The organism is Kosakonia sp., from assembly GCF_032104925.1.
Lineage (GTDB): Bacteria > Pseudomonadota > Gammaproteobacteria > Enterobacterales > Enterobacteriaceae > Kosakonia.
The window spans coordinates 116,805-172,413 of record NZ_DAMCGF010000003.1 but is presented as its reverse complement, the minus strand read 5'-3'; the positions used below and the strand labels follow the sequence as shown (position 1 = coordinate 172,413).

General features: G+C 51.2%; 66 protein-coding genes and 2 pseudogenes (1 of these 68 running past the window's edge). 46 read left to right on the top strand and 22 right to left on the bottom strand.

Annotated features, from left to right (window positions below; translation table 11 throughout):
- Positions 1-655, bottom strand: the 5' portion of a protein-coding gene (fliF, locus tag RT644_RS07030) for a flagellar basal-body MS-ring/collar protein FliF (protein ID WP_020454193.1). 1,046 nt of this gene lie to the left of the window's left edge; 655 of the gene's 1,701 nt are visible here — the first part of the coding sequence; the start codon lies at positions 653-655; its stop codon lies off the left edge, out of view.
- 225 nt (positions 656-880) lie between these two features.
- On the opposite strand from fliF, the gene fliE reads away from it, so the two are divergent.
- Positions 881-1,192 (top strand): flagellar hook-basal body complex protein FliE, encoded by a 312-nt coding sequence (gene fliE, locus RT644_RS07025; RefSeq protein WP_017458367.1) that lies wholly within the window; start codon positions 881-883, stop codon positions 1,190-1,192.
- 29 nt (positions 1,193-1,221) lie between these two features.
- Here fliE and RT644_RS07020 read toward each other — a convergent pair whose 3' ends face one another.
- The 10 genes from RT644_RS07020 to RT644_RS06975 form a co-directional block, all read right to left on the bottom strand.
- Entirely contained in the window at positions 1,222-2,520 is a 1,299-nt protein-coding gene (locus RT644_RS07020) for a site-specific integrase (RefSeq protein ID WP_313626256.1), read from the bottom strand.
- Entirely contained in the window at positions 2,517-2,810 is a 294-nt protein-coding gene (locus RT644_RS07015; protein WP_249881445.1) for an excisionase family protein, read from the bottom strand. The genes RT644_RS07020 and RT644_RS07015 overlap by 4 nt, the downstream gene beginning before the upstream one ends.
- A gap of 29 nt (positions 2,811-2,839) precedes the next feature.
- Positions 2,840-3,115: a hypothetical protein gene (locus RT644_RS07010; protein ID WP_313626255.1), complete on the bottom strand. Its 276-nt coding sequence runs from the start codon at positions 3,113-3,115 to the stop codon at positions 2,840-2,842.
- Positions 3,115-3,351 carry a hypothetical protein gene (locus RT644_RS07005; protein WP_313626254.1) on the bottom strand — a complete coding sequence of 79 codons (237 nt, stop codon included), beginning with the start codon at positions 3,349-3,351 and terminating at the stop codon, positions 3,115-3,117. Before RT644_RS07005 ends, RT644_RS07010 begins: the two co-directional genes overlap by 1 nt.
- A gap of 1 nt (position 3,352) precedes the next feature.
- Entirely contained in the window at positions 3,353-4,138 is a 786-nt protein-coding gene (locus RT644_RS07000; RefSeq protein WP_313626253.1) for an ead/Ea22-like family protein, read from the bottom strand.
- Positions 4,138-4,629: a hypothetical protein gene (locus RT644_RS06995; RefSeq protein WP_313626252.1), complete on the bottom strand. Its 492-nt coding sequence runs from the start codon at positions 4,627-4,629 to the stop codon at positions 4,138-4,140. The genes RT644_RS07000 and RT644_RS06995 overlap by 1 nt, the downstream gene beginning before the upstream one ends.
- Complete coding sequence (locus RT644_RS06990) at positions 4,626-5,138, bottom strand: hypothetical protein (RefSeq protein ID WP_313626251.1); 513 nt, start codon at positions 5,136-5,138, stop codon at positions 4,626-4,628. Before RT644_RS06990 ends, RT644_RS06995 begins: the two co-directional genes overlap by 4 nt.
- Entirely contained in the window at positions 5,135-5,584 is a 450-nt protein-coding gene (locus tag RT644_RS06985) for a hypothetical protein (protein ID WP_313626250.1), read from the bottom strand. The genes RT644_RS06990 and RT644_RS06985 overlap by 4 nt, the downstream gene beginning before the upstream one ends.
- A gap of 89 nt (positions 5,585-5,673) precedes the next feature.
- Positions 5,674-6,603, bottom strand: a complete 930-nt coding sequence (rdgC, locus tag RT644_RS06980) for a recombination-associated protein RdgC (protein WP_313626249.1) — start codon at positions 6,601-6,603, stop codon at positions 5,674-5,676.
- Between the two features lie 665 nt (positions 6,604-7,268).
- Positions 7,269-7,943, bottom strand: coding sequence for a LexA family protein (locus RT644_RS06975; protein ID WP_313626429.1), 675 nt, complete (start codon positions 7,941-7,943; stop codon positions 7,269-7,271).
- An 88-nt stretch (positions 7,944-8,031) separates the two neighbouring features.
- On the opposite strand from RT644_RS06975, the gene RT644_RS06970 reads away from it, so the two are divergent.
- The 10 genes from RT644_RS06970 (at position 8,032) to RT644_RS06925 (ending at position 15,030) form a co-directional block, all read left to right on the top strand.
- Entirely contained in the window at positions 8,032-8,232 is a 201-nt protein-coding gene (locus RT644_RS06970; RefSeq protein WP_249881018.1) for a transcriptional regulator, read from the top strand.
- A gap of 41 nt (positions 8,233-8,273) precedes the next feature.
- Positions 8,274-8,735: a YmfL family putative regulatory protein gene (locus tag RT644_RS06965; RefSeq protein WP_313626248.1), complete on the top strand. Its 462-nt coding sequence runs from the start codon at positions 8,274-8,276 to the stop codon at positions 8,733-8,735.
- 239 nt (positions 8,736-8,974) lie between these two features.
- Positions 8,975-9,166 (top strand): DUF4222 domain-containing protein, encoded by a 192-nt coding sequence (locus RT644_RS06960; RefSeq protein WP_313626247.1) that lies wholly within the window; start codon positions 8,975-8,977, stop codon positions 9,164-9,166.
- Positions 9,150-10,088, top strand: a complete 939-nt coding sequence (locus RT644_RS06955; protein WP_313626246.1) for a conserved phage C-terminal domain-containing protein — start codon at positions 9,150-9,152, stop codon at positions 10,086-10,088. Before RT644_RS06960 ends, RT644_RS06955 begins: the two co-directional genes overlap by 17 nt.
- Complete coding sequence (locus RT644_RS06950; protein ID WP_313626245.1) at positions 10,085-12,214, top strand: Dam family site-specific DNA-(adenine-N6)-methyltransferase; 2,130 nt, start codon at positions 10,085-10,087, stop codon at positions 12,212-12,214. The genes RT644_RS06955 and RT644_RS06950 overlap by 4 nt, the downstream gene beginning before the upstream one ends.
- A 9-nt stretch (positions 12,215-12,223) precedes the next feature.
- Positions 12,224-12,562: a LexA family transcriptional regulator gene (locus RT644_RS06945; RefSeq protein ID WP_313626244.1), complete on the top strand. Its 339-nt coding sequence runs from the start codon at positions 12,224-12,226 to the stop codon at positions 12,560-12,562.
- Positions 12,559-12,948, top strand: coding sequence for a RusA family crossover junction endodeoxyribonuclease (locus RT644_RS06940; RefSeq protein ID WP_313626243.1), 390 nt, complete (start codon positions 12,559-12,561; stop codon positions 12,946-12,948). The genes RT644_RS06945 and RT644_RS06940 overlap by 4 nt, the downstream gene beginning before the upstream one ends.
- Positions 12,949-13,019: 71 nt before the next feature.
- Entirely contained in the window at positions 13,020-13,682 is a 663-nt protein-coding gene (locus RT644_RS06935; RefSeq protein WP_313626428.1) for a phage antirepressor KilAC domain-containing protein, read from the top strand.
- Positions 13,679-14,671, top strand: a complete 993-nt coding sequence (locus RT644_RS06930; RefSeq protein WP_313626242.1) for a DUF968 domain-containing protein — start codon at positions 13,679-13,681, stop codon at positions 14,669-14,671. Before RT644_RS06935 ends, RT644_RS06930 begins: the two co-directional genes overlap by 4 nt.
- A gap of 14 nt (positions 14,672-14,685) precedes the next feature.
- On the top strand, positions 14,686-15,030 hold the full coding sequence (locus tag RT644_RS06925; RefSeq protein WP_313626241.1) for an antiterminator Q family protein: 345 nt from the start codon (positions 14,686-14,688) through the stop codon (positions 15,028-15,030).
- A gap of 1 nt (position 15,031) precedes the next feature.
- Here the strand turns inward: RT644_RS06925 and RT644_RS06920 are convergent, their stop codons facing one another.
- Both RT644_RS06920 and RT644_RS06915 read right to left on the bottom strand, forming a co-directional pair.
- Positions 15,032-16,300 (bottom strand): hypothetical protein, encoded by a 1,269-nt coding sequence (locus RT644_RS06920; protein ID WP_313626240.1) that lies wholly within the window; start codon positions 16,298-16,300, stop codon positions 15,032-15,034.
- Positions 16,301-16,304: 4 nt separating this feature from the next.
- Positions 16,305-17,480 carry a nucleoid-associated protein gene (locus RT644_RS06915; RefSeq protein ID WP_313626239.1) on the bottom strand — a complete coding sequence of 392 codons (1,176 nt, stop codon included), beginning with the start codon at positions 17,478-17,480 and terminating at the stop codon, positions 16,305-16,307.
- Between the two features lie 307 nt (positions 17,481-17,787).
- Here RT644_RS06915 and RT644_RS06910 point away from each other — a divergent pair, with 307 nt between their 5' ends.
- On the top strand, positions 17,788-18,840 hold the full coding sequence (locus tag RT644_RS06910) for a site-specific DNA-methyltransferase (RefSeq protein ID WP_313626238.1): 1,053 nt from the start codon (positions 17,788-17,790) through the stop codon (positions 18,838-18,840).
- Positions 18,841-18,883: 43 nt separating this feature from the next.
- Here RT644_RS06910 and RT644_RS06905 read toward each other — a convergent pair whose 3' ends face one another.
- Complete coding sequence (locus RT644_RS06905; RefSeq protein ID WP_313626237.1) at positions 18,884-19,750, bottom strand: FRG domain-containing protein; 867 nt, start codon at positions 19,748-19,750, stop codon at positions 18,884-18,886.
- Between the two features lie 483 nt (positions 19,751-20,233).
- Here RT644_RS06905 and RT644_RS06900 point away from each other — a divergent pair, with 483 nt between their 5' ends.
- The 20 genes and pseudogenes from RT644_RS06900 (at position 20,234) to RT644_RS06805 (ending at position 34,178) form a co-directional block, all read left to right on the top strand.
- The gene (locus RT644_RS06900) at positions 20,234-20,614 is read left to right on the top strand and encodes a phage holin family protein (protein WP_313626236.1); all 381 of its coding nucleotides are present in this window, start codon (positions 20,234-20,236) and stop codon (positions 20,612-20,614) included.
- Positions 20,601-20,885, top strand: coding sequence for a phage holin family protein (locus tag RT644_RS06895; RefSeq protein ID WP_032668529.1), 285 nt, complete (start codon positions 20,601-20,603; stop codon positions 20,883-20,885). The genes RT644_RS06900 and RT644_RS06895 overlap by 14 nt, the downstream gene beginning before the upstream one ends.
- Positions 20,882-21,331, top strand: a complete 450-nt coding sequence (locus tag RT644_RS06890; protein WP_313626427.1) for a lysozyme — start codon at positions 20,882-20,884, stop codon at positions 21,329-21,331. Before RT644_RS06895 ends, RT644_RS06890 begins: the two co-directional genes overlap by 4 nt.
- Positions 21,331-21,858 (top strand): hypothetical protein, encoded by a 528-nt coding sequence (locus tag RT644_RS06885; RefSeq protein WP_313626235.1) that lies wholly within the window; start codon positions 21,331-21,333, stop codon positions 21,856-21,858. The genes RT644_RS06890 and RT644_RS06885 overlap by 1 nt, the downstream gene beginning before the upstream one ends.
- A 423-nt stretch (positions 21,859-22,281) precedes the next feature.
- Positions 22,282-23,136, top strand: coding sequence for a DUF6236 family protein (locus RT644_RS06880; RefSeq protein ID WP_313626234.1), 855 nt, complete (start codon positions 22,282-22,284; stop codon positions 23,134-23,136).
- Between the two features lie 148 nt (positions 23,137-23,284).
- Positions 23,285-24,745: a glycosyltransferase family 2 protein gene (locus RT644_RS06875; RefSeq protein WP_313626233.1), complete on the top strand. Its 1,461-nt coding sequence runs from the start codon at positions 23,285-23,287 to the stop codon at positions 24,743-24,745.
- Positions 24,727-25,317, top strand: a complete 591-nt coding sequence (locus RT644_RS06870; protein ID WP_313626232.1) for a hypothetical protein — start codon at positions 24,727-24,729, stop codon at positions 25,315-25,317. Before RT644_RS06875 ends, RT644_RS06870 begins: the two co-directional genes overlap by 19 nt.
- The gene (locus RT644_RS06865; RefSeq protein WP_313626426.1) at positions 25,317-25,667 is read left to right on the top strand and encodes an HNH endonuclease; all 351 of its coding nucleotides are present in this window, start codon (positions 25,317-25,319) and stop codon (positions 25,665-25,667) included. The genes RT644_RS06870 and RT644_RS06865 overlap by 1 nt, the downstream gene beginning before the upstream one ends.
- Positions 25,668-25,865: 198 nt before the next feature.
- Positions 25,866-26,363, top strand: a complete 498-nt coding sequence (locus tag RT644_RS06860; protein ID WP_313626231.1) for a phage terminase small subunit P27 family — start codon at positions 25,866-25,868, stop codon at positions 26,361-26,363.
- A complete protein-coding gene (locus RT644_RS06855; protein ID WP_248260289.1) occupies positions 26,363-28,099 on the top strand; it encodes a terminase large subunit in 1,737 nt (578 codons plus the stop codon). Before RT644_RS06860 ends, RT644_RS06855 begins: the two co-directional genes overlap by 1 nt.
- Positions 28,099-29,403: a phage portal protein gene (locus RT644_RS06850; protein WP_131413647.1), complete on the top strand. Its 1,305-nt coding sequence runs from the start codon at positions 28,099-28,101 to the stop codon at positions 29,401-29,403. The genes RT644_RS06855 and RT644_RS06850 overlap by 1 nt, the downstream gene beginning before the upstream one ends.
- Positions 29,404-29,411: 8 nt before the next feature.
- On the top strand, positions 29,412-30,260 hold the full coding sequence (locus tag RT644_RS06845) for a head maturation protease, ClpP-related (RefSeq protein ID WP_313626230.1): 849 nt from the start codon (positions 29,412-29,414) through the stop codon (positions 30,258-30,260).
- Positions 30,261-30,269: 9 nt separating this feature from the next.
- Positions 30,270-31,481, top strand: coding sequence for a phage major capsid protein (locus RT644_RS06840; RefSeq protein ID WP_313626229.1), 1,212 nt, complete (start codon positions 30,270-30,272; stop codon positions 31,479-31,481).
- Positions 31,482-31,527: 46 nt separating this feature from the next.
- A complete protein-coding gene (locus RT644_RS06835) occupies positions 31,528-31,860 on the top strand; it encodes a head-tail connector protein (RefSeq protein WP_313626228.1) in 333 nt (110 codons plus the stop codon).
- Positions 31,861-31,868: 8 nt separating this feature from the next.
- Positions 31,869-32,207 carry a phage head closure protein gene (locus tag RT644_RS06830; protein ID WP_313626227.1) on the top strand — a complete coding sequence of 113 codons (339 nt, stop codon included), beginning with the start codon at positions 31,869-31,871 and terminating at the stop codon, positions 32,205-32,207.
- Entirely contained in the window at positions 32,204-32,650 is a 447-nt protein-coding gene (locus RT644_RS06825) for an HK97-gp10 family putative phage morphogenesis protein (protein WP_313626226.1), read from the top strand. The genes RT644_RS06830 and RT644_RS06825 overlap by 4 nt, the downstream gene beginning before the upstream one ends.
- Positions 32,647-32,994, top strand: a complete 348-nt coding sequence (locus RT644_RS06820; RefSeq protein WP_313626225.1) for a hypothetical protein — start codon at positions 32,647-32,649, stop codon at positions 32,992-32,994. The genes RT644_RS06825 and RT644_RS06820 overlap by 4 nt, the downstream gene beginning before the upstream one ends.
- A 61-nt stretch (positions 32,995-33,055) precedes the next feature.
- Positions 33,056-33,475 (top strand): annotated as a pseudogene (locus tag RT644_RS06815) (hypothetical protein); the annotation flags it as partial.
- Positions 33,476-33,507: 32 nt separating this feature from the next.
- Complete coding sequence (locus RT644_RS06810) at positions 33,508-33,891, top strand: phage tail assembly chaperone (protein ID WP_409521835.1); 384 nt, start codon at positions 33,508-33,510, stop codon at positions 33,889-33,891.
- Positions 33,892-33,899: 8 nt separating this feature from the next.
- Complete coding sequence (locus tag RT644_RS06805) at positions 33,900-34,178, top strand: DUF4035 domain-containing protein (RefSeq protein ID WP_313626224.1); 279 nt, start codon at positions 33,900-33,902, stop codon at positions 34,176-34,178.
- Between the two features lie 20 nt (positions 34,179-34,198).
- Here RT644_RS06805 and RT644_RS06800 read toward each other — a convergent pair whose 3' ends face one another.
- Entirely contained in the window at positions 34,199-34,702 is a 504-nt protein-coding gene (locus RT644_RS06800; RefSeq protein WP_313626223.1) for a hypothetical protein, read from the bottom strand.
- Between the two features lie 3 nt (positions 34,703-34,705).
- On the opposite strand from RT644_RS06800, the gene RT644_RS06795 reads away from it, so the two are divergent.
- The 11 genes from RT644_RS06795 to RT644_RS06745 all read left to right on the top strand — a co-directional run bounded on the left by RT644_RS06795 (position 34,706) and on the right by RT644_RS06745 (position 47,013).
- On the top strand, positions 34,706-38,044 hold the full coding sequence (locus RT644_RS06795) for a phage tail tape measure protein (protein ID WP_313626222.1): 3,339 nt from the start codon (positions 34,706-34,708) through the stop codon (positions 38,042-38,044).
- Between the two features lie 12 nt (positions 38,045-38,056).
- Positions 38,057-38,647, top strand: a complete 591-nt coding sequence (locus RT644_RS06790) for a hypothetical protein (protein WP_313626221.1) — start codon at positions 38,057-38,059, stop codon at positions 38,645-38,647.
- Positions 38,647-39,231, top strand: coding sequence for a hypothetical protein (locus RT644_RS06785; protein ID WP_313626220.1), 585 nt, complete (start codon positions 38,647-38,649; stop codon positions 39,229-39,231). The genes RT644_RS06790 and RT644_RS06785 overlap by 1 nt, the downstream gene beginning before the upstream one ends.
- A 6-nt stretch (positions 39,232-39,237) precedes the next feature.
- A complete protein-coding gene (locus tag RT644_RS06780; RefSeq protein WP_313626219.1) occupies positions 39,238-39,636 on the top strand; it encodes a DUF6950 family protein in 399 nt (132 codons plus the stop codon).
- The gene (locus tag RT644_RS06775) at positions 39,636-42,347 is read left to right on the top strand and encodes a DUF1983 domain-containing protein (RefSeq protein WP_313626218.1); all 2,712 of its coding nucleotides are present in this window, start codon (positions 39,636-39,638) and stop codon (positions 42,345-42,347) included. Before RT644_RS06780 ends, RT644_RS06775 begins: the two co-directional genes overlap by 1 nt.
- Positions 42,347-43,300, top strand: a complete 954-nt coding sequence (locus RT644_RS06770) for a DUF6453 family protein (RefSeq protein WP_313626217.1) — start codon at positions 42,347-42,349, stop codon at positions 43,298-43,300. Before RT644_RS06775 ends, RT644_RS06770 begins: the two co-directional genes overlap by 1 nt.
- Before the next feature lie 60 nt (positions 43,301-43,360).
- Positions 43,361-44,557, top strand: coding sequence for a tail fiber domain-containing protein (locus tag RT644_RS06765; RefSeq protein WP_313626216.1), 1,197 nt, complete (start codon positions 43,361-43,363; stop codon positions 44,555-44,557).
- A gap of 56 nt (positions 44,558-44,613) precedes the next feature.
- A complete protein-coding gene (locus RT644_RS06760) occupies positions 44,614-44,853 on the top strand; it encodes a hypothetical protein (RefSeq protein ID WP_313626215.1) in 240 nt (79 codons plus the stop codon).
- A 110-nt stretch (positions 44,854-44,963) separates the two neighbouring features.
- Positions 44,964-45,167 carry a hypothetical protein gene (locus RT644_RS06755; RefSeq protein WP_313626214.1) on the top strand — a complete coding sequence of 68 codons (204 nt, stop codon included), beginning with the start codon at positions 44,964-44,966 and terminating at the stop codon, positions 45,165-45,167.
- A 374-nt stretch (positions 45,168-45,541) separates the two neighbouring features.
- On the top strand, positions 45,542-45,934 hold the full coding sequence (locus tag RT644_RS06750; RefSeq protein WP_313626213.1) for a VOC family protein: 393 nt from the start codon (positions 45,542-45,544) through the stop codon (positions 45,932-45,934).
- Between the two features lie 182 nt (positions 45,935-46,116).
- Complete coding sequence (locus tag RT644_RS06745) at positions 46,117-47,013, top strand: diguanylate cyclase (protein ID WP_313626424.1); 897 nt, start codon at positions 46,117-46,119, stop codon at positions 47,011-47,013.
- 148 nt (positions 47,014-47,161) lie between these two features.
- Here the strand turns inward: RT644_RS06745 and RT644_RS06740 are convergent, their stop codons facing one another.
- The 3 genes from RT644_RS06740 to yedE form a co-directional block, all read right to left on the bottom strand.
- Positions 47,162-48,004, bottom strand: coding sequence for a WcbI family polysaccharide biosynthesis putative acetyltransferase (locus RT644_RS06740; protein WP_313626212.1), 843 nt, complete (start codon positions 48,002-48,004; stop codon positions 47,162-47,164).
- Positions 48,005-48,092: 88 nt separating this feature from the next.
- On the bottom strand, positions 48,093-48,323 hold the full coding sequence (gene yedF, locus RT644_RS06735; protein WP_020454189.1) for a sulfurtransferase-like selenium metabolism protein YedF: 231 nt from the start codon (positions 48,321-48,323) through the stop codon (positions 48,093-48,095).
- Complete coding sequence (gene yedE / locus RT644_RS06730; RefSeq protein ID WP_313626211.1) at positions 48,320-49,528, bottom strand: selenium metabolism membrane protein YedE/FdhT; 1,209 nt, start codon at positions 49,526-49,528, stop codon at positions 48,320-48,322. The genes yedF and yedE overlap by 4 nt, the downstream gene beginning before the upstream one ends.
- A 193-nt stretch (positions 49,529-49,721) precedes the next feature.
- On the opposite strand from yedE, the gene yedD reads away from it, so the two are divergent.
- On the top strand, positions 49,722-50,132 hold the full coding sequence (yedD, locus tag RT644_RS06725; RefSeq protein ID WP_313626210.1) for a lipoprotein YedD: 411 nt from the start codon (positions 49,722-49,724) through the stop codon (positions 50,130-50,132).
- Positions 50,133-50,173: 41 nt separating this feature from the next.
- Here the strand turns inward: yedD and amyA are convergent, their stop codons facing one another.
- The 4 genes from amyA to fliD all read right to left on the bottom strand — a co-directional run bounded on the left by amyA (position 50,174) and on the right by fliD (position 54,047).
- On the bottom strand, positions 50,174-51,661 hold the full coding sequence (gene amyA / locus RT644_RS06720) for an alpha-amylase (protein WP_313626209.1): 1,488 nt from the start codon (positions 51,659-51,661) through the stop codon (positions 50,174-50,176).
- A gap of 174 nt (positions 51,662-51,835) precedes the next feature.
- Positions 51,836-52,195, bottom strand: coding sequence for a flagella biosynthesis regulatory protein FliT (gene fliT, locus RT644_RS06715; RefSeq protein WP_313626208.1), 360 nt, complete (start codon positions 52,193-52,195; stop codon positions 51,836-51,838).
- Entirely contained in the window at positions 52,195-52,605 is a 411-nt protein-coding gene (gene fliS, locus RT644_RS06710) for a flagellar export chaperone FliS (protein WP_017458358.1), read from the bottom strand. Before fliS ends, fliT begins: the two co-directional genes overlap by 1 nt.
- A gap of 23 nt (positions 52,606-52,628) precedes the next feature.
- Positions 52,629-54,047, bottom strand: coding sequence for a flagellar filament capping protein FliD (fliD, locus tag RT644_RS06705; RefSeq protein ID WP_020454184.1), 1,419 nt, complete (start codon positions 54,045-54,047; stop codon positions 52,629-52,631).
- Between the two features lie 241 nt (positions 54,048-54,288).
- On the opposite strand from fliD, the gene RT644_RS06700 reads away from it, so the two are divergent.
- On the top strand, positions 54,289-55,194 hold the full coding sequence (locus tag RT644_RS06700) for a flagellin (protein ID WP_313626207.1): 906 nt from the start codon (positions 54,289-54,291) through the stop codon (positions 55,192-55,194).
- A 183-nt stretch (positions 55,195-55,377) separates the two neighbouring features.
- Positions 55,378-55,609: pseudogene (locus RT644_RS06695) on the top strand (flagellin FliC); the annotation flags it as partial.

Below are 55,609 nucleotides of genomic sequence, written 5' to 3'. Positions count from 1 at the left end.
GACGACCGCCCTGATCGACAACGGTCACGTTGCCCGGCGGTAAACCTGCCACCGCGCTGGAAACGAGGTGTACGACGGCGCTGATCTGGCCATCATCCAGCGCGCGTCCCGGTTGCAAGTTCACCGTCACGGATGCGGAAGGGGCTTTCTGCTCGCGCACGAACAGCGACGGTTTTGGCATCGCGAGGTGAACGCGGGCGCCTTTTACCGGACCGAGTGCTTCGATGGTGCGTGCCAGTTCGCCTTCCAGCGCACGCTGGTAGTTCACTTGTTCGCTAAACTGGCTGATACCAAATTTTTCCTGATCCAGCAGTTCAAAACCGACAGCGCCGCCTTTCGGCAGACCCTGTTGAGCCAGTTTCAGGCGCAGCTCCTGGACTTTATCGGCGGGAACTTCAATAGCACCGCTACCGTCAGCAAAGCGGTAGGGGACGTTCATCTGCGTCAATTGGGTGACGATAGCGCCGCCGTCCTGATCGGACAGGTTGCTATAAAGCGTGCGGTAGTCCGGGCTTTTCGCCCACAGTACCATAGCAACAACAATGGCAACCGCTGCTGCAGCGGCCACCATAAGAGGAATTTTGGGGTTCGCGCGTAAGCGGTTAAGCCACTCAAGAGATTTATTCTGCGGTGCAGTTGTTGCAGTCGCACTCATTGCGCACCTCGTAACTCTGGGTGGATGTTGTTATTTGAGTTGAGAAACAAAACAGACTCCCGGGTCGGCAAACTCGACAAATGTCCATTAACTGGCAGTGTCATTATTTGATGAATCCGAATTTTCTATGCCTCAAATAACCTGGTTTTTTATCGCTATTTACCGCCATTATCCCATTGACAAGCTGTTAACCTTGTCAGGTATCAAACCATCCGGGGATTTACCATGGCTATACAGGGCATTGAAAGCGTCGTCAGTCAGCTGCAGGCAACTGCCGGGATTGCGCGTAATCAGAGCGTGGAAAGTGAACCGTCTATCAGCTTCGCCGGGCAACTGCATGCTGCGCTGGATCGCATTAGCGACACGCAAAACGCAGCGCGTACCCAGGCGGAAAAATTTACACTCGGTGAGCCGGGCGTAGCGCTGAACGACGTGATGACCGATTTGCAGAAATCATCGATTTCGTTGCAGATGGGCATTCAGGTACGTAACAAACTGGTTTCTGCATACCAGGACATTATGAACATGCAGGTGTGACCAACCTAAGATACTGTTGCATAACAGTATTACAGATTGGATCCTACTGCCTGGGGCATGGGTGGGGCAAACGCTGACAATTTCTGGTTCAGAATTGCGATCTGATCCAGATTGTTGTCGGCCATCCATTTCCCATAAACTTTGTAAACCATCTGGGCGTCGGCATGTCCCATCTGGTTGGCTATGAAGTTAGGGTTAGCTCCGGCAGATAAAGACCAGCATGCATAAGTGTGTCGGGACTGGTATGCATTCCTGTGCCGTAGTCCCGCTTTTTTTAGTGCATCCCCCCAGATCTGATTTATCGAACTTACGGAATAGTGATGACCACACTTACCGTTTATCGAACTGATTTGTGGATTGAACACAAACGTGCATTTATGCTTGACTGACCTTCCAAACTCTCTCGTCATAACATCAACTTCGTACTGCTTACCCAGCCTTGTCATTTCAGCCTGATTTCGCAAAATCTCTATGGCGGCATCAACAAGAAAAACCTTCCGATCTGTACCAGCTTCAGTTTTAGGAAATGTAAACTCGTTAGCCAAAGTATGATTTCTTGAAACCGTAACCACACCCTGTACGAGGTCTATATCCTCCCAGGCAAGAGATACCAACTCACCGTGTCGCAGCCCGGTATAAATAGCCAGAGACCACATGTTTTTGACCTGCTGATGCCGTAGCGCATCAATAAGCCTGTCGAATTCATCACGACTAAGCGGATCTGGCTCAGAACGTGATTTTTTAAGTGGCAACAGTCCATTGAACGGGCTTTCCTTTATATATCCACCATCAATTGCAAACTGAAACAGGCCATTTACCACGCCCATATAGTAATTGACCGTAGGGACAGATCGGCCTTTCACTGGCTTAGTATGCCCTTTCTTCAGTATCTGATAACCCGTCAGCAGTTCGCGCCGGAGGTTCAGCATATCCTCCTTCGTAAAGGATGATATAAACCTGTCTTTACCAAGGCGCGGAAGCATATTTCTCACAACTGACAGATACCTTCCGTGTGCATTCGCGCAGATTTCGACCTTCTTCAACTCAAGCCAGCGCTCTGCAATTTCCTGCACTGTTATATGAGTTATCTGCCGATCTGCAACGCCAAACTTTGAAAGGTTAGGGGAGTTTGGAAAATTTGCTGCGTAATTAAATCTCCCTGTTTTTATCTCAAAGCATACTGCCGACCGCAATTCTCCCGCCATCTTTCTGTTCTTTGGTGTATCTGTAACACCGAGATTCTCTCTGACCCTCCTCCCTTCGTAGATGAACCATATGCGTAGTGAACCGCCATGGTTTTCAACGCCTGTTGGGTATGTTTTATTCATTCACCCTCCTGACGCCCAAGAGCCTGACAAGAATAAACGGATTGTAATGACCGTGCACCTGGCTGTTTCTTTTTGAGGCTTTCAATCCACTGGTCAATAGCCTTACGGTTATACATGCATTCACTGTTCGGCTTCGGATCACCATCTGGAGCAACATGCAGGTATTCACGGCCAAGAAGCCATGACTTCTTACGTGCCACCTCTATCGTGCCGTGGCGCAGGCCGGTAATTTCAGTGAGCTTCTGCTCAGTCACCCATTCATTGGGGACAACGTAAGATTTTTCATTCATCCGGGTATCTCCATGCCGGCTGCAACCGGCTATTTCAATCTGTACGCACATGACGAGCAGCCAAGCCTGGCACCGTCGTTACATTTCAAACATATTTCAGGCTCGCTGGTGGCCGGAGCCACCAGTTTCATGATCGGGGCAGGGACGAGCACTGGCATCGGCACGCGAAATATCTGCCGGCGCAGCGCGGCAATCTCGTCGGCCTGTTCCATGACGCGGGCGTGAAGGTCTTTTGCTTCCTCACGCCACCACCACAGATCCGCTTTCAGGCGGCGCTGACGCCGCAGTTTCAGTTTGCTGGGCATTAGTCGTCCTCGTCCCAGTCTTCATCGTCCTCGTCATCAATACATGGGAAATTTAGAAGGGGATTGGTTGCTGCCAGCATTTCACTGGCAGCGGCACGGCGTTGAAGCCTGCGCAGCGCTTCATAAAGCTCGAAAGCTTCGGTGCGTTCTTCGCCGATATCTAAAGAGCAAGCAACCCGGTGCGCAGCGGTAACGATATTTTCTAACTGGATGCGAATATCCTGGATAGTTTCCACCTCACACCTCCTGCTCAGGCGCTGCCTGGGTTTCCGTGAGCGCACAAGCTTCAACTGCTGCGGCATAAATTAATTTGATAATGTCCCAACCAATCGGAATTTCTTCTTCCCATTCCCCTTGGTCATCACAATCTTCACAGCCATCGCCACCACACTCACGACACGTAACAGTACGGAGAATATGGAATTCACCGGATAGCGCACCTTTTGCGCCGTTTGCCGCTGTCAGTTTTAGAGGCATAACACAGTAACCATCCGGCACCGTAGCGGCCGTTACAGGTTCAGCTTGCATGGCGGCGCGGCGACGTCGTAATTCTTTCAGCCATTGCGCGGTTTGATAGTCTTCGGACTCATCATTTAAATCGATGGCAAATAACAGAGCTGAATCATCCTCGTACTGCTCTGCTGGCTTAACGCTAACCGTTCGCGCTTCCACTAATGATCTGGCATCGCGCATGTCATCGCGCATCGCGAGCGCAACAGCCGTCATTGCTTCTTTCTCACGTTCCAGTTCAGCAATACGCTTCTTGTCGGCGTCACGCTCTGCCAGCAGGGCGAGGATGGCCGCAGGGTTGGAAGCAGCGATATATTTCGCGTCTTCCTCGCGCCAGATGCTTTGGCGGGAAAACCCCCACCAAACTACAGCCTCAGCCAGGAATTCTTTATCGCTGGAATCAATGCCATAGTTGCCGTCTTCACACGGTTTATCGTGTACATACCACGGGCCCGGAGTCGCTTTCTCAGCCGCCGCTTTCAGCTTCAGGGCCAGCTCGTCGTTGTTAGTCATCAGTATTCTCCCCAGCTATATGTTGAGGCGATCGGCCCGGGCTCTTCTGAGGCAACGAAGCATTCGACCTCCGGAACGCTAACAATGTTTCTTTTCTGAAATCCATGCTGGTCGGTTGAGTAAGCTACATGGCCAGCATCTGTCAGTCCCTTCAGAATCAGGCTTACTGTTTCGGCTGTTAGGCGGATCCGTTCTAACTGATATCTTTTGCGGTAGATAAATGCTTTCAATGCCTCTTCTTTCGTGTAGTGATAGCGAGAGCGATCAGCGCCTTTTGCGCAGCGCTTGATGTATCGTTTTTGGTCTTCCTTGCGCCCGCGCGTCCAGTAACTGACTACCTGCTCAAAGCTCATGTATGGAAAATCGTCTACATGCCAGAATGTTTTGTCAGTTTCACGAATGATTAAACGCTTCCAAAGAGTAACAATCGGTCGACCTTCGCTATCGTTGCCATCGTGAAAGCGATAGCAGTATTTCTTCTCTTCGCTCATGACTGTGCTCCTTCTCCTGCGTTGCCTTTCACCGCCCGCAGCGCAGCTTTGTAGCTGGCTTTCGCTGCCTTCTTGGTGGGGCACCATTCGCCCTTCACATCGACGCTGTAGTCCCAGTAGATGCGCGATCGGCGGAACATGCGGTACTCGTATTTCCCTTTGAAGCTGTCAACCGCGCGGTACTCATATTCCGGTAGCTGGATGCCAAGCCATTCACCAAACGATTCGCAAACTTCGGAGTGCAGGTATTCGTCATACCGGGTTGGCTTCTTTGGCTCAGGAAGTGCGGAAATAGCTACCGCCTGGCCTGCATCCGTTACCTGATAAACAACATCACCGCATGACCACTCGGGCGCAGGGGACGACTTTGCAAGTCCCCGCTCAACGAGTTTTTGCCACTCTGTGTTATCAGGGTGATCACCACATGCTAGAAAGTAATTGCGGTATGGTTCACGCTGGCGCTCATTGATGCCGAGGGCGTGTTGCATCAGTTCGATTCCTGTGCTCACGATTGCACCCCCTTCACCTGCTCAAACTCACAGATGGTTGCGCAACCTTCATCGGGGTAATCTGCGGTGGCTACGTGCAAGCCATAAATCTTTTTGCCGTCGCCATAATCGACTTCGCCAACAAACAAAATGCCGTCAGTAAATTCGCCGAACATATGCCCACCATCTCCGCAGTGGGCACAAACACCTTCCATAGCCTCAGCAGGGATGTGCAATTCTTGCGGTACAAGTACATAGCCTTCTGGTATCGCTGCGGACAAAGGCGCGGGTGATGGTGCTGACTGAGTACGAACTTGGGCGATGTATGCGAGGTTCAGCGCCTCAAGGCGGGAAGACAGCTCTTTAATGAGATCCGAATAAACACCGGTCTGCTTGATGCTGGTGGCGTAATTGTTGGCGGTTCTCACCAGCTCGATAATGGTCATTGATGCCAGTTGTTGTCTCATTGCGTTGTATCTCCTGTGCGCGCTGCAACGCGCCAAATTTAGGTTGCAGCAACCCAACCCATTGACATGGGTTAAGTCGCTTTTTTTTGCTATCGCTTGGCTTCGCCGCCGAGGGCAGTAATCAGGTCAGTGAGTAACTGGTTAAGTTCGCCGGTCATCAATACAAAGTCAGCATCAAAGCGTTGTGCGGCATCTTCACAGTCAATGTCATCGTTCTGGCTTATCAGCTCGTCGGAGAATTTGAGCCGTTTAATACTGAAATCGTCGCCAAGCACGAACTGAACGCGCTTTTGCCAGTCAAGAACCACTTTCGTTACCAGCTTCCCGGCGTCAAGGTGAGTGCGGATCTCATCGGAAAACAGATCCTGTTTTTTGAATCGCCCGATACCACCATCCTCCAGCACAGCTTTAAGCTCTGCCTCAGCGCCAAGCGCCAGGCCTGATGGAATAGCGCCGGAACGCACCCATTCAGTCATGGTTAATTCAGCCGGCGTTTCGAGAGTCAGAGGAAAAACCGGAAGCGACCCGAGAGTTTTACGAAGTAGCGCCAGCGCATCTTCAGCCCGGCGTGCGCTGGCTGAATCGACAATTACCAGCGCATTTGAGGTATTCACCCAGATCCGGACTGTTGAATTTTTGGTGAAAGCGCGAGGTAGCAGTGAGTGAAGCACATCATCGCGAAGTGAGTCTTTCTCGGTCTTCTTCAGACGGCGCCCCTGCTCGCTTTCAAGGCGGCTAATACGCTTGGTGAGTTCGTCTTTAACGACCTGAGGAGGTATTATTTTTTCCTCACGGCGGATAGCCAGCAGCAACTGGCCGCCAACAAAATGGAAAAGTTGATCAGAAATTTCACCCAGCGGAGATACCCAGCCAGCTTTAGCCATATCCTGGCTCCCACAAGGGGTAAAGCGTAGCGGTTCTAACTGCTTAGCCAGATCGGAAGTGTTCCCGTCATCGATAATTTGCACATCGCGGCTCAGGCGGTAGGACATAATATTTTTGAAAAAATGGTGAATCATTTTACGTTCCTCTTTGCGCCGCTGCAAAGGCGCTACGGGTTAGTATCTCCACACAACACAGGAGAGCACCTGCGGTGAGAAGCCGCCCGACGGGATTGGGGAATGAGCCGTCCCGGCGGTGATGCTCTCGTGTGTTGCGTAAAAAATTGCGGAGCCTTCACGGGAAAATAAGATCCGACTCCGCCAAACGATCACGTACTCACTGGTTTTTATGGCTTAACAACTGGGAGCGCACTCCCGCTTAATCACACCTGCCACCCATAACTGATGAGAGAAGGAGTGCGCTTTCATGTTGTGAGCCGGGATTCCACCGGCGCCCATCTGTTTTTTAAGCCACTCAGATATCGTCTGGGCTGTGCCGTCTCTTCCGGCTGTCATCCGGGTTGAACTCGCCCGGAACGAGATTGAAGGGTTGTAGCCCCTTACGGCATTCCGTTCTTTCCCGGTGTCACACCGAATCGCCACGATGGTGAATCGCTCAGGCCTAAGTACGGGGCTGGCTTGCACATTCCGGCTACCCGCTGGATCGGGATACTGTCAAAGGAATCCCCGGACCGCTAACGACGCATGTGCCATACGTCGTTGTTGCTTACAGGTACATTATGTACCGCATGGGTACATTGTCAAGCGCAAAAAAACCTGCCGGAGCAGGTTTAATGAATGGTTTAATTTTTTATCTTATTTCTTCGAGGCTTACCTGAAAAAATGACGGTTCCTATAATTGAGCAGTTACCGTTTATTTTCATGTAAGGCTCAGGCCAGTTTGGATTTAGCGCTTTCAGGTACTTACTTCCGCCATCCTCAATAAGTCTTTTGAAAGTTGTTTCTCCGGTTTCATGCATAAGAGCTATAACATCATCACCATGAGATGCAGCTACTTCCGGGTCTACAAAAATCATATCGCCTGGACTGTATTCAGTAATCATTGAATCCCCTATGACTCGAAGAATGTATGTCATAGGGCTACAAGCTACAGGGCATGGGTAGTTTTCCGTCACACTTAAATCAACCTCTGTATAACCTGCTTCTGTCCATGCGCCAGCTTGTACCCAAGATATTACCGGCACCAATGTGAATGTCTTATTGGTATTCGACACATCAAGCGCTTTGGAAACATTAGTGGTTTGATGTTCTTGATCCAGCCAGCCTGTCGGCAGGTTGAAACATTTCTCGATGTGGCGAGCCATATCATCGCCTATGTTTTTTGTTGCCCCATTCCCCATGAAGCGGCTTGTTTGAGTCGGGTCGCGGTCAATCATGGCGGCAAATGAAGTATTGCCACCCGCACCATCTCTTAGTTTCCGAGCGTTATCCCGGCGAATTTCGTTAATCGTTTTCATTCCAAAATTAAACATCGTGTACCTTATGGGTACAAGTACCTTGAGGGTTCATTATTTTCGTGTAATATGTACACAGGAGGTACATAGCATGAAAGACTACTGGGATTCACTAACCAAAGGGCAGCAAGGCGAGTTAGCCAAATGTGTCGGCTCAACTCCTGGTTATCTACGCCTTGTTTTTAATGGCTACAAAAAAGCTGGTTTCTCATTGGCTAAAAAGCTGGAAGAGAAAACGGGCGGTTCTATTACCAAGTCGGATCTGCGTCCGGATATTTATCCGAAACAGTAACAGCAAGTGCGCTGTTCGGTTACTACCAAAGGGAAAACAACATGGTAGAGCACAGTTTGAAAGAAGTGGTTAAGGCGATGTGTAAAGCCTATCCCGGTGGTCGTGAAGCGATGGCCGGTGCGCTTGGCATGACCGCCACGCAGTTCAATAACAACCTCTACGAGAAAAACGGTTGCCGTTTTTTCGAAGTGACAGAGCTGGAAGCGATGGAGGACTTATCGAATACCTCATTCCTGGCTGATTACTTTGCGAAGCGCCGCGGCTGTCTGCTGGTGGAAGTTCCAACCTTTGAAGAACTCGATCGTGTTGACCTTTTCAGCAGGGCAATGCGCACCGCAGCAGCACGCGGGCAGGTTGATCAGATTATCCAACAGGCACTGGAAGACGGGGTGATTGAACAGCATGAAGCAGAACTTATCCACGAATATCACCGCCGTCATATGGCTGCGCGTGAAGAAGAAGTCGCGGCCATCGTCGAATTATTCAGCCGCAAAAAGAAGTGACGCCAGCAGGTTGCAGCCTCTGGCGTCGTGGCGTGTCGATCGTTGTGGAGATACCTACGCATGAACAGTTTAAACCGATATCGGCCAGCTAAGCAATTTCGCTGCCCACCGCTGGTGGGGCGTAATGCACCGTTCGGCTATGTGGAAAGAGTACGCGGTACCGCTGACGTCCACAACTACCAGCGCGCCGCCGGAATGGTAGAGGCGTTTGCCACTATGAACGAGCAGGGGCGCGAAGAATGGCTGAAGTTAACCGGCAATTCAGAGACCACCGCGGAATCCCGGTACGGGTCATCCGCTGGGAGACAGAAAAGCAGCGCGTTATCTATCTTCGTGAAGCGCAAGGTTACGAGCATGAATGCTTCAGCCCGCTTGAGCAGTTCCAGCGTAAATTCAGAGAAATAAAGGACGACCATGAGCCAGATATTTGAAATCGTCCAGTCGCTGTCAGGGCAGAGGAACAGCATTACGATACCTGTTCCTTACCTCGACTTCTTTTCCGGCGATCAGCAGGCGCATGCGCTTGGGGCAATACTAAATCAGCTTGTGTTCTGGTCAGGTAAATCAGATCTGAATGATGGCTGGTTTTACAAAGAGCACAGCGAACTTGCTGCCGAAATCCGTGGTGTAAGCGAAGACCAGGTGCAACGCCTCGTAAACAAGATTTGCACCCGCTGGCTGCCCGGTGTGGTAGAGAAGGCACAGCGTCAGGTTAACGGCACTAAAAAAACGCATTACCGCATTAATGGTGATGCGCTGATAAATGCTCTCTTTCCTGCGAATCCAGTGGATTCCGCAGAATCGCGGAACGGGAAACGCGAAGTTGCGGAACCCATTACGCAGAATCGCGGAACCGAAACCGCAGATTCGCAGAACCCTAACCGCGAAGTCGCGGAACCTATTCTCTATACAGATCATTACACAGATTACCACAAACAGATCTCAAAACCCTCTTGTCAGGTTGCTGCGCAACCCGACCCGGAAGTGGCAATAACTGATTCAGCGATTGAGGTTCTTACCCATCTGAACCAGGTCAGCGGATCTCGCTATCAGAAATCACGTACGTCGCTGGAGCACATCCGCGCCCGACTGCGTGACGGCTACAGCGTCAGCGATCTCAAACTCGTAATCGACCTGAAGCATGAGCACTGGCACGACAACGACGAGCAGTACCAGTACATGCGCCCTGAGACGCTGTTCGGGCCGAAGAAATTCGAAGGTTACCTGCAAAGCGCCACTCGCTGGGCAGCAAAGGGCCGCCCGCTTCGCGAGACATGGGACCAGAAACGGGAACGCGATATTAATGCGATAAGCCGCCCTGATACAACGATTCCAGCGGGGTTTCGGGGATGAGATACGGATCCGTTTGCAGTGGCATTGAAGCCGCCACCGTTGCGTGGGAACCATTGGGCTGGAAAGCGGCATGGTTCGCTGAGATAGAAAAATTCCCATCGGCGGTGCTGGCAGAGCGCTGGCCTGACGTAGCCAATCTGGGCGACATGACCAAAATCGCCGCGGCAGTTCGCGCCGGAACAGTTGAAGCACCAGACATTCTTGTCGGCGGTACGCCATGCCAGGCATTCAGTATCGCCGGTTTACGCAACGGGCTTGACGACGCGCGCGGGCAATTAACCCTTTCATATGTGGAGTTAGCAGATGCCATCGACGACAAGCGCCGCGAAGCCGGTGAAGAAGAAGCAATCATCGTCTGGGAAAACGTTCCAGGCGTCCTCAGCAGCAAAGACAATGCGTTTGGCTGCTTTATTGCAGGACTTGCCGGAGAAGATAGCGAATTGCAGCCAGCAGGGGGTAAATGGGCGAACGCTGGTTGTGTCTTTGGACCATCGCGCGTTGTCGCCTGGCGAGTGCTCGACGCTCAATTTTTCGGACTGGCCCAACGACGCCGCCGTGTGTTCGTTGTCGCAAGTTCTAGAAAAGGATTCGATCCCGCAGAGGTACTTTTTGAGCTCGACAGCGTGCGCCGGGATACTCCGCCGTGCAGGGAATCGCAATCGGCAGTTGCCGCTGATGCTGGAAAACGCACTGAAAGCGGTAGTCACTGGGACAACCCAGCCAACCCGCACCCAACCCTGAACCAGTCGAACAATGATGGTGGTATTGGTGCAAGTAATCAGGAAATTTTCAGTCAGCGAGGCTCGGGGCTTGTATCAAACGCTTACTCAGATGTTTCCCGCACTCTTCTTGCCAAGGAGAATGACAGCACGGCAGAAGACCTTGAAACATACGTCGTGCACGGTACGCAAGATCCTGATATCAATAAAGAGCTTGCTCACACCATAGGCCGAAATCATGGGCAGGAAAATGCCTGTATCACCTTCAGCTATAAGGATCATGGAGCTGACGCAACAATTGATTTATCGCCAACTATTCGCGCCGGTAACCACGACACCAGCCACGCCAACAGCGGCCAGCCTCCGGCAGTCGTACATGCATTATCTGTTCGCCGGCTTACACCGCGCGAATGTGAACGCCTTCAGGGATTCCCTGACGATCACACTCTGATTGCATGGCGCGGCAAAGATGCTGCCGATTGTCCGGATGGCCCACGTTATAAAGCAATAGGGAACAGCATGGCGGTACCGGTAATGCGCTGGATTGGCGAACGCATTGCTGCTGCTTTGCCAGTTGCTGAACCAACCCCGCGCATTTACCAGCGTCCGTTCCTCAAATGGGCTGGTGGCAAGTATTCACTGCTGCCGGAACTGGATCGCCTCATCCCGGTTGGTAAACGCCTCATTGAGCCTTTTGTTGGCGGCGGCTCGGTGTTTCTCAACTCCGATAAGCATGAAAGCTTCCTGCTGGCGGACGTAAACGCTGATCTGATCAACCTGTACCAGATGCTGACAGTGGTTCCTGAGCTGGTAACCGAATGGGCTAAGGGATTATATGAAAAGCTGAATGATCTGGATGGCTTTATCGCGTGCCGCGAAGAGTTCAATGAGCAGAAAATGTCCGGGCCTGAGCAGGCCGCTGCCTTCCTGTATCTCAATCGCCACTGCTTCAATGGACTGATCCGCTACAACCGCGAAGGTCGTTTCAATGTCGGCTATGGCAAATACCGTGCTCCGTATTTTCCCGCCGCCGAGATAAACGCCTTCGTCTCAATGTCGCGCCGCTGCGTGTTCATGAATGCCGGTTACATCCGCACGCTGTCGCTGGCCAGTGATGGCGATGTCGTTTACTGCGATCCGCCATATGAACCGATGCCCGGTACCGCGGGTTTTACCAACTATGCCGCTGGTGGGTTTACGTGGGACGACCAGCAGGAGTTAGCGCGCTGCTGCGTTGCTGCGCATCAGCGTGGCGCCAGAGTGGTGATCAGCAATTCCACCGCGCCTCGCATCATCGAGCTTTATAAGGGGCATGGCTTCGACCTGCACCACGTCAGCGCCCGCCGCGCCATATCAAGCAAAGGCAGCACGCGCGAAACCGCAACCGACATCGTGGCCATTCTCTGAGGGGGAACCGTGAAAGAACGTAAACCACTGACTGACCGGCAGCAACAGGTGCTTAACGCGCTGGTGGATTTTCACAACATGCACGGCTACCCGCCGACCTATACCGAACTTGCGGCGCTGATTGGCGTCGCCTCGGGTAACGCTGCCTTTGAACACCTTCGCGCCCTGGTAAAAAAAGGCTACATCACGATCGCCAGCGGCACCGCGCGCGGAATCAAAGTGATTGGCGTAAACGACACGCTGGCGCTCGATGAAGCTGAAGAAGTGATCCGGGCGCTCCTGGATGGTGAAGACAGATCAGCTGATCTGGCTCATGAGTGGCTCAAACGCAGAGGGTCCGCGGCATGAAGCTGAAATTACCTTTCCCGCCGAGCGTGAACACATACTGGCGCGCCCCAAATAAAGGGCCGCTTAAAGGCCGCCACCTTATCAGCGCCGCCGGTCGCAAGTACCAGAGCGACGCCTGCGCGGCAATTATCGAGCAGTTGCGCCGTCTGCCGAAGCCATCCAGCGAACCAGCTTCGGTGGAAGTCATTCTCTACCCGCCGGACGTGCGCCGCCGCGATATCGATAACTACAACAAGGCGCTGTTTGACGCGCTGACACATGCCGGAGTGTGGGAGGACGACAGCCAGGTTAAACGCCTGCTGGTGGAGTGGGGGCCGGTACAACAGGGCGGCATGGTGGAGATTACGATCACTAAATTTGAACCAACAGCGGTTGCAGCCGCTTAAAGGAGATACGCATGCAACAGTTAAACACAGTGAATGTTTGTCCGGCAGTACATGCGCAGATCACCGGCACTATGATGTCGAGCCGTGAAATAGCGCGATTGGTCAATAGCCGTCACGCCGATGTTAAACGGTCTGCTGGCAGGCTAATGGCTGAGGATATCCTCAGTGCGCCGCTGGCGCATACCCCATACCAGAATGAGCAAAACGGGATGTGGTATGAGGAATACTGGTTCGATAAGCGCGATTCGCTGGTCCTTGTAGCCCGTTTGTCTCCGCAGTTTACTGCAGCAGTGGTGGATCGTTGGCAGGAACTGGAAAGCCAACAGGCAATGCAGGTACCGAAGTCTTTACCTGAGGCGCTGCGCCTCGCCGCTGATCTGGCTGAGCAGCAGCAACAGCTTAAACATGAACTGGCCGCCGCTGCCCCAAAGGTTGAGTTTGTGGATCGTTACTGCACCGCGAATGGCTCGATGTCCTTCCGGCAGGTGGCTAAGCTGCTTAACGCCAAAGAGCCAGATTTTCGATGTTTCCTGCTGGATAATGACATTCTTTACCGCCTGGGCGGCACGCTGACACCGCGCCACCGTCATATCGCCCTTGGCCGGTTCGAAGTGAAAACCGGTACCAGCACCGAAAACAATCATGCATTCAGCCAGGCACGATTCACGGCAAAAGGTGTGCAGTGGATTGGCGGGCTGTGGGCGGCACATATCGCGAAGGAGGGCGCGGAGTGAGGGCGCTGTTAAACCCTGTCGTCGTAACTGAGCTTGGCCTCGTCATGTTCCGTCCCGGCGTCAGCCTCCTGCCGTATTTTCGCCGTGGACGCATGTTGCTTGAGAACGAACCCGAGCGCCTGTCAGGTATGCCGAACGGTGAACTGCCACCAGCAGAGCAGCCGCTGGCGGAAGATCCTGCCCTGGCTGGCGTATTCGAAAATGAATCGGTATTACGCCGCGCTGGCGCCATCAACGGTCTGGAAAGCTGGCTTGAATCCGGTACCGGGTGCCAGTGGCCACACGAAAGCTGGCACGATGAGAACATGACAACCATGCGTCACGCGCCGGGCGCGATCCGGCTGTGCTGGCATTGCGACAACATCCTTCGCGAGCACAGCACCGAGCAACTGGCGGGAATTGCTCGCGCAAATTGTGCTGCATACATCCTCACGACAGCACGCCGTGAGCTTGGATTCGACGATTCCCATTCACTGACGTTGCCGGAATTCTGCTGGTGGTTGGCCCGTAACGGGCTTGCCGACGTGCTGCCGGAGGAAGCCGCCCGGCAGGTTCTTCTTATGCCTAAGCCGGTCATAAAGTCGGTAACGCGCGAGCTTGACCTGGTGCCCGGCATGCCGCAGGCGCGGGAAATCGTTGAGGAAGTGGCTAAGCAGGTGCTGGCGCTGCGTATCGATCCGGAGACGCCGGAATCCTTCATGCTGCGCCCCAAGCGCCGCCGCTGGGAAAACGAGAAGTACACCCGCTGGGTTAAAGCGCAGCAATGCATGTGCTGCAACAACCCGGCAGACGATCCCCACCACCTGATCGGCCACGGTAACGGTGGAATGGGTACAAAGGCGCACGACCTGTTTGTGATCCCGCTTTGCAGAGCGCATCACGACGCGTTGCACGCTGACACCGTGGCATTTGAAGAAAAATATGGCAGCCAGCTTGTGCTGCTGTTTCGTTTTTTAGATCGCGCGCTGGCCATCGGCGTGCTGGCGTGAAGTGGAGATAACTGATGCGTGATATGTATGAAGTCATGGATTTGTGGGGCGCGTGGGCTGCATCTGATAATAGCGGCGTAGATTGGCAACCAATAGCAGCAGGTTTTAAAGGGCTTTTGCCACATGGAAAAAAGTCCCGCCTTCAATGTGACGATGATGAAGGGATCATGATTGATGGTTGTGTAGCCCGACTGCGTAAATTTAAACCTGAAGAATATGAGTTGATTATTGCTCACTTTATCGTTGGGATATCGTTGCGCTCCATTGCTAAAAAAAGAAAATGCTCGGACGGCACGATTAGAAAAGAATTAGAAAAAGCTTTAGGATTTATAGAAGGCGTGATTTGCGCTATTAATTGATTTATAAGCCAGCATATTTAATGCTGGCTAATTGATAGATAAATCCAACGTAGTGCTTCAGTTGTTCTTGAAAATCAAAGGGAACACTGATATTGATGTTATTATAAATAGAGATTATTAGAAAAATGGCACCACCTACCAGCATAAATAAAGCCCATTTATCAATATTCCTTAATCTGGCTTTTGCATTTTTGATCTGACTTCTTAATTCAGCCTCAATTTGAGTCGCATTGTCTCTTACCTCTTTTCCTTCATCGAATTTGAGATATTTTTTGAATGCTGTATTTAGTCTACTATCTAATGAATCAAAAGATTCTCGATAAATATCATTGGCTGTTTTAGTTACGGACATTATTATCCATAAGCCTAAAAAAATTATCGCTGATTCTAGAATTCCACCTGATTTAACAAGTGCTCCAATGGCAATTAAGGCGCCAGGGATCGTTAGTGCCTTGTTCTGACTGGATGAAATATATTCGTTTATTTTACTCGTGAACTCTAAGCTTTTTTCGTCCAACTCGTTAAGTAATTTGTTTACAGAGAATCTTCTAGTGTAAATATCATAAAGTTCATCATATTTACGAAGTAGCAAAGGGCTTCGCTGTATCAATTCGAAGAGTAATTTTTCAGTTCCGTCGGCGCTAGATGTTACCTCAGACAGAGCTGTTCGTAACACTGCGACTCTTTCTTTGCTGTGAGGGTCGTTTATTTCAATCAATGAATAAAGTTTTAAAATTTCGTCATGACATCTTTTAGGCTGCTCCAGTTGTTGTAAGTCTGAGTTGTTTACAATTAATGGAATATCTAGTTTTGTCACGGAGTTTTCACTTGTTATGAAAACAATGGCTTTATTTGATTGGAAATGATCAGCGATACGTGTTAGAAGTCGTTTCCATATGAAAAATGAATTATATGCCCATATTACTGAGGCTGCTTCATTATCAACTGATGAAATGGCCTCCTTAACAATAAAATACATGTTGGGTAAGTTTTCAGCGGATTGTATTTGCTTCCAAAACTGAACGGTATCCATAAAAATAGGGCAATACCCATCTTTCCATGTATGTGAGGACCTGTTAACATATAAAACGTTATCGATTATGCAGTTAGTGGTTTTTTTATGTCCACATTTTTCTAATGCTGAATATATCTCAACATCAGTAACATTGCGGTTTTGAGACAATTCAGCGCGTAAATAGCCATCCTCATCTGATAGCTTACTAGTTTTTAATAAGTCCACCAGAATGTTAAATGGCGATTCTTTATCCATAATTTTATTCCTCGACCAAACCTTTTAATTCTGTAAAATCGGTATCATTTAATGGAAAGATTAGACACCTGTTTTCTATATCAAGTTTAACAGGTTTTGTCGAATTTTGGCTACCAATAGCCGTTTTTCTTACTTTGCATATAAAGTTTTTATTTTGATCGGAAAATTTATAAGATGTTGCGTTTTCAGCAGAGAAATTTGTAGGTTCGAATATGTCATCAATTTTATATTCGTTTGTATTTACAAAAGTCAAAAACTGCCCTTTTGATTTATGCTCATCTGGCAAGTGTTTATCAATTCTTTTTTGAATGGTTCGCAGTGTTACTGACTTGTCATTTTTATCTCTGGATTTGCTATCAAGATACTCTCTGATATCTTCTTCGATTTTATCCCTAAGTGGTATGGAGATTGAATTGGCCTCTGAAAATTTGTAAAAAGCGTTGAATAATTCATTAATACTTCGAGCGTTATCTACATCCTTTTTACATCCTAACGCATCTTTGAAAAAATCGCTTTTTGACTTACCTTGAATGAATCTTACATAAGATTCACTATCATTTTTAGGATAGCTTAATTCAAATAACGTTAAGTCGAATAATGCTGCTTGGCGTAATGCATCTGTATCGATAGGAGATAGCTGTTTAGGCGTAAGTACTACTTTTTCAAAATCAAATCCACCTTTTTTGTCAACCATTACAATTAGAAGTCTTCCTAAATCATCCTCATCGTGGGTGGTTTTATAGTGAATAAAAATTATATTGTTTTCGGTAACTCCTGATAGTTTTCTCCCGTCACTGCCGACTTCAAATTTTATTTTTTGTAAGACTGCTTCAACAAGTTTTTTAAAATTTATTTTTTTATCTATATATTTTCTCAGTATTGTTGGTATGGACGTTGGTAGGTCGTCCTTAGTAAGGAAGTTATGAAATTTATTTTTGTTCCTGAATTTGGATTCTAACTTTGTAATGAATGAGTTTGAAACTTCATTGTTTAAATTCCATAACCGACCAACTTTTGATTCAAGCTTTCGATTTTCATTTTTTTCTAGCTGGGCAGTTAAGGCCGAAACTGGAGCAAATTCATAAGTGAGAATCTTTTCTATTTCAATTTCGTAGCCGCAGTTTTCACATTTTTCAACAACATTTTTGTGCTCGTAGTCGCATTCAGGGCATTTAAACATCTGAAAACTCCTTGTATAGGTATTCTTTCTTTATCTGTTTTTTTAAGATAGTTCTTGTGACAATACAAAATAACTAACGCGTACGCAAAAACTTCCGTAAGCTGTTAAGAGTGGTCACTTGGACACGAACTTAAAACGATTTTATGACCTCGCTTCGGCGGGGTTTCCTTTTTGTGGAAATGGGCGGCTGGTGGGTGTTGTAGCACCCGACCAGCCATTCGCTCATGTTCAAGGTCACAAGCGAACCAGGGCCCACTGCTTTAGCGCAAAAGCATAGTGAGCCTATCAGAGTCCCGCTGACTGATCCATGAAAAATACTGTAAATTTAAACAGTGTTGATTTAATCAATGCTGACTGCCTGCATTACATCGCAACCCTTCCCGATAACTCCATTGACCTGATTGTTACCGATCCGCCTTACTTCAAGGTTAAGCCGAATGGCTGGGACAATCAGTGGAAAGGCGACGAGGATTATTTAAAGTGGCTCGATGGCTGCCTGGCGCAGTTCTTGCGAGTCCTCAAACCATCGGGCAGCATCTATCTTTTTTGCGGTCACAGGCTGGCGGCAGATATTGAACTGATGATGCGCCGCCGGTTCAGTGTGCTGAATCACATCATCTGGGCGAAGCCGTCCGGAAGGTGGAACGGCTGCAATAAAGAAAGTCTGCGGGCTTACTTCCCGGCGACTGAGCGGGTTTTTTTCGCCGAACATTATCTGGGGCCATACCGACCTAAAGATGATGGATATGAGCAGAAAGGGACTGAACTAAAGCAAAGCCTGATGGCTCCCCTGATCGAGTATTTCCGGAATGCCCGCGCATCACTTGGTGTGACGGCAAAGGAAATTGCAGACGCCACCGGAAAGAAAAATATGGTCTCGCACTGGTTCAGCGCGAGCCAGTGGCAACTGCCCGGCGAACCTGATTACCTGAAGTTGCAGGCGCTGTTCACGCGCATAGCGGCAGAGAAGCAGCAGCGGAGCGGGCTGGTTCAGCCACACCATCAGCTGGTGGTCACGTACCAATCGCTTAACCGTCAATACTGCGAGCTACTGGAAGAGTACAAATCGCTACGGCGACACTTTTCTGTTACCGCGGCGGTTCCGTATACGGACGTGTGGACCTACAAGCCGGTGCAGTTTTACCCTGGCAAACATCCGTGTGAAAAACCTGCGGACATGCTCAGGGACATTATCAAAGCCAGCAGCAGGCCGGGCGATTTGGTTGCCGATTTCTTTATGGGCTCAGGTTCCACAATCAAAGCAGCTTTGGAATTGGAACGCAGAGCTATTGGGGTTGAGCTTGATAAAGAGCGCTTTATTCAGACTTCAATGGAAATTAAGTTAATTACTGATCAATGATTATGTAGAGCCGAAAGTGCAGCGCTCCGGCTCTTTTTTTTAATTATGAATTTTCACGCATTTCCCATTTCTGCTTTATGTACCTCGATGCAAACTCTACCTCAGGGAACATAGTTCTGGAGTTAATGTTTAGTACGTCCAATTGTTCGAGGATGGTTTTTTTTGCACTTGCTGGTATAATTATTTTGCTCAATGCAAAACCTTTTCCGTTTGTGCCTGCAGCCTCGTATTTAAGGAGGCCAGCAGCTACAAATGCACCTGATTGAGCTATAACTCTACGGTTATTTTTGGCTGGGTGGACAAAGAAATATTTCAATAAGTCGAGGTGGTTTGCACTGTCTGTGAAATATGGTTTTTCTGCTCGAATGAATTGAGTTAAACGCTTCATTGCTTCTAACTTCCTGAATTCATCTTTCACTGATTCGTCAAAGGGTTTGTTGTTTTTAATGAAATTGGATATTGCATTTTTTTCTGAATCGGACAAGCGAGCTAGATTGCATATAAGACTTACAGTATCACTATCAGCAAAACGAACTCTCTCCTCTGCAAAGTCTAACAGCTGGACAACTCCGTCAGTTTCGTGGTGCTCTATTTCATCGCAAGCAAAATAAAGTGCAACTAGAGGGTTTAAGGAAACATCAAGAAGGCGCGTAGGCAGCCCGTAATGTTGGGCTCGGACAAGTTTTTCGAACATCAAGCGGTCTCCACTAAACTCTCCGGGTGCTTCCGTCATCAATTCACTAAAAATTTGCTTTTCGGCATCTTTACGTAAGCCTCGCATAACTGAAGGCTTTAATACCCAGCTTTTTGACGATTGCCCTCTATAGCACCTTATATGTTCTGGTGATTCTCGGTTGAATACAAGCGAAAGAAAAGAAGTTATGGAATCAACTTTTTGGGTTATCTGCATTTTTTCTCCATGAGGTATTTTGTTTCCTAAGGTTTTTAATTTGACTTTTTTGTTAATAAGTGAGTTTCCCGATCTAAAAGACAATCGCATAAGCCATTTTTTAGTATGCAGGAACCAATATCAGCTTGGGCGTGATAAAACGCAACTTGTGTATATCACGTTTTTTACAATAAAAACGCCTTGGTTTACTCGGAGGTGATAGAAATGTCCAACATGAGCAAATTAGCTTCTGTCTCTTTCTATGGTGCATCAGCCGGGACGGTGGCTAAGCCTTGGTGAATAGAGTGCCGGTAGCGTAGTTGCCGACATTTTTGTGGCGCTTCTCAAATCCGGACTCTACTGATATTACAAATGCAAAACCATGCTGGCGCATATCGGGTCTCACCAGCTCTGGCCTAATCCATCATCTTTAAGGCTGCCACCTGGCAGCCTTTTTTATTCCCCTCATTCTGAGAGGACTCACAGCATATACGAGGGGGCTAAATGTCCGAACCTGTTTCCGGTTCCGCTGCTGCGGCGAGCGCTTTAACCGGTGCCAGTTTGTATGGCTTGTTAACTGGCACCGATTACGGCGTTGTGTTCGGTGCATTCGCTGGTGCCGTGTTCTATGTCGCCACGGCTGCCGATCTGACGATTCTCCGCCGTTCTGCCTACTTCATCGTTTCTTACTTCGCTGGCGTGTACGGCTCCGGGCTGGTGGGTTCACTGCTGGCGAGCGTCACCCATTACAGTGATAAACCGCTTGATGCGCTCGGCGCGGTTTTGCTTTCCGCGGTGGCGATTAAGACGCTCACCTTCTTTAGCGAACAGGATCCCCTGTCGCTGCTGCAAAGGTGGCGGGGAGGGACAAATGGTAACAAGTGATCCGCTGGTACTGACCAACGTGGTGACCAGTACCGCTATCGTTCTGCGCCTGATGATGTTTCGTAAGCCAGGTGGGCGACACAACTGGTGGGCGTCATGGCTGGCTTATCTGATTATCCTGGCTTACGCCACGGTGCCATTCCGTTTCATGTTCAATTTCTATTTCCATGCCCACTGGGCAACCGTGCTGATGAATCTCATCATCTGCGCTGCTGTATTCGCGGCGCGCGGTAACGTAGCCCGGATTTTTCACGTACTGAGGCCAGAATAATGCAAATCAGCGATAAGGGCATTACGCTCATCAAACAGTTTGAAGGTCTGCGGCTGACGGCATATCAGGACAGCGTCGGCGTGTGGACGATAGGCTACGGCTGGACGCAGCCGGTGGACGGGAAACCGATCCGCGCCGGGATGACCATCAAAGAGGAAACAGCTGAACGTCTGTTGCGTACCGGGCTGGTGAGCTACGAGAGCGATGTATCGAAGCTGGTGAAAGTGAAACTGACGCAGGGTCAGTTCGATGCGCTGGTTGCTTTCGCCTACAACCTCGGCGCCCGGGCGCTTTCCACATCGACGCTGCTGAAGAAGCTAAATGCAGGTGATTACCGCGGCGCCGCCGACGAGTTCTTACGCTGGAACAAAGCTGGCGGGCAGGTGCTGGCTGGTCTTACCCGACGCCGAGAGGCAGAGCGTGCGTTATTCCTGGATGGCGCGTGATGAATCGCATAACTGCTATTGCATCAATTGTGGCGGTAGTCGTTATTGCCGTTCTTGCAGTGCTGCTGGCGTTTGCAAAAGCTGACCTGTCCACTGCCGAAAGCGATAACCGCGTCCTTAAGAGCGACAACGCATTACAGGGGCAGGTGATTGCCACGCAGGCATTCAACGTGAACCGGTTTAACCAGGTGGCGCAACAGGCAGCCAGTGCAAACGCCGTGGTAGCTGGTGATTCCGAAAAAACAGTTATTGAATACCGGGAGATTCTTCGCCGTGAGAAAACCTGTGATCTGCCTGTTCCTGCTGACATTGCTCGCGGGTTGCTCGAGTACGCCTACCGTTTACGTGCCAGCGCAATGCACGCCGATTCCGGCCAGCCTGACACAGCCGATGGTAGTGCCGTTGCCACCGGCGGGATAACGTATTGTCAGGCCGTGCTGTGGATTCGGCCGCTGCTTTCAACTATCGAGCAGGGCAATAACAACCTTGCCGGTATCCGGAATATTGAGAGCCAGAGGCAGCAATAAAAACAGCCCTCCGAAGAGGGCTAATGGAGAAATATTTCGTTTATCTGATAGGTTCAAGCATTGACTAACGCTCATCCCTGAGCGTTTCCCTGGTGTGGGTAGGAGCCACGTTAGGGTTATTTAAACGTGGCACATAATGCCAGGTTGGCAAGCGTAAGCGGTAGCTAATAAGAGTAATCCTGGCTTTCCCTTCAGAGAACGAATCGCCACCATCACCGGGCAAGTGAACTACTTGCAGGACTACATCAGGCAACAATGTTTGAAATAGCCGAACTAAAAATCTCGAATTTTTTACCAAAAGCAGTTCTGATATGACTCAACTTATTATTTGTATTAGTAAACTAAAAAAATGATCTCTGCTGATACTGTGTGATAAATTGAAAAACTGGTGTTAAAATCTTCTTTTTATGTGGAGAAAGGTAAATGAAAAGAGGAGTTGTTGCTTCACCAGTGAGTATAGAAGTGTTGGATACAGGCGGCTTCAGAACGACAGGTGGCCTGAGTCGTGCGGATGTGAATTACTACTCTTTATACTGGGATAAAGTAGTGATCCCTGGTTCGAGAGAAATATATTTTTCTTTAGAGGAAGAGGAGTCTTTATTAAGGTTGGGGGTTGTTGAGCGTCCTCGGGTATCCATTGGTATGAATACCGATAATTACGTTCATGCTTTCCCAATTCAGCAATTACGTATTTATGAAGAGTTGCAGTCCAAAGTTGGGGAGTACAATTGGTATTTGCACCAGATAGGTAACAAATTAGCTTTGCCGTTTACTGAAGATAAGCTTAGAAACCTTCAATTTGAACTTTTTAATGCTCTTCCTGTACCGGATGGTAATGTAAAACCTGAGGAAATTTTAGAATTTAAATATAAAAATGCGGATTATTTTATATCGTTCCATAATTACTTAGATGAACTTTATGCTGATGTCGCGTACGCCCCTGATGAGCCACTTTTTCAGAAAAAAGCTTATGATAAATTTAACACTGCACTAGCTGATATTAATACGATTAGCGAAATTAATAAAAAATTTTTCTGGCAAAGGTATAATTTAAAAATTGAAATGCCGAATTCAAAAGAGTTTGTTGCAACCGTTTTGGGTGCTCTGACTGCTGCTGCGGATACATCTAACCCATTAGTGACAAGTTTGGGTCTTTTGACGGCGGGTGTCGGTTTAATAAAAATAAATGATAAATATGAAAAAACCTTAAAATCTACAAATGACGAAGCAAATTTAGTATATCTTGCTGAGGCATATAAACATAATATCTTAAAATAAATGCAATTTTTTAGCCTCGTTATACGGGGCTTTTTATTGCGCTTCGCATGCGCTAATCAATCGAAAGTCTTTCAGTCGTGAGCCTGGGGAAAGCTGTTTTCTCGGGCGGCTGTCCCATGCGACAGGCTCACATCTAAAAGGAAGCTTTATGCAGGTCACTATCGATGGTGTCCCATATGCGCCTTTCTGCAACACGACCACCAGCCGCATCGGCATAGCCATTTCCACACATAACCGCGCTGGTGTGCTGAGCCAGGCGCTGGAGCATCAACTCAAGCATCTTCCTCCTGGTGCGCTGGTGGCTGTAGTTGACGATGGTTCACAGCAACCAGCGGTAGTACCAGACGGCATTAAGCTGATCCGACACGATAAATCGCTGGGCATCGTGGCATCGAAGAATGCCAGCCTGTCCGCACTGATGGATGCCGGGTGCGAGCATCTCTTTTTGTGGGACGATGACGCATGGCCAATTGCTGATGGCTGGTGGTTGCCTTATATCGATTCACCCGAGCCGCATTTGAGTTATCAGTTTCTCGATCTTGCGGGCGCGCGCAAGCTGAACGATATTGCGGTTTTGTATCGCGACGATAAGCATGTGGCTTACACCGGCCAGCGCGGCGTTATGCTCTACTACCACTGCAGCGCGATAGAACGCGTCGGCGGCTTTGACCCGATTTACGGACGCGGCATGTATGAGCACAGCGATCTGGCAATGCGCATCCACAACGCCGGGCTGACCTCATGGGCCTTCGCCGATGTGGTTGGTTCAGAAAAGCTCATTCACTCGCTGGACGAGCATGAACAGGTTGAACGCTCGGTACCGCGTCCGGATCGGGAAGAGCAGGTGAAGCGCAATGTGCGGATTCACAACGAACGGCGCGACTCCGGGTATACCGGCTATGCAGAGTATCGCCAGCGGCATGATGTTGTGATCACCACTCTGTTAACCAGCCAGCCTGACCCGCAACGCAATGAGCGTATGACGGCAGAACCCGGAGTGCTAGCGCGCTGGGCGGCATCAATCAAAGGCGCCGAAGCTGTGGTGCTGGCAGACCAGCTCACCAGCGCACCACCCGGTGCCAGTCTGGTTAATGTGCCGGAAGTAGCGATGAACGTTTATTTCCGGCGGTGGCTGCATATCTGGCAGCACCTTCGCGATCATCCTGAATATCACTTCGTGTGGTGTACCGATGGTACCGATGTCGAAATGCTCCGCGAACCGTGGGCAGATATGGTACCGGGTATGGTTTACGTTGGCTCCGAGCCAAAGACCTATGCCGATGCATGGGCGCGGCAGCATCATCCGGAGCGCATCTATCAGGACTTCATCGACCAGCACCGTAACGATGTGATGCTCAACGCCGGGTTGCTTGGCGGTCTGCGTGAAGACGTGATGGCTTTTGCTCATGGCATTGTACGGCTGTATTACCTGCTGGAGTGTCACCGCTTCTGGAAGACAGAGAAAGCACCGGGAGCCGTCGGCGATATGCTGGCCTTTGGCATTGTGGCGAAACGCTTTGGCGGTCGCATCGTGACAGGCCCGGCAGTGCATACGGTTTTCAAAACAAACGGTATTGGTAAAGAGGTGGCATGGTGGCAGCACAAGTGAGATTTGTGGTTGTTGGCCATCACTCCCGGCGTCAGCAGGCCGATAGCCTGGCATCGCATATCGGCGCGCACCTGGTTATTGATGAGGATAATCATGGTGCTAACTGGAATCACCGCCGGGCTCTCGAATGGGCGGCCGAGCAATCATGCCGTGTGGTGGTGCTGGAGGACGACGCACTGCCGGTGCCGTGGTTTATCAATAAGGTTATCCCCTGGCTTAATGGCAAGCCTGATGACTTGATTAGTTTTTACCTCGGCACTGGCCGCCCGCCTCAGTATCAGGCGCAGATTGCCGAGCGGCTCATTGCCGCCGACAGGACGCGCGCAGACTACATCATACTGCCGCAGCTCATTCATGGCGTGTGTTACAGCGTGCCGCCTCAGCATCTACCGAGGGTGCTGGAACGCTGGGATAGCAATAAGCCCGCTGACTTCGCGCTGGGTGACGCATGGGGTGCGCCGGTGGTGTATCCCTGCTGGTCGCTGGTTGATCATGCTGACGGTGAACCGGTAGAGCGCCATCCCGATGGTGAGGCGCGGACGGAACGGCGCCGCGCATGGAGGGTTTCTTAATGCCAGCAGCGATACCGCGAGCATGCCGCAAGCGCGGATGCTCTGGAACAACCACAGACCGATCAGGTTACTGTGACCAGCACCGCAACGAAGGCTGGCAACGGCACCAACGCGGTCAGAGCCGCCACCAGCGTGGCTATGGCAGTAAGTGGGACGTGCTCAGGGCTGAGGTGCTGAAGCGCGACAAACATCTGTGCCAGAACTGTAAACGCAACGGGCTGATAGCACCGGCAAAGACAGTCGACCATATCATTGCCAAAGCTAACGGCGGAACAGACGACCAGACCAATCTCGAAGCCCTGTGCTGGTCATGTCACCGTTCGAAGACGGGGCGCGAAAGATTCAAATGAGAACAGATATCAACAAATTGATTGCATTTGCAACTATATCGATGTGAATGATATCGATTCTCATCAAGGGGGAGGGTGGGTCAAAAGTTCAGAGGGCTGCCTGCTAAGGACCGCCGCCTAACCTCTTTTCACAACGCCGCAGGTTAGAAAACTTTTTTATGGGGTCCCCCATTCGATGATTAATAGGAGTTTTCGATTATGTCAGGACCACCGAAAACCCCGACCCATCTACGTTTGGTGAGGGGTAACCCATCAAAACGCCCGATTAACGAAAACGAACCAATACCCGCAGCAGGGGTACCCCCAACGCCGAAGCATTTCGACAAGCAGGGTAAATACTGGTTCAGGCGTATGGCTGAAGAGCTCGATGCGCTTGGCGTCATGTCGCAGCTGGACGCGAGAGCGCTTGAGCTTCTGGTTGAGGTTTACACCGAGTACCGGCATCACTGCGATACGCTGGAGAGAGAAGGCTACACCTACGCCGTTTATAGCGACGAAGAGCCAGACGAAGGCAAAGAGCGTGAGATTCGCATGATCAAGGCTCACCCGGCCGCCATCATGAAAGCTGATGCCTGGAAACGTCTGCGCGCCATGCTCGGTGAGTTCGGCATGACGCCAGCCAGCCGCTCTAAAGTGAATGCAAAAGGTCCTGATGCGGTTGACCCGCTGGCCGAGTTTATGAAAGCGAGGGATTAATGGCCAAGGTTGCAGAAGGCATCCGCTACGCCGAGAGGGTGGTGGCGGGGGAAATTATTGCCTGTGAGTATGTGCGCCTTGCCTGTCAGCGTTTTCTTGACGATCTGGCACACGGCGAAGAACGCGGTATTTTCTTCAGTGAGCCGCGCGCGCAGCACATTCTGAATTTCTATAATTTTGTGCCTCACGTAAAAGGCGCCCTGGCAGGACAGCCTATTGAGCTGATGGACTGGCATGTTTTCATCCTGATTAATATTTTTGGTTTTGTTATCCCGCTGGTAAACGAAGAGACGGGGAAAACCGTCCTGCGTAACGACGGCAGCGGTCGGCCGGTGATGGTTCGGCGTTTTCGTACAGCAGATGTTGAGGTGGCCCGTAAAAATGCCAAATCAACGCTTTGCTCCGGCGTGGGGCTTTATATGGCTGGCGCAGACGGCGAGGGCGGGGCGGAGGTTTATTCCGCTGCAACCACCCGTGACCAGGCGCGAATTGTTTTTGAAGACGCGAAAAATATGGTCAAGAAGGCGAAAGCCACTCTTGGGCGGATCTTCGAATTCAACAAGCTCGCTATCTACCAGGAGCAAACGGCCTCCAAATTCGAGCCTTTATCATCAGATGCGAACAACCTCGACGGCCTGAACATCCACTGCGCCATCGTCGACGAGCTGCATGCTCATAAAACCCGTGACGTCTGGGACGTTCTGGAGACGGCTACCGGCGCGCGCCTGCAATCGCTGCTTTTCGGTATCACCACCGCCGGCTTCAACAAAGAAGGTATCTGTTACGAACTACGCGATTACGCAATTAAGGTCCTACGCGGACTGGTTAAAGACGATACGTTTTTTGCCATCATCTACACCTTAGATGAAGGTGACGATCCCTTTGATGAAAAAGTATGGCAGAAGGCGAATCCGGGGCTGGGTATCTGTAAGCGCTGGGATGATCTGCGACGTCTGGCTAAAAAGGCGAAAGAGCAGGTTTCGGCCAGGATTAACTTTTTCACCAAACACATGAATATCTGGGTTACCGCTGAGTCTGCCTGGATGGACATGATGAAATGGGAAAAATGCGAGTTTATCGCCCCGCAGCACGAACTTAAAACCTATCCCTCCTGGGTGGGCGTTGACCTTTCAAACAAAATTGATATCTGTGCAGCTGCTAAAGTCTGGCGCGCGCCAGGTGGCCACGTTCATGCGGATTTTAAATTCTGGCTGCCGGAAGGACGCCTTGAGAAATGTTCACGCCAGATGGCAGAGCTCTATCGTAAGTGGGCCGAGATGGACAAGCTGATCCTTACCGACGGGGATGTAATCGACCATGCTCAGATTAAGGAAGAGTTGCAGGTGTGGGTTGCTGGCGAGAGTCTGAAAGAAATTGGCTTCGATCCCTGGAGTGCGACGCAGTTCAGCCTTGCGCTGGCAGAAGAAGGACTGCCGCTGGTGGAAGTACCGCAGACGGTTCGCAATTTCTCTGAGGCGATGAAAGAGGTCGAAGCACTGGTATACGGTGGCCGCTTCCATCACAGCGATCATCCGGTAATGAACTGGATGATGTCCAACGTAACCGTTAAACCTGACCGGAACGAGAACATTTTCCCGAACAAGTCCACACCAGAGGCCAAGATTGATGGCCCGGCGGCATTGTTCACAGCAATGAGCCGCGTTCTGGTTAACGGTGGCAACGACCAGCAGGATCTCTCCGGATTCTTCAATAATCCCATCATGGTAGGTTTCTGATGAATAAAAATAAGCAGCCGGGCAGGGTGAAAAGCGCTCTGCTCAACTGGTTGGGCGTCCCCATCAGCCTTACCACCGGGACGTTCTGGCAGGAATGGTACGGCACAAGCAGCAGCGGAAAGGTGGTGACGGCTGACAAAGCAATCCAGCTGTCAGCGGTATGGGCCTGTGTCCGGTTGCTGAGCGAGTCCATTTCAACCCTGCCGCTGAAAATTTACGAACGGCAGGCAGATGGCTCTCGAAAGCTGGCGCAGGGCAATCAGGTTTATCAGGTTTTATGCCGGAAGCCCAATCTCGAAATGACACCGTCGCGCTTTATGCTGATGCTGGTGGCCAGTCTTTGCCTGCGGGGTAACGCCTTCATTGAGAAGCTGTATATCGGCAACAAGCTGGTTTCACTGGTTCCGCTTCTTCCGCAGAACATGGTGGTGAAACGTCTGGATACCGGGCGACTGGAATATACCTACACCGAAAACGGCAAAGAGCGCGTGATCCCGGAAAAGAACCTGATGCATATCCGCGGCTTTGGCCTGGATGGCGTCTGCGGCATGATGCCGATGATGGCCGGGCGCGATGTGATTGGCGCAGCGATGGCGGTGGAAGAGTCCGCCGCCAAGATTTTCGAGAACGGGTTACAGAGTTCGGGCTTTCTTTCAGCTGAGCAGGCACTGGACAAGGATCAGCGTGAGCGCCTGCGGGGTTACATGCAGGCGTTTACCGGCTCGAAAAACGCCGGAAAAATCATGGTGCTTGAAGGCGGTCTTAAATATCAGAATGTCACCATGAACCCGGAAGCCGCGCAGATGCTTGAATCACGATCCTTCAGCATAGAAGAGATCTGCCGCTGGTTTCGCGTGCCACCTTTCATGGTCGGGCACACCACCAAACAAAGCAGCTGGGCATCGAGCCTGGAGGGGATGAACCTCCAGTTCCTGACCCACACGCTGCGTCCGTTACTGGTTAATATCGAGCAGGAAATTTCACGGTGTCTGCTGGGCGGTGAAGAGGATGTTTTTGCCGAGTTCAGTGTTGAAGGTCTGCTGCGTGCCGACAGTGCCGGGCGAGCGGCGTACTACACCAGTGCGCTGCAGAATGGCTGGATGTCGCGTAACGACGTTCGCCGGCTGGAAAATATGCCTCCTATCGAAGGCGGTGATATCTATACGGTTCAACTCAACCTGACACCGCTTGAAGATCTGAAACAGAGCAGCACAACCGCTCAGGCTATGGCACTGCGAAGCCTCCATAATCACGTATTCCCCGATATTCCTTTCGAACAGTCACCGCTGAAACAGGCGGCCTAGGAGAACCCATGACAATCAGAAGCCTTCCGGCGGCGCCGGAGGGGCGGCCTTTTGCGCGCGAAAAACCGGATCTCCCGGCATCTGCACTGGAGCGCTGGAACGGCGGCATTCGTGCTGCAGGCAGTGATGACAACAGCATCTCGATTTTTGACGTGATCGGGAAGGATTACTGGGGAGACGGGGTTTCTGCCAGTCGTATCGCTGGCGCGCTGCGCTCCATGAATGGTGCTGACGTCACCGTGAATATCAATTCACCGGGCGGCGATATGTTTGAAGGCCTGGCGATTTATAACCTGCTTCGTGATTACGAAGGCAAGGTGACGGTGAAGGTGCTGGGCCTGGCTGCCTCTGCTGCATCCATCATCGCGATGGCCGGTGACGAAGTGCAAATCGGGCGTGGCGCATTCCTGATGATCCATAACTGCTGGGTAGTCGCAATGGGAAACCGGCACGACCTGGAAAAAGTCGCTACTGAAATGGCGCCCTTTGATAAAGCGATGGCCGATATCTACTCTGCGCGCAGCGGCCTGAAAGCGGCTGACATTGAATCAATGATGGATGGCGAAACCTATATCGGCGGCAGTGAGGCAGTTGATAAAGGTTTTGCCGACAGCCTGCTTTCTGCCGACGAAATTTCCACCGAAGACGAATCTCCCGCGGCGGCGCTGCGCAAACTCGATGCCCTGCTGGCGAAAACCAACACCCCGCGCGCTGAGCGCCGGAAACTCATTAAAGCCTTAACAGGTGGCATGCCTGGCGCTGCCCCCACCACTGACGGTACGCCGGGCGCTGCCGACGACATTAAACCAGAAACCATCTCATCTCTTGAAAACGCCCTGGCTGCGTTAGTCAAATAAGGATCCGCTATGTCTGAAGTAAACGATATTCTGAAAAAAGTCACTGCCAGCATTGAAGAAGCCACCGGCAAATTCAACGCAAAAGCAGAAGAGGCGCTGACCGAAGCAAAGAAAACCGGGCAGTTGTCTGCTGAAACCAAAGAAACCGTCGATAAGATGGCTTCTGAATTTAACGCCCTTAAAGAGGCTGAGAAAACCCTGAAAGCCGCCCTGGGTGAGCTGGAGCAGCAGGTTGCGCAGATGCCGCTGGCAAATGCAAAAACCGTTATTGAAACCGTCGGTAAACAGGTGATTTCTTCCGAGGCGTTAAAAGCCTTTGCCGCCAGCGCGGAAGGTGGCAAACGCGTTAGCGTTCCGGTGAAGGCCGCGATCACTTCCCCTGACCTGCCGGATCGCGTTGTCGAGCCGCAGCGACTGCCGGGGATTGATACCGCGCCGAAACAGCGTCTTTTCATTCGCGACCTGATTGCGCCTGGGCGTACCACCTCACCGGCTATTTTCTGGGTGCAACAGACTGGTTTCACCAACAACGCGAAGGTTGTTCCGGAGAATACGGCCAAACCGTACAGCGATATTGAATTCGCCACCAAAATCACGCCGGTGACTACCATCGCGCATATGTTCAAAGCCTCCAAACAGATCCTGGACGATTTCGCGCAGTTGCAGTCGACCATTGATGCCGAAATGCGTTACGGCCTGAAATATGCCGAAGAGCAGGAAATCCTTTTCGGCGACGGCAGCGGCGCTCACCTGCATGGCATCGTCCCGCAGGCATCAGCGTTTGATCCGGCGTTTCAGGTTGAGCATCAGAACGGGATTGATATTCTGCGTCTTGCCATGCTGCAGGCGCAACTTGCCCGTTTCCCTGCTTCCGGCCATGTCCTGCACTTCATTGACTGGGCGAAGATTGAACTGACCAAAGACAGTCTTGGCCGCTATATCCTGGCTAACCCGGCGGCACTGACCGGCCCGACGCTATGGGGGCTTCCGGTCGTGGCGACCGAAGCGCAGCAGTTCATCGGTAAATTCCTGACAGGGGCGTTTAATGCCGGTGCGCAGATCTTCGATCGTGAAGATGCCAACGTGGTGATTTCCACCGAGAACACCGACGACTTCGAGAAAAACATGATCTCGATTCGTTGCGAAGAACGTCTGGCGCTGGCGGTGAAACGCCCGGAATCGTTCATCTACGGTTCTATTTCTGCCGCTTCCGGCAGCTAAGGTATACGGCGGCCTGCGGGCCGCCTTTCTTTAAGGCGATGAGTCTATGGAATTCCTTGAATTGTCCGTGGTGCGCGGACATTGCCGAATCGATGATGATTTTACAGGCGATGATAACCTGCTTGAAATTTTCACCGGGGCAGCGGCGCGATACGTCCAGACCTGGACACGGCGCAAGCTCTACAAAACCAGTGATGAACCGGGTTTTGCTGATGATGCCGATCGTCTCCTGCTCGATGACGATATCCGCACAGCGATGCTACTGCTGATTGGGCACTGGTACGCCAACCGTGAAGCGGTAAATATCGGCAATATCACTTCCGAAATTCCACTGGCGGTGGAGGCTTTGTTACAGCCGCACCGGATTTATGGTCTCTAGGAGGTGCCATGCAGGCGGGAAGACTGAATCAGCGCGTGCGCATTATGAATTTCACAACCATCAGATCCCCATCAGGACAGCCTGAGAATGTCTGGCAGGATGGCAGCGATATTTATGCCGAAATAAAAGGCATCAGTGGGCGTGAGCAAATCTCATCTGGTGCTGAAATGGCCGAAGCAACGATCCGCGTATGGGTTCGCTTCCGTACCGATATCACTGCCGCCTCAAAACTGAAGGTGCTGACCGGTCCCTATAAAGGACAAATCCTTGATGTTGCCGCGCCGCCTGTTGCGGATTCAAAAGGCTCTCAGCTGGAAATTCTGTGTAAGCAGGGGGGGAAACCGTGATCGATACGAAACTGGATTTTTCCGGCTTACTTGATTTATCGGACGATCTCGCCGCGCTCAGTAAAGCGGAAAACCGCAAGGTGATGCTTGACGCCACGCGCGCCGCGGCCACCATTTTTAAAGATGAAGCAGTTAAGCGCGCCCCGGTGCGATCCGGGAAACTGAAGAAAAACATCGTGGTGATCACCCAGCGTGACCGCAATGGCAACATCACATCCGGTGTGCATGTTCGCGGTACGAATCCGCGCACCGGTAACAGTGATAATTCCATGAAAGCCAGCAATTCGCATAACGCGTTCTACTGGAAGTTTGTTGAGCTTGGCACGTCGTATATGGCGCCCGTTCCGTTTATCCGCCCGGCCTATGATGCCAGGCAGGAAGACGCAACCAATGCCGCTTTTGCGCGTGCGAATCAGGCGATTGATAAGGCGCTGTCAAAATGACCGAGACCGATGTTTTTTCACTTATTGGCTATCTGGCCGGTGGGCAGGTTTATCCCGATGTTGTGCCGCTGAATGAGCAGGGTTCACCCTCTGTTTCGCCTCCGTGGATCACCTTCACGCTGGTGGATCAGGTTTATGGTGATACGTATTGCGGCCCGGCGGAAGAGAACAGCGCGCTTCAGGTCGATGTGTATTCCCGTACCGTTGATGAGTCCAGGGCGCTGCGCGAGCAAGTGATTGTCGCGCTGATGCCGCTGGGATTCACGCAGATGAGCAAAACCGGCGGCTATGAGCCAGATACAGGCCTGCGCCGGGCAACGCTTGAAGTCCATATCCTTCAGTAATCCACCAATCCCTTAAATCCATAACCGCCAAAAGGCGGTTTTTTTATGCCCGGAGACAGCTATGTCCTCACTTTACGAAAAATCGCAGTTAACGAAGATCCTTATTTCTTCGCTGCCGGCAACGAAAGAAACGATGGGTACCGCCGTCTTTCTTGACCTTAGCTGCACGATCAAAGAAATTCAGTTTACCGGTGGTCAAAAGCAGGATATCGATGTGACAACCCTGTGTTCTACCGAGCAGGAGAATATCAACGGACTGCCAGCACAGTCGGAGATTTCTCTCTCCGGTAACTTCTATAAAAATCCCGCGCAGGACGCACTACGTGACGCATACGACAATGACACAACGTATGCATTTCAGGTCATTTTCCCGTCCGGTAAAGGTTTCACTTTCCTGGCTGAAATTCGACAGCACACGTGGTCATCCGGTACTAACAGCGTGGTTGCGGCCACATTCTCCCTTCGCCTGAAAGGCAAGCCTGAAAATATCGAACCTGGTTCGTAAGGATTATCATGTCATCAATTAAAGAGCTTGCCCTGGCTAAGTTGTCAGGTTTTCGCCATAAAACTGTTGCAGTACCGGAGTGGAACGGCGCAAAAGTGGTACTGCGTGAACCTTCCGGCGAAGCATGGTTGCGCTGGCAGGAGATCGCAAAGACGGGCAATGAGGATGAGGAGCTTTCTGTTTCAGAGCGTGCTCATCGTAATCTCAAAGCTGACGTCGCACTTTTCCTTGATGTACTCTGCGATGAAGATAAACAGCCAGTATTCTCAGTTGATGATGAAGAGAAAGTGCGCCAGATTTATGGCCCGGTACATTCCCGTCTGCTTAAACAGGCACTTGATCTGATCACTTCAGCGGAAGACGCTCAGGAAAAGTCGCAACCCCCGGCGTAAAATTTCTGATGTCGCTTGCGCTCCGCATGGGGCGCACTCTTTCAGAACTCAGGCAGAACATGCCAGCCAGCGAGCTGATGATGTGGATTGAATACGACAGAATAAGCCCTGTCGGAGATATCCGTGGCGACGTTCATGCTGCGCAGATTGTCTCAGCCATTTACGGATCGCAGGGTGCAAAAGTCCCACTTAGCGATGCTATTTTGCAGTGGGGGGGAGATGTGAATGCGGAAGATAAAGATCCGTTCGCTGGGCTTGAGGAAGCATTAACAGAAGCCTCACTATAGGGCGGAGTACCGCCCAATTTTTATTTGATTTGGGAAAGAATTAGTATAATAACGAAGACTAAAATAATAGCTCCAATTGCTTTCCCCATGTTTTCGAATGTTTGTTTTTCCTGTTGTGCTTCTTCATTTATTTTTGTAGTTTGTTCGTTGATAGTGCTGGCGAGTGCATTCATCTCTTCTGTAATAGTGCTGTATATTATTAATTGAGCTTCCTCTGGCTCATTTTCAAAAAATGAGGAAATAACATCATTGCTCTCTAATATTGCTATATGCAAATTTTCCCCTGAGGATAATATGTAATTAAAATAATCATTTTGTACTTGTGCAAGGTTTCTAATTTTAGAACGTACTGACTTATAAATAATCGAACCATCATTTTTATTTTTTATCTCGTAATAATCTCCTGGGTTTCCAGGAACTTCGAAATTCAAGCTCAGCATGCTTCCCTCTTCATTTAAATTGAATGTTCTTAACCATACGACATGGTAAGGACTGATGAGCAATTTTTCTACAGTAAGGTTCATATAATGGCAACTTTGCGCGAACTCATTATTAAAATTTCGGCTAACTCCAGCTCATTTCAGTCTGAAATTGCCCGTGCTTCGCGTATGGGCGCTGATTATTACAAAACGATGGAGGGGGGCGGCAGAAAAGCCGCAGCAGCCACACGTGAATCGCAGAGAGCCTTAGCAGCTTTAAATGGTGAGTTGGCTTCTGTAAAGGCAACCGCTACTGGTCTGGCTGGCGCTTTTGCTGGTGCCTTTGCCACTGGTCAACTTATTCATTATGCAGACACCTGGAATCAGTTATCCGGGCGACTGCGTCTGGCCTCTACCGGGGCAGATGACTTTACCGAGTCACAGCGAGCTCTGATGGATATCAGCCAGCGCACAGGAACATCCTTTGAGGCTAACGCGAATCTGTATTCCCGCATCGCTTCAGCCCTGCGTGACGCCGGATACGCATCTTCTGACGTGGCAAAAGTGACAGAAACGGTCGCCACATCGCTGAAACTGTCTGGTGCCAGTACGGAAGAGGCCAGTTCAGTGATTACCCAGCTCAGTCAGGCTCTGGGTTCCGGCGTGCTGCGCGGCGAAGAATTTAACGCCATTATGGAAAACGGTGGTCGTCTGGCTAAACTGCTGGCGTCTGGTCTGGGAACCACGATCGGTGGTCTTCGTAACATGGCGAATAACGGCCAGTTGACTACTGACAAGATCATTCCACTACTGACCAATGTCGAGCAATTGCGTAAGGAGTTTGACACGCTGCCAGCCAGTATCAGCGGATCGGCTCAGAAGGTTGAAAATGCCTTTATGGCATGGGTGGGCGGAGCTAACAATGCTCTTGGGGCTTCATCTGCCCTGGCTGGAGGGCTGGATAGTCTTGCAGATAATATCGGCGAGATAGCCGCCGTGGCTGGTATTCTGGCCGCCGCTGGAGGCAGCCGAATGTTTGGAAACATGATTAATGGTGCCTCTACTGCAACGGCTAAATTGATAGAGGCTAGGAAAGGTGCCATTGCACTTGCAGACGCTCAGAACTACGCGGCTGTTGAGATTCAGCGCAAAGCTGTAGCAGATGCTGATGCCGCGAAATCGGCATACAACCTCGCACTGGCTGAGGCTAATGTCGCAAAAGGTTCGAATGCCGCAATGTTGGCAACTGACAACCTGATTAAAAAACGTAGCGAGATGATTGCGGCAAATGCCAAGGTCGCGCAGTCCAATTTAGGCGTTGCCGCTTCGCAGCAGGCGCTGAACAGAGCTACCAGCATTGTTGGAGCAATAGGTGGCGGCGCGCGAGGTCTACTCTCTTTGGTTGGTGGTATTCCCGGTGCCTTACTGCTTGGCGCCGGTGCCTGGTACACAATGTATCAAAATCAGGAGCAGGCTCGACGCTCCGCTCAGGAATACGCCAGCCAGATCGATGTTATTAGGGATAAAACATCGAAAATGTCACTCACAGATGCTGATGATAACAGAAAGAAAAGTGTAGATGCACTCGCTGAACAGAATCGACTAATTGACGAACAGGCTAAAAAAATTGGTGCCCTCAAGGGGCAAATAGACCTCCTTAACAAATCTCAGTCTGATCCCTCTCTTAATAACAAAAACAGAGAGGATATTATTAAGGCTGTTGCCATTGCCACAGGGGATTTAGCTGTTGAACAAGAAAGGTTAAATCAGCTTCAGGAAAGAGCAAAATTAATTCAACAATCGCTGGAGGAGAACGAAAGTCGGCATAACGATTTAATCCGAGATGCTGCATGGAAACAAAACGCCCTTTATCAGTCGATGGTCATGATGAATGGGCAGCATACTGAATTTAACCGCCTGCTTGGGCTGGGAAACCAGTTGCTGATGGCCAGACAGGGAATGACTGTCACACCGCTGCGGGTTCCTCAAGCCACAGCCACGCAAAAGCAGATAGACGCGCTTGAAAAAAGTCGCCGTGAGCTTGCTCTTTCGCGCCTTAAGGGCGAGGCAAAAGAGCGAACCCGGCTTGGATACACAGCTGATGATCTGGGACTCACTGCGGATCCTCAATTCCAGACCAACAGAGCAGAGTTTATCAATAATGGTCTGGAAGAGTGGCGTAATAATGAGGCTAACAAGAAGAAACCTAAAGGGCCGAAAACAGATGAAGAAAAGGCCGTTGATACCTATGACAGACTGATCAAGCAGCAGAAGGAGCAAATCGCATTAGAAGGACAGAATACCGAACTGGCTAAGGTGAAATATCAGGTCAGCCAGGGGGAACTGTCCACGCTGAGCGATGCACAAAAACAGACGCTTCTGCAGAATGCCGCCCTGATTGATCAGACCAAAATTAAACAGCAGCTTATTGCATACGAGAATTCACTGGCCGATGCCAATGCAACTGCGCTTGCCGCAAATCAGGCTCAACTTGCAGGGTACGGGCAGGGATCCCGCCTGCGTGAGAGGATGCAGGAAGAGTACAGCATCCGGAAAGAGTTCGGTGATAAGAACACCGATCTGCTGCGGCAGTATCAGGCAAAAGAAATTAGCCAGGAGTTTTATGAAAAAGGGATTGCGCTGAATAAAGAGTATCTCGATCAGCGCCTTCGTGATCAGCAAGCCTACTATGAAGCCTCTGATGCACAGCGCGCTGACTGGGGCGCTGGGATGAGGGAGGGTTTCTCGAACTGGGCAGATGAGGCTTCTGATTACGCATCCCAGACGGCAAACCTCGTGAGTTCCTCAATGGATGGGCTGGTAGGTAGCATATCCGATGCGCTATCTGGTAATAAAAGCAGCTGGGATGACTGGGCTAATTCTGTGCTCCGCTCGATGCAAAAAATACTGATTAACGCCATGCTGGTGGACAGCCTGAAATCTGCATCCAGTTCCGGCGGTCTCTTCTCGTCGATTGGCGGAATGTTCGGCGGTTTATTTGGCGGCGGCAGTTCCGGATCCTCAGCCGGTGCTGGGCAGTCTTTCGCCGTGCCATCTTTCCGGCCAAATGCGAAAGGCGGTGTTTATGCATCCGAAAGCCTGAGCGCGTACAGCAACAGCGTGGTGAATACCCCAACCTATTTTGCCTTTGCAAAGGGCGCCGGGCTGATGGGTGAGGCCGGGCCGGAAGCCATCATGCCGCTAACCCGCTCTGCTGATGGTTCCCTTGGTGTCAGAATGGTTGGCGCTCAGGGGGTAAACTCAGGCGGTGGCAGCACGATTATCCATCAGCATTTCAGTATTTCCGGGAATGGTGATGCCGCACTTAAACAGGCCATGCAGGAAGCCGCCCGGCAGGGGGCACAGGATGGCGCGAAACAGGCAAGGCAGGAACTCCTTCAGGACTTCCAGACCCGCGGGCAGGCGCGCCGTTTGCTGAACGTTTAGTAAGGAGTGATTATGGCTGTTGAATGGCCTGCTGATGTCTGTCCCGCAGCGCTGACATGGCGCCCGGAGAGCAACACCAAAACATTTCGATCCCCTTTCAACGGTGCTTCACAGACCGTCCGTTATCCCGGTACCCGCTGGGTATGCTCCCTGACGCTGACCAACCTCACCGACGAGAAATCACGGCGCGTTGATGCGCTTATTGCGTCCCTCGATGGTGAGTATGGGCGGGTTAAAATCCGTGACTGGGGGAGGCCTGGAAGAACGCCGGCGGGAACCCCGACCGTTTCTGATGCAAACCAGACCGGCACGGAGTTACACAGCAAAGGCTGGGTGGCGGGTGTGATAGTGCTGCGCGCCGGGGATTACATCACCGTTAATGACGAACTGAAAATGGTTACGGCAGATGTGACCAGCGCGGCGGATATGACGGCGATTATCCCGATAGCGCCAATGCTCCGCACTTCGCCACCGCCAAACGCACCGATTGAAGTGGCAAACCCTTACGGCATTTTTAAGCTGAAGGACAATCAGCAGGGGGCTGGCAGCCGGATACCCGGCGGCTTTACCAGTTACACCATTGAGTTTGAGGAGGCGTTTTAATGCTGTATTCCCCGTTTTCTGATGCGATGGTGGACTGGCTGTCACGCGACCGGGTGACGGCGGTGATCGCCGCGAATATCCAGTTTGAATCGGGCACCGTCTATGTACATTCCGGTACCGGCACGATTGTCCTGAACGGTTTTGTGTATTACGGCATGGGCAAAATGGGGGCGGTTGATGATGTGGGTGAAACCAATTCGACCAGCCCGGCGCAGCTTAAACTTACGCTTTCCGGTCTGGATCTTTCGTTGTTTGCCACCACGCTCAATGAGCGGTGTGTTGGCAGGCAGGCGAATATCTACCTTGTCGTTATTGACGACAGCGGCGTGGTACGCGCGGCGGATATGATTTTTCAGGGCAAAGTATCGAGTACCGGTGCCACCGCCGGGGAAACGAACGCCCTGCAGTACACCGTCAGCAATATCTTTGAGGACTGGCAGCGCCCGTTTCCCGATCGTTACACCGATGAATCCCACCAGGCCACGCAACCGGGCGATCGCATTTTCCGTTACGTGGCGCAGATGGCGGAGCGTTCAATCTACTGGGGCAGCAAAAAAGATGCTCCGGGCTTTACTTATTCGTGAGGACGCATGAAGCATCCGGACTGGCATAACCGATTAATCGCCGTGATGAAGGCCGCTGAAAAGCGGCCTTTTTCATGGGGTGAAAATGACTGCTGTCTTTTTTCGGCTGACTGCGCTCTGGCGATGTGCGGTGAGGATTTTGCAGCTGTTCTGCGCGGTACTTACCACTCGGAGACAGGGGCAAAAAAAGTGTTGCTGCGCAACGGCGGAACGCTGGAAAAGGTGCTGGGCAGATTCCTTGATGAAGTGCCGGTGAAACTGGCGCAGCGCGGGGATATCGCAGTCGTGGAGAATAACGGAGCCCGGTGCGCCGGTGTGGTTTATTCCGGCGTGGTGTGGGTGCCGGGTAGCGCCGGGCTGGTCAGCCTGCGGGTGAAACCCCTGAGTGTATGGAGGGTTCGATAATGCCAGCTGCGATCCCAATCGTTGCAACCATTGCCGCGGGTGTTGCTGCTTCACAGGGGGCTTATGCCATTGGTATCGCTATCACTGTGGCTGCGCAGGTGGCAACCCAGCTGATGACAAAGAAACCGTCGATTGACGCGTATCGCGATACCTCTGAGCGCAAGCAGGTGCTGCGTGCCGCCGCCAGCCCGAAAACCGTGGTTTACGGTCGTACAATGTCAGCCGGTACGCTTTTCTTTTCAGAAGAACAGCCTGGCTCCCAGACCGATGGTGAATGGCTGCATATGGCGATCACCCTCGCCGGGCATCCCATTTCCGGAACGGGCGCGATCTATCTTTCCGATGATGAGATTGGCACCTTCGGCGACAGCGTCACGCATGAGGTACACATCGACCGGCAGACCGCCGATCCGTTTATGCTGGCTAACTGCCCGTCGTGGAAAGCGGACATGATCGGGAAGGGCATTTCATGGCTGCGTATTTCCATGAAGTTCAATGCCGAGAAGTTCCCGGCAGGTATCCCCAATATCAAGGTCGAAAAACTCGGGCGGAAGGTTTACGACCCGCGCACCGGGCAGACCGCTTACAGCAATAATGCAGCGCTGTGCATTCTCGACTACTACCGTAACTATCTCAAAGTGCCTGATACCGATATCAACTGGGATCAGTTTCAGGAAGCGGCAAACATCAGCGATGAGATTGTTGCTAACGGCGATGGCACCTCAGAACGCCGTTACATGCTCAATGGCGAGTTTGACCTCAGCGAAAACAAGGCCAGCATCCTTGAAGCCATGCTGGTATGTTGCGCCGGAGAGCCCACGTACACGGCGGGTAAACACGGTATTCTGGTCGGGGCATATTACGGACCGGCAACTGAAACCATCACGGAAGATCAGATCGCCGGTGATATTGAAATCATGCCGGAGGTGGCTCAGACAGACCGGGTGAACACGGTTAAAGGTACTTTCGTTGATCCGCTGCAGGGCTATTCTGAAGTTGATTTCCCGTCGGTATCGGTTGCTGAATGGGTAACCGAGGATGGGGTGGAGATATCGCAGGATATGCCGCTTCGCTTTGTGACCTCCGAATTTCAGGCGCAGCGCCTGGCGGATATCCGGCTGAAGCGCACACGCATTTCCCGCACGATGAATATCCCGCTTAACCTGAGCGGCTACCGCTATCGTCCCGGCATGTATGTGAAAGTCAGCCTCCCGTCGCTTGGCATTACCGGCGTTGAAATGCGCGTGACAGACTGGAAGTTTGGCATCAGCAATGGTGTGCAACTCACGGTCAAGCAGGAAACCGCCGACGTGTGGGGGGATGCCATTGGTAAACCCATTGTGCGCCCGCCGTTCACTCAGTTACCTGCTGGCGGCGTGGCGCAGCCGCAAAACCTGAAATACACCGTAGAGGAGATCGGGCAGGTGGTGCAGGGTGTGCTGTCATGGCAGAACGTCGGGCAGTTTGCCTACAACAAGGTGATCATCCGCCAGGGCGGAACCGCGGTGTTGTCTGCGCAGGTTCCCGGATCGTTTACCCGCCTGACCGGGCTGCCGAGAAACACATACACCGCGCATGTCATCGCTGTTAACCAGATGGGCGCGGAGTCGCCGGAGGCATACCTCGAATTTAATATTCAGGCACCGCCACCGCCGTCGCGGGTGGATATCGAACAGGGGTTCTTTGCCATCACACTGATCCCGCGGCTGGCTGATCTGGTCAACGTTTCCACACAGTTTGATTTCTGGACGTCCGGAGAAACACCGCTACCTAACGCCAGCGATATAACGGTGGAAAATGGCGCCACGCGGGAAGGTATCGGCACGACCTGGACGAAACACGATCTCAAAGTCGGGCATACCTATTACTGGTACATCCGGACCATAAACGCCTTCGGCACATCAGCATTTGTGACTGTCGCCGCTGAATGCTCAATGGATACCGGGAGCCTGATTGAAATCATCGATGATGGGATCCGTAATTCTGACGCGTTCCAGAATATACAGAACGGGGTGGATACCAACCTTGAGGCCGCCATGCAGAATGCGCTGGCGGTGCATGGCACCGTTGAGCATCAGTATCAGCAATATGGTGAGGTACGAGCCGATATTCTGGTTGTGAAGACGACGGTCGCCAGTAACGAAAAAGGGCTGGCCGACCTGTCAACTTACGTACAGGCGCAGATTGGTCCGGAAGGAAACCTCGTTGCCGCCGTTAACCAGAAAATGACCGCTGAAGTTAACATCGACGGGACAGCGAAAGCGTCTTACGTCACTAACCTCGGCATTGTCCGCAATGGCGTGAAGTACAGCGCCGGGTTTGGCATGTCGATAGAACCAGACGGCAGCGCCTACAAATCGACGGTCGTTGTCGCCGCTGACCAGTTCGGTGTTTATTCCGGGAATAATCCCGGCAACTGGCAGGCTGCGTTCTTTGTTTACAACGGCCAGGTATTTATCAGGAGCGTGCTGATACAAGAGGCATCCATTGATTTCGCCAAAATCACGGATACGCTCCAGTCGTCGAACTACGTGCCAGGCGTCAGCGGCTGGCGGCTCGGGAAAGGCGGCGATGCGGAATTTCATGGGAAGGTCTATGCAACCAGCGGTCAGTTCTCCTTCAACGGGACGAATAACACCGTGGTGCTCGATGATAATGGCCTTACCGTTAACCTGACCGGTGGCGGCATGATTCGCGTGGGGAAATGGTGATGCCTGAAGGTTTACTTATCGACCTGAAGGACGGCGGGCCGCGCATGGAAATTACAGCCGGTCTTCGCTGTCCTTCTTTCAGCATGGTTATCCCTGAACAATTTGACGTTAATCAGTACCAGATCCCCAACTATGTAGCCGGAAGTCAGGTTGTGCTGTTGCCACGCAATACCGTTTATATGACGTACCGTGGCACAAATCTGATCCCGACCATCGGGATGCTGTCCGGTTATTCCGTATCCGGCAACGTCATTACCCTGAACACCTGGTGGAGCGACAACTGGAACCGGGCCAGATCGTTCAATTCTGCTGTGTGGCAAATCCTTCCGGCATCGCAGGGGCAGGGGCTGTTGATTCAGGACAGCACCGATTTTCTGTCAATAACGGATGCAACGATGGTGGGATCCTGTGTCTGGCGCGGAACCGTAACGTTTACAGGAAGCTGGGCCACACCGGATACGGGCGTTTCCCGCGATCAGTATCTTGTGTTCGCGAAGTGGAGCGCTGACGGCGTTACCGTCGAATTCGACGGGGCTAACGTCACCGCATACCAGGAGCGAAATGGCGATGATGTGGCAGCTACGGTAACTCTGCAGATAGCCATTTTTGCCAGTGGCATGATCCCCACGCCGGGAACAGGCTTCAATATTTTCAAAAACGGTACCTGTGTCTTTTCCACCACCCGGCGCCCGTTTATTTACCGTAATGCCTCGTTTGTTCCGTCATGGAACTGGACGGATATCGGCGACAGCATGATCATGCTCGGGCGGTACGGCTACGACAGCAGGACATCCGGAGGATGGGACTACCTGAAATGGGCGGGGCTTGTTCGTTCCGGAAATGCGGTCAGGTGCGGTCGGGGACGCACAACCACAACATGGACTGACAGATATTCTGTTGTCGGTCAGCGGCTGACATCTGTCAGCATCCCCTGCATCCCGTCAATGTATTAACCCTACGCCACCCTACCAGACCCGGCCAGCGTGCCGGGTTTTTTATTGCCTGGAGTTCACATGTCAGCAGGAACCTTAACCCTTACGAATAATTCTGCCTCTGTGTCCGGTAGTGGCACTTCATTCACCACTGAACTTGCTGCAGCCGATTTTATTGTGGTTACGGTCGGCGGCATTCCTTACACGCTGCCGGTGAAAACGGTAGACAATGCAACCGCACTCACGCTCGTCAGCAATTACACCGGGCCAACGCAGGCCGGTGCTGCCTGGTATGCTGTGCCCCGCGTCGCAATGAACCTGGTTACCGCTGCGCTGGTGGCGCAGAGTGCTGAAGCGCTGCGCGGCCTGAATTACGACAAACAGAACTGGCAGCAAATCTTTGCCGGAAGTGGTACTGCCACGATAAAAATCCCCGACGGTACGTCTTTTACCGGCCCGACATGGAACAGCCTGGCAACGTCTTTAGCCAGCAAGGCGGATAAAAGTTCGCTGGGGAATGCGGCGGCTCTTAATGTAGGCACAGAAGCTAATACGGTCGCAGCCGGTGATGACGCTCGTCTTAATTCAATTAATGGAAAATCAGGCGGCATAATTACCGGAGACATTTCGCTACCGATGAACGGGCCTGTGTTTTCTTATTCTTTTGTACTGACAGCTTTGTCCGGGGCTGAGGGGGTAAGGCAGCGCGGGTCTCTTGCTGATTTCAATGACGGAACAAGTCGAACCATCCTTAACATTGATTCCGTTGGCAACCGAAAAGCGACTATTTACCCTACGGGGGGAATTATTTGTCAGGCTGGCCGTGACGCTACGTATCCGGCATTTGCCTCATATTTCATTAACTGGACCGGATCGCAACCAACACTTTATATTGACAATTATCTGGTCGGGGCTATCAGTACAACAGCAGTTTCAGATAAGGAACTGAAAGAACAGATTGAATATCATACCGATACTGATGCCGCGGCAGCCGAAGTTGAACAGTGGCGCGTGGCATCATTCCGATATAAAGCCCGCGGCATCGCGCCGCAGAGCGATGAGAAGTTAGGCTTTATCGCCAATGACCTTGTGCAGGTCAGCCCTGAGTGTGTGAAGGGGGAAGGGCTTAAAGAAGGCTTTGATGAGAATAACCCGGAGGGGGCTTATTATCTTGATCCGATCGCGATGCTTGCCAAGCTGGCGATGGCGTTTCAGGCTCAGCAAAAACAAATCTCTGAACTTCAGTTACTTGTAAAACAGATATCCGCTGGCTCTTGATCATCTGCATAGATAAATCTACTGTATATAAAAACAGTGTTTATGAGGTGCACATCATGCCACGCCAGTACGAAATACATACCGCCTTTGTAGCTTCCATACAGCAAAACCCAAAGGGTTACCAATACCTGCGCACAGCCGATTTTATAAGGGAACTGGCAGCTCGTAACTGGCATTTCAGCCAGGAGGATGCAAACGCGTGGATCGAGCAATATCAAACCGACTTTGTTGATAAGACGACAGAATTCAGCGAGAACCGTCTCTGGATGCTGCGCAACATGGGGAGGATTCACTAATGGGATTCCCGTCGCCAGCAACAGATTATGCAGAGCGCACGCTTACCGTTGATGCAATTTGTCATATGGATGCCAATTGCCGGATCATCGAAACTGACACAGGATATGCGGTGATAGACAGAGCTTCCAGGCCCAGTGAAGGTGAAACGGTACTGGCAACCTTCGACGGCCGCGTCCAGTTCGCTAAGTGGATGGGCGGGTCGCTAATAACGGAAGACGGGGAAGCGGTTGAAGGTGAGGCGCTGGATGGCGTCATCGTGCATGGACTACTTACGTACACCATTACCCGGCTGCATGATGACGGGATAGTTTGATGGGGCATGTATGGGGCATTTATATTCGGCGATTGTGGGTGAAACTGGTTAGTTATCAATTTGCATATCAGTAAACGCCTGTTGTTACGTGTGCTCTTGGGCGAACTTTACTGTTTATGAAAATTGCACAGTCATATTATGAACATGCAGGTGTAGTGAGTCTGACTCACGCATAACCACGAATAATGGGAAGATAACCACCTCGCTGGCGGTTATCTTCCCTTGTTTTGTGTTTCGTGCGCTTTCCCTCCTAATCCTTTTTACACCCTCCCTGCCACTTTACGTGGGCACAGACGATCACATCGACCATAGCCGTTGCGGGTACAGTCATGCTTACCGTTTTCCACTGACGATGCCCGAAGGAGAGATGACGAATGTTTGCCCATATGAGAATCGCCCGGCCCGTAACCGACCTTGAACTGACCTGTCGTATGTATTGCGAGGCGCTGGAACTGCGCAAAATTGCGGATTTCACCGATCATGAGGGCTTCAGTGGCGTGATGGTAGGGCACCGCTCTGCGCCCTGGCACATCGAATTCACACTTTGTCATCACCATCCGGTTAAACCTGCTGCGACGGCAGAGGATTTACTGGTGCTTTATTACCCGGACGCTGATGAATGGGTTGCGCGCTGTGAAGCCATGCGCAAAGCAGGGTTTACAGAGATCGTTTCGTTTAACCCTTACTGGGATATTTCAGGCAAGAGCTGGCAGGACCATGACGGCTACCGCGTGGTGTTGCAAAACAGGGCGTGGGTATCTGTCTGAGTTACGCGTGGTTCCACGCAGGTGCTTTGCCATTACCATGAATTAATGGGTTTTATTTCCTTTTTTGCAAATATTTCTTGCGCTGAAATATCTGATTCTTTAGCTGATTTTATTATATTTACATAAAAATACCTTTTGTTTTTTTACACTGTAGTGCTTATTACACCGCGGTGAGGGATATGATGTACAGGAATACGCAACAGATTGATAATATCCTTATTGATCTTAATAAAGCAGTTGATGCGCATTATGATTGGTTAATCAATATGTTCGCCTGCGTGGTCAATAATAATATTGATCAGTCGGAAAGCATTAACGCACACTCGCACCACCTGTGCCATTTCGGCCGCTGGCTGGATGGACACCAACCCATGAATCAGGAGGAATCCAGCTGCCTGCAGGCAATTGATGCGACACACACGAAAATGCATAACTGCGGCCGTGAATTGATGTGTGTGATTAGGGATAAAAAAACAAATACTGATAAATTTTCAGAGTTTAAGCATCGTCTTGCATTATTTTCCGCAGCGGTGACCGCCTATAAAACGTATTTATTAAAGCTGCGCGGTGGCGTTGATATATTAACCGGGCTGCCAGGTCGCAGGATGCTGGATGAAAGGTTTGAACAGCAACTGAAAGAAGTATCAGACCGGAAGATGTATATGTTGCTGCTTGATATCGATCGTTTTAAAGATGTGAATGACACCTACGGGCATCTGGTCGGTGATGGCGTTTTACGCGAGCTGGCGCAGCAACTGCGCGATCGGATCCGTGGGGGCGACACTGCCTACCGCTACGGCGGTGAGGAGTTCATTATTATTCTGTATGCGCCTTCGGACAGAGAGGCGTGCATGGCGGCGCTGCGCCTGCGTGAGTCGGTTGCAGCGTCAGCCATTCACTACGACGATAAAGCGCTTAACATTACGGTGACCATCGGTGTGACTCAGGCATGGGATGGCGAGTCTATTGGCATCGTCGTGAAAAGAGCCGATGCGGCGATGTATCGGGGAAAACAGACCGGGCGCAACCGCTGTATGTTTATGGATGAAGGCGGTGAGATTCACCTTATTACCCATTAATATTCCATTATCCCTGGTGCGATTTGTTTTATATCGCGTTCAATACTATCAGCAAGGGTTCTGTTATTAACGGCGGTTGACTCTATTTTCAACCATACTAAAAAGCCCTGCAAAGGGCTTTTTTGGGAGCAGGAAAACACCAGGCGAATTACAGGTTCTGGTAGCAGTCTTCCAGACCGGTATAGTAAGAAGAGTTAACCAGCGCTTGTTTAAGCGCACGCCGATTCTGGCTGTCAAAAAAGGCATAATTAATTTTACCGGCCAGCGCCAGACCCGTCGGGCGCATCATATGATACGTGTTATCACCTGAGCCAATTTTCGGCGCAACATAATTTTTAAGCAGGTCATTACCCTGCAGATCGAAACTCTCGTTAATGCCGAGTGATTTATGGTAAATTACTTGTAATAACAAACTTAGATTATAGTTATCCGGGTGGCTTACCGTTGAGTAGCAATCCGGATTAGCGGAAAGCGTGCGGAAATACTCTTCTGAATAATCGAAATAAAGCTTGCCTCGTTGAAATAATGTACGGTATTTCAACGCATCTTCTTTAAGCATATTGGTTTGTTTTTCACTGGAAAAACTCACGGAATGGTACGTTTCCACCACGTTTTGAATACTCACATTGGTGAGATAAAGATGCAGCATGCGGTAATCGACGTAGACCATAAAATCAGGGATTTTATCTGTATAGTACCCGAGCTGCGGCGTTGAAACGCGGGATTCCATGGTCGGTAGCATGGTGATATCGAAGAATTGGCTTAAGGCTGCTGTTGAAAACGGTCCCCATTTTTCTGCATGATGCTGCATAAAAATGAAATCACACTGTTCTAATTCGTGATAGAAGTTAATGAAGTCATTATTTTCGTTAAGTTTATAAATAGGCATATTGAAAATGCCGTCGAACTTCCCTTCATGCAGCCCGCTGACGTTCATTATCAAATTTCCCAGAACTTCAAGTTGGCAATTACCAATTAATGCTAATTTCATTTTATAAACGCCCCCAGGCTAATGCATTCCGTTGTAATTACAGCGGCTAATTTTATCGTTAGCCTGGGGGCGGAGTACAGGTAAAACCCTATTTTTGTATCAAATACCGGATCGTCGGCCCATCTTGCTGAATATCCAGCACGGTATAGCCGTGATTACGCGCATCCAGCGGAATATTATTAATGGATTGCGGGCAGTCGCTTATCACTTCCAGGATCTCGCCTTTTTTTAACTGCGGCATCGCTTCAAGCGTCGCAACAGCCGGGTAAGGGCAGGGCTCGCCGCTCATATCAAGACGGTAATCGGGCACGATGTTCATGCAGTCTCCTTAACGGTAGCCACCGTGTTAGCGCGGCGGAAGAAGCGTTTTTCCCAGCCGACGACAAACAAGAAGGCGGCGAGCAACAAAAGATAAGTGACCAGCAGGCCACCCAGCGGACCGAAGGTTTTCAACAGGTTGATTTTGTCCCAGCTGGTGGCCAGCGCAGGGGATAAATCATCCCAATAATAGGCGAGGATCGTTGAGCCAATCACGTTACCCAGCCCAACCCACCAGTAGTGTACCTGGCCTTCCACCGCGCGGTACATCCAGCCGGTTTCACAGCCGCCTGCCAGTACAATACCAAAGCCGAACAGCAAGCCGCCGATCACCGCATTCGGACCCGCCCACATAATTTTGGCTTCCATGCCCAGCTGGACATAGCTAAAGATACCGATAGCGCTGGCAGCCATTCCGAAAATAATCGCTTTCGCCATCATCGTGCGCCCGGTGATCCACATATCGCGGAAGGCCGAGGTAAAACAGATTTGCGCACGTTCGATAAGCAGACCAAAACCCACACCAAACAGCATTGCCAGGCCTAATTTGGGCTGGTTCATTGCCGTCAGTAGCGCCCAGGCCACCATGCCGGCGAACACCAGCATGCCGATACGAAAACGACGTTTTGCCTGCGCGGGTTTTTGCGTCAGCGGTGAGGCGGCTGAGACTTTTTGCATTTTAACCGGGATGCGAAACAGCGGCAGCAACGTGAAGCGTGCGCCAAACCATGAGCCAATGGCGGTGGCGACGGCAAAAAACCACGCGTGTAACGAGAACTGCGGAATACCGGTAAAGAAGGCGGCGAGGTTACAGCCCATCGCCAGACGTGCGCCGAAACCGGCAATCATCCCACCGATAATGGCCTGCATGATGCGGATACGGCTGTGCGGCAAACGCAGCTTGACGTTGTTCGCCCACAGCGCGGCGGCGAAACAGCCACCGAACATGCCGATGATCATCATGCCATCAATACGGGTGAGCGGGGTGCCGTCAAGGTGGATCAATTTGAAGTAGCCCCACTCTTCGGTATGTACACCTGCCAGTTGCAATAACTGACCGCCCCAGCGGGTAAACTCGCCGGTAACCGCCCAGAACGTGCCGGTGATACCAAAATAGTAAGTGGAGAGGATGCCCGCAGCGATAACCGCCGGGACGGGAGACCAGAACTTAATCAGAAAGCGGTCTTTGAACTGTTGCCATGACATAGAAATGAGCCTCTGAACTCAGAAGGAACGGGTAATGCAAAAGAACCCCGGATAATACACGGGCGGGATGACAAGCTAACGTAAAAAAGGCGAAAAACCTGGTACAGATCAAACTTGCAGGCGGTGGGGGAAAGGGTGGCGATGATAATGCTTTAATGCCACAATATTTTTTTCTTCGCGAGCAGGATAAATAATGAAAAAGCGAGTGATTGTTGGCGCGGCGATGCTGCTGAGCGGCTGCGTTCAGGTGGATAATTACGATGCGGTGGTGAAACAGCCCGCACCGGCAGGGCTGGCGGGTTACTGGCAATCTTCCGGGCCGCAAAGCAGCCTGGTGAGCCCGGAAGCCATCGCCAGCCTTATCGTGACAAAAGAGGGTGATACACTCGATTGCCGCCAGTGGCAGCGCGTGATTGCCGTTCCGGGCAAGCTGATGCGTAATGGCGACAAGCTGTATAACGTGACGCAAAAACGCGACATTTACCGCCTTGAGCGCGAAGGTAATACGCTGGAGTTTGATGGTCTGACATTGCAACGCGTCGATAAACCCACGGTTGAATGCCAGGACGCTTTAACTAAATCCGGGCTGAACATTACGCACTAAATAGCACGCCGGGCCTGCATATTACGTTGCCCGGCGCAATTTTATAGCGCATCCTCAATGACCCACACGCTGACGCTACCCCCATGGCAGGTGAATGTTCCTTCACCATGTTCATCGGTGGTGATCGTCTCCTCGCGGTTACCAAGAAAATCCCGCCACACTTTACTGGCGTAGTTCTCCCCCAGCATTAGCTGCTTTTCTCCCTCGTCGCCATTGGACATCACCACCACGCAACCCGGCTCACATTCGGTGCCACTGCGGCTAAAGGCAATGCAGTTAGGATGATCAAACCACAGGGTTTGCACGCCGTGGGCGAAACGCTGGCGGGCGAGAATTAACCGTTCGAGATTTTCAATGACTGGCATATCGACGTGGTAGGTTTCGCCATCGCCGCCGGTATCGTCGTAGCTTGCGCCAAACAGATCCGGGTAAAAGACTGACGGCACGCCATTTTCACGCAGCAGGATCAGCGCATAGGCCAGCGGTTTAAACCAGGCTTCGACCGGCGCTTCCAGGGCTTGCAGGGGTTGCGTGTCGTGGTTGGCAACCAGCGTTACGGCGTGAAACGGATCGGCTTCCACCAGGGTTCCGTCGAAGATCTGGCGCATATCGTAATCGCGTCCCTGTTGCGAGGCTTCGTGAAATTTCATATGCAGCGGCGCGTCAAAGAGCATCGTTTTGCCCTCAACCTGGCCGATATACTGCTGCAGCTTTTCCACTTCATGGGACCAATATTCCGCGACGATAAACAGCGGCCCGGGCGCGACTTCCTGCACATGCTCGATCCACTCTTTATAGAACCAGGCCGGAATGTGTTTCACCGCGTCCAGACGAAAACCGTCGCAGTGAGTCTGTTCCATTACCCAACGCGCCCAGTATTTGATCTCTTCCGTCACCGCATGGTTGCGAAAATCGATATTGGCGCCCATCAGGTAGTCGAAGTTGCCCAGCTCGTCGTCGACCTGGTCGTTCCAGCCGTCGCCGGTATAGTCGTTAACGATTTTAAACACGCCGTATTCGTCCGGATTTTCAATATGATCGACGCCGCTAAAACATTTGTAATCCCAGATAAATCGCGAATATTTCCCGGCGCGGGCAGGGAAGGTGAAGCGCGTCCAGGCTTCACATGCAACAACCTCGTCGTCAATTTGCGTGCGATCCTGTTGATTGACCCGGTTCACGCGTACCGCTTCTTTTTCATCGGCACCCATTTTGTGGTTCACCACCACATCCAGCAGCACGGCGATACCGTTCGCCTGCAGCGCGTCAATGGCGGCGAGCAGTTGCGCTTTATCCCCGTATTTGGTGGCGACGCTACCTTTCTGATCAAACTCACCGAGATCGAATAAATCGTAGCTGTCATAACCCACCGACTGGTCGCCTGCGGCACCTTTGTACACCGGTGGAAGCCAGACCATATTGATCCCCATGTCGTTCAGCGCACCTGCGCGCGCGCGAAGTTCCGGCCAGAGTGCGCCGCCATCAGGGGAGTACCAGTGAAACGTTTGCAACAGGGTGGGGTTTTTCATCTTCCATGCTCCAGAATGAGACGCTGGAAGTATGGCTGAGATTTCAGAAACGACGAACCGCTACGCACATAGTGGCGTGGGAATTTGTATTGCGAGATAAGAACGGGAAGAGGGGGGAAGGCGAAAACCGTAGCGGGTGATGGACTGTTCCTGTATCACCCGCCGGGCATGAGATTAGATCTCGTTGGGGAATAAAATGTTTCCAGAGAGACGTCCATATGTCGAATGTAGGCTATGTTGTCGGGATGTCTGTCCAACCAATGTCCGCAGCTCGTCCATTCGCTGGCTTAACAGTTCTTTGAGTGAAACTTCATTTTCCAGAATTTGCTGTAGCAACGGGCGAATTTGCGCCTGCATTTGAGGCGCGACTTCACTCATATCCTGGAACTGTGTCAGTTTCTCCACAGCGGTAATGTATTTCAACTCGTGCTCAATGAGTTCGTCCCAACGCCCTTCCTTCGCGAGGTTAAGCATGGTGCGGCTGGTGACCAACAGCTGCTGATAGTGGTGGAGCAACCCGAAATTTGCTTCCATTAGTAAGTGTCCCGCGCGTTTTGATTATTGGGGCCAATCTCTTTCCAGGCATCAGCAATGTTGTTGAGCAACGTTGAAACTTCATCAATGGCGGAGAGGTCATTGTGGAGATTAGCCTGTAAAAGACGTCGTGTCATATAGTCATAAAGACTGTCCAGGTTTGCGGCGATCTCGCCACCGACTTCGTGGTCGAGACCGGCACGCAAACCGTTGGTAATGATATTAATAGCCTTTGAAAGCGCCTGTCCTTTACCGGGAATATCTCCCTGCTCAATCAGGATCGCAGCCCTTTTCATGGCGCTTAACGCGCCATCAAAAAGCAGTACCACAAGTTGATGCGGGCTGGCGCTCAGGACGGCGCTTTCCACGCCGACCTGAGCATAAGCCTGAGTTCCCGATTTCGTATACATTTCAAACCTCAACGAATACTTTATTAATTGGTCTTGTTAAATTGCTGGGTCAAATAGTTACCGGTTGATTCCAGTGACGAGACCAGCGTACTTAAACTTGTAAATTGCGCTTTATAACGAGCCATGGTTGCGGTGATCTGGTCGTTTACCCGGTCATACTGCTCAGACAGCTTTTTCAGCGTCTTGTTAATCCCATCGGTTGCATTCTGCACGGTGCCGTCAGTACCGAGGAAATCGTCCAGCAGATTGCTGGCCTGCGTCGCAAAACCTGTGGTTTTGCCATCACCGGTCAGGAAGGAGATCACGTCAGTTGATTTTTCCGTCAGCGCTTTGTCGAGCTTGGTGCTGTCAACGGTCAATTTGCCGGAGACATCCTGGGTAATACCCAGCTGCGACAGGATATTGTAGCTGCCGGTATTGCTCTGAGAAGAGGAGAGCAGCGAGCGCAGACGCGTCTGAATGTTACGCAGCGTACCGTCACCCAGCAGATCGCCGTTAGAGTTGTCCTGAGACGTACTGCCCTGATCCACTTTCGTGTATTTTGTCTGGTTGGCAATGGTCGTTTGCAGTGAGTTATAAGCATCAACAAACGCCTGCACCGCCGCAGTCATTGGCGCATTATCTTTGGTTACCGCCAGCGTTTCCGGGCTGCCGATATTGGTCTTGTTCAGCGTCAACGTTACGCCTTCCGGCGCATCGGTGATGGTGTTACTGCTACGCGTGATCGCCACGCCGTTGATCTTCAGGTTGGCGTCAGCAGCGGCAACCTGCTGCGTCATGGTATTGCTGGCGCTGCCGGCATTGCTTGAATCATAACTAACGTACTTGGCTAATTCGGTATCATTAGTGGTGATCGTCATTTGGTTGGTGGTACCGCTATCGCGCGAGGTCAGCGCCAGATAGTAGCTGCTGTCATCGGCTTTAATGATACTTGCGGTCACACTTCCTGCTTTCGCGTTGATCGCATCACGGATATCCGCCAGGCTGGTCTTATCGCTTGCCAGCGTAACGGTCAGCGGATCTTTTTGACCCGGTTGGGTGATCGTAATGGTACGCGAGCTCAGGCTGCTATCACCTAAATCCGTATCTTTACTTGCCGCTTTCGGGCTGAGCAGCGACTGCGCTGCTGCCAGCGACGTCACCTCAATAGAATATGATCCCGCCGTTGCACTGGTCGCCAGGGAGGCGGTAAACGCCGTGTTGGTGCTGGAAACTTTGGCCGATGCAATTTTGGAAGTATCTTTCAGCGCATTGGCCGCTGTTTGCAGCTTGGTCAGCGACGTCTGAACGATGCCCCAGGCAGTGAGTTTTGCTTTATACGATGTCTGCTGAGTGGTAATTGGCGTCAGCCTGGTCTCTTCGGCCGTCTGCAGCTGGCTATACAGCGTACTGAGCGACGAACTTAAGCTGGTGCCTGCTCCGATAGAACTAATAGTTGCCATTTCTTTATCCTTCAGTTTTAGACAATCACTGTGGGGATTATCGGCAGCGACTGCGAAAAGATTAGAGGGTTTTTTTTAAAACAATGGCGGAATAAAGATAAAGAATAGCGGGCAGTTTGCGGCTTTAAAAAAATGATCTTTTTTTCTAAAGGTTGTTAAGAGGCGGTCGATAATCAGGGGGACGGTGAGAAAACCGTAGGCAGATGCCTGAATCTGATAACTTTTTTTAAGGAATTACATCATGGCTGTTATTAATACTAACACCCTGTCTCTGATGACTCAGAACAACCTGACTAAATCTCAGTCTTCTCTGGGTACGTCTATTGAGCGCCTGTCTTCTGGTCTGCGTATCAACAGCGCTAAAGATGACGCTGCTGGCCAGGCAATTGCTAACCGCTTTACTTCCAACATCAACGGCCTGACCGTTGCTGCACGTAACGCGAACGACGGTATCTCTCTGGCGCAGACCGCTGAAGGCGCGCTGGGCGAAATCAACAACAACCTGCAGCGTATCCGTGACCTGACCGTTCAGGCGCAGAACAGCTCCAACTCTGCCTCTGACATCGACTCCATCCAGGCTGAAGTTAACCAGCGTATGGAAGAAGTTAACCGTGTTACCACCCAGACCGACTTCAACGGCATCAAAGTGCTGAACACCGGTTCCGGCACCAGCAGCTACAACTTCCAGGTTGGCGCGAAAGACGGCGAGCAGATCTCCATCAGCCTGACCTCTTCCAACGCGTACAACCTGTTCAACGCTTCTGGCGCAACGTCCCAGACTACCGGCCAGACCATCAACGGTACTGCACGTTCTACCGCTGCTGAAGGTTTCGACGTTCTGAGCGGTACGGTAAGCAGCGGCGGTGTGACCAACGGTAGCCCGCTGGCAGATATCGATGCGGCAATCAAAGCGGTTGACACTCAGCGCAGCCTGCTGGGTGCGTCCCAGAACCGTTTCGAATCCACCATCACCAACCTGAACAACACCGTGAACAACCTGTCTTCCGCACGCAGCCGTATTCAGGATTCTGACTACGCAACTGAAGTGTCGAACATGTCCCGCGCGCAGATCCTGCAGCAGGCTGGTTCTTCCGTACTGGCTCAGGCCAACCAGGTTCCGCAGACCATGCTGTCCCTGCTGCGTTAATCGCAAATTATGCAGTATCAGAAAGCGCCGCTTGTCGGCGCTTTTTTATTTCTTTGAAAAATAAGCCGAATAAAAATAAAAAAATCCCTAAAGAGTTCGTTAACCCCGTCGATAACAATTATGACGGTGATGAAGCCGCTGGCGCATACCGGAATATAAATTACTCAATGAAGGATAATAATCATGGCTGTTATTAATACTAACACCCTGTCGCTGATGACCCAGAACAACCTGACTAAATCTCAGTCTTCTCTGGGCACCTCGATCGAGCGTCTCTCTTCCGGTCTGCGTATCAACAGTGCAAAAGATGATGCGGCTGGCCAGGCAATTGCTAACCGTTTTACTTCCAACATCAACGGTCTGACCGTTGCTGCACGTAACGCGAACGACGGTATCTCTCTGGCGCAGACCGCTG

Bases quoted from the DNA above. Each gene is read 5' to 3' on its own strand.
- fliE (WP_017458367.1), top strand. From the start codon at position 881: ATGGCTATACAGGGCATTGAAAGCGTCGTCAGTCAGCTGCAGGCAACT.
- RT644_RS07020 (WP_313626256.1), bottom strand. From the start codon at position 2,520: ATGAATAAAACATACCCAACAGGCGTTGAAAACCATGGCGGTTCACTA.
- RT644_RS07015 (WP_249881445.1), bottom strand. From the start codon at position 2,810: ATGAATGAAAAATCTTACGTTGTCCCCAATGAATGGGTGACTGAGCAG.
- RT644_RS07010 (WP_313626255.1), bottom strand. From the start codon at position 3,115: ATGCCCAGCAAACTGAAACTGCGGCGTCAGCGCCGCCTGAAAGCGGAT.
- RT644_RS07000 (WP_313626253.1), bottom strand. From the start codon at position 4,138: ATGACTAACAACGACGAGCTGGCCCTGAAGCTGAAAGCGGCGGCTGAG.
- RT644_RS06995 (WP_313626252.1), bottom strand. From the start codon at position 4,629: ATGAGCGAAGAGAAGAAATACTGCTATCGCTTTCACGATGGCAACGAT.
- RT644_RS06985 (WP_313626250.1), bottom strand. From the start codon at position 5,584: ATGAGACAACAACTGGCATCAATGACCATTATCGAGCTGGTGAGAACC.
- rdgC (WP_313626249.1), bottom strand. From the start codon at position 6,603: ATGATTCACCATTTTTTCAAAAATATTATGTCCTACCGCCTGAGCCGC.
- RT644_RS06975 (WP_313626429.1), bottom strand. From the start codon at position 7,943: ATGAAAACGATTAACGAAATTCGCCGGGATAACGCTCGGAAACTAAGA.
- RT644_RS06970 (WP_249881018.1), top strand. From the start codon at position 8,032: ATGAAAGACTACTGGGATTCACTAACCAAAGGGCAGCAAGGCGAGTTA.
- RT644_RS06965 (WP_313626248.1), top strand. From the start codon at position 8,274: ATGGTAGAGCACAGTTTGAAAGAAGTGGTTAAGGCGATGTGTAAAGCC.
- RT644_RS06960 (WP_313626247.1), top strand. From the start codon at position 8,975: ATGGCTGAAGTTAACCGGCAATTCAGAGACCACCGCGGAATCCCGGTA.
- RT644_RS06955 (WP_313626246.1), top strand. From the start codon at position 9,150: ATGAGCCAGATATTTGAAATCGTCCAGTCGCTGTCAGGGCAGAGGAAC.
- RT644_RS06950 (WP_313626245.1), top strand. From the start codon at position 10,085: ATGAGATACGGATCCGTTTGCAGTGGCATTGAAGCCGCCACCGTTGCG.
- RT644_RS06940 (WP_313626243.1), top strand. From the start codon at position 12,559: ATGAAGCTGAAATTACCTTTCCCGCCGAGCGTGAACACATACTGGCGC.
- RT644_RS06935 (WP_313626428.1), top strand. From the start codon at position 13,020: ATGATGTCGAGCCGTGAAATAGCGCGATTGGTCAATAGCCGTCACGCC.
- RT644_RS06925 (WP_313626241.1), top strand. From the start codon at position 14,686: ATGCGTGATATGTATGAAGTCATGGATTTGTGGGGCGCGTGGGCTGCA.
- RT644_RS06920 (WP_313626240.1), bottom strand. From the start codon at position 16,300: ATGGATAAAGAATCGCCATTTAACATTCTGGTGGACTTATTAAAAACT.
- RT644_RS06915 (WP_313626239.1), bottom strand. From the start codon at position 17,480: ATGTTTAAATGCCCTGAATGCGACTACGAGCACAAAAATGTTGTTGAA.
- RT644_RS06910 (WP_313626238.1), top strand. From the start codon at position 17,788: ATGAAAAATACTGTAAATTTAAACAGTGTTGATTTAATCAATGCTGAC.
- RT644_RS06905 (WP_313626237.1), bottom strand. From the start codon at position 19,750: ATGCAGATAACCCAAAAAGTTGATTCCATAACTTCTTTTCTTTCGCTT.
- RT644_RS06900 (WP_313626236.1), top strand. From the start codon at position 20,234: ATGTCCGAACCTGTTTCCGGTTCCGCTGCTGCGGCGAGCGCTTTAACC.
- RT644_RS06895 (WP_032668529.1), top strand. From the start codon at position 20,601: ATGGTAACAAGTGATCCGCTGGTACTGACCAACGTGGTGACCAGTACC.
- RT644_RS06885 (WP_313626235.1), top strand. From the start codon at position 21,331: ATGAATCGCATAACTGCTATTGCATCAATTGTGGCGGTAGTCGTTATT.
- RT644_RS06880 (WP_313626234.1), top strand. From the start codon at position 22,282: ATGAAAAGAGGAGTTGTTGCTTCACCAGTGAGTATAGAAGTGTTGGAT.
- RT644_RS06875 (WP_313626233.1), top strand. From the start codon at position 23,285: ATGCAGGTCACTATCGATGGTGTCCCATATGCGCCTTTCTGCAACACG.
- RT644_RS06870 (WP_313626232.1), top strand. From the start codon at position 24,727: ATGGTGGCAGCACAAGTGAGATTTGTGGTTGTTGGCCATCACTCCCGG.
- RT644_RS06865 (WP_313626426.1), top strand. From the start codon at position 25,317: ATGCCAGCAGCGATACCGCGAGCATGCCGCAAGCGCGGATGCTCTGGA.
- RT644_RS06860 (WP_313626231.1), top strand. From the start codon at position 25,866: ATGTCAGGACCACCGAAAACCCCGACCCATCTACGTTTGGTGAGGGGT.
- RT644_RS06855 (WP_248260289.1), top strand. From the start codon at position 26,363: ATGGCCAAGGTTGCAGAAGGCATCCGCTACGCCGAGAGGGTGGTGGCG.
- RT644_RS06850 (WP_131413647.1), top strand. From the start codon at position 28,099: ATGAATAAAAATAAGCAGCCGGGCAGGGTGAAAAGCGCTCTGCTCAAC.
- RT644_RS06845 (WP_313626230.1), top strand. From the start codon at position 29,412: ATGACAATCAGAAGCCTTCCGGCGGCGCCGGAGGGGCGGCCTTTTGCG.
- RT644_RS06840 (WP_313626229.1), top strand. From the start codon at position 30,270: ATGTCTGAAGTAAACGATATTCTGAAAAAAGTCACTGCCAGCATTGAA.
- RT644_RS06835 (WP_313626228.1), top strand. From the start codon at position 31,528: ATGGAATTCCTTGAATTGTCCGTGGTGCGCGGACATTGCCGAATCGAT.
- RT644_RS06830 (WP_313626227.1), top strand. From the start codon at position 31,869: ATGCAGGCGGGAAGACTGAATCAGCGCGTGCGCATTATGAATTTCACA.
- RT644_RS06820 (WP_313626225.1), top strand. From the start codon at position 32,647: ATGACCGAGACCGATGTTTTTTCACTTATTGGCTATCTGGCCGGTGGG.
- RT644_RS06810 (WP_409521835.1), top strand. From the start codon at position 33,508: ATGTCATCAATTAAAGAGCTTGCCCTGGCTAAGTTGTCAGGTTTTCGC.
- RT644_RS06805 (WP_313626224.1), top strand. From the start codon at position 33,900: ATGTCGCTTGCGCTCCGCATGGGGCGCACTCTTTCAGAACTCAGGCAG.
- RT644_RS06800 (WP_313626223.1), bottom strand. From the start codon at position 34,702: ATGAACCTTACTGTAGAAAAATTGCTCATCAGTCCTTACCATGTCGTA.
- RT644_RS06795 (WP_313626222.1), top strand. From the start codon at position 34,706: ATGGCAACTTTGCGCGAACTCATTATTAAAATTTCGGCTAACTCCAGC.
- RT644_RS06790 (WP_313626221.1), top strand. From the start codon at position 38,057: ATGGCTGTTGAATGGCCTGCTGATGTCTGTCCCGCAGCGCTGACATGG.
- RT644_RS06785 (WP_313626220.1), top strand. From the start codon at position 38,647: ATGCTGTATTCCCCGTTTTCTGATGCGATGGTGGACTGGCTGTCACGC.
- RT644_RS06780 (WP_313626219.1), top strand. From the start codon at position 39,238: ATGAAGCATCCGGACTGGCATAACCGATTAATCGCCGTGATGAAGGCC.
- RT644_RS06775 (WP_313626218.1), top strand. From the start codon at position 39,636: ATGCCAGCTGCGATCCCAATCGTTGCAACCATTGCCGCGGGTGTTGCT.
- RT644_RS06770 (WP_313626217.1), top strand. From the start codon at position 42,347: ATGCCTGAAGGTTTACTTATCGACCTGAAGGACGGCGGGCCGCGCATG.
- RT644_RS06765 (WP_313626216.1), top strand. From the start codon at position 43,361: ATGTCAGCAGGAACCTTAACCCTTACGAATAATTCTGCCTCTGTGTCC.
- RT644_RS06760 (WP_313626215.1), top strand. From the start codon at position 44,614: ATGCCACGCCAGTACGAAATACATACCGCCTTTGTAGCTTCCATACAG.
- RT644_RS06750 (WP_313626213.1), top strand. From the start codon at position 45,542: ATGTTTGCCCATATGAGAATCGCCCGGCCCGTAACCGACCTTGAACTG.
- RT644_RS06745 (WP_313626424.1), top strand. From the start codon at position 46,117: ATGTACAGGAATACGCAACAGATTGATAATATCCTTATTGATCTTAAT.
- RT644_RS06740 (WP_313626212.1), bottom strand. From the start codon at position 48,004: ATGAAATTAGCATTAATTGGTAATTGCCAACTTGAAGTTCTGGGAAAT.
- yedF (WP_020454189.1), bottom strand. From the start codon at position 48,323: ATGAACATCGTGCCCGATTACCGTCTTGATATGAGCGGCGAGCCCTGC.
- yedE (WP_313626211.1), bottom strand. From the start codon at position 49,528: ATGTCATGGCAACAGTTCAAAGACCGCTTTCTGATTAAGTTCTGGTCT.
- yedD (WP_313626210.1), top strand. From the start codon at position 49,722: ATGAAAAAGCGAGTGATTGTTGGCGCGGCGATGCTGCTGAGCGGCTGC.
- amyA (WP_313626209.1), bottom strand. From the start codon at position 51,661: ATGAAAAACCCCACCCTGTTGCAAACGTTTCACTGGTACTCCCCTGAT.
- fliT (WP_313626208.1), bottom strand. From the start codon at position 52,195: ATGGAAGCAAATTTCGGGTTGCTCCACCACTATCAGCAGCTGTTGGTC.
- fliS (WP_017458358.1), bottom strand. From the start codon at position 52,605: ATGTATACGAAATCGGGAACTCAGGCTTATGCTCAGGTCGGCGTGGAA.
- fliD (WP_020454184.1), bottom strand. From the start codon at position 54,047: ATGGCAACTATTAGTTCTATCGGAGCAGGCACCAGCTTAAGTTCGTCG.
- RT644_RS06700 (WP_313626207.1), top strand. From the start codon at position 54,289: ATGGCTGTTATTAATACTAACACCCTGTCTCTGATGACTCAGAACAAC.